The organism is Sandarakinorhabdus sp. DWP1-3-1 (assembly GCF_049896705.1).
Classification (GTDB): Bacteria; Pseudomonadota; Alphaproteobacteria; order Sphingomonadales; family Sphingomonadaceae; genus Sandarakinorhabdus.
Genome location: NZ_JAFCUV010000002.1, coordinates 54817 through 108054, shown reverse-complemented (window position 1 = coordinate 108054; position 53238 = coordinate 54817). Strand labels below are relative to the sequence as shown.

Genomic DNA, 53238 nt, shown 5'->3' with positions numbered 1-53238 from the left:
GTCTACCGGGGGCGTCCACCATGTCGCGGCGGCTGGCAGGGGCCTCGTTGCGGGCCTATACTGGCCGCATCGGACAGGGAGTCGGCGATGTCGCAGCAGATGATGGACATGATCGCACGCATGGGCGGTGCGGACAGCATCGCCGCCATGGCGGCAAAGGTCGGCATTTCGCCCGAACAGGCGCAGGGCGCGGTGGCGGCGCTGCTGCCGGCGGTGACCGGCGGCATGGCCAGACAGGCGCAGACCGACGGCTCGATCGTCGACCAGCTGGCCGGCATGGCGGCAGCCTATACGGGATCGGCGGCCGGTGACGGTGCGGTGGCGCAGGGCAACGACATCTTGGGCAGCATTTTCGGGTCGAAGGACGTGTCGCGCGCCGTCGCCAGCGATGCCGCCGGCAAGACGGGACTCGATATCGGCGCGTTGAAGGCGCTGCTGCCGATGGTGGCGACGATGGCGGCGAGTGCGCTCGGCAACGGGACCGGCACGGTCGCGGCGCCGGCGAGCGGTGGCCTCGGCGGCATGCTCGGCGGGCTTCTGGGCGGTGCCGGGGGCAGCGGCGGGGCGGCCGGGGCGTTGATGAACATGATCGACACCAACAAGGACGGCAATCCGCTCGACGAGATCATGGGTTATTTCAAGCGCTGAGCGCTGGCGGCGGGGCCGGATCGTGCCTAAATGGCGGGCCGGCGGCATGGTGCCGGCGCGGGAACAGCGGGAGCAGTGTTGAATGGTTCGCTCCAGGCGCACCGATGACTGGGGGTTTCCGCGCTGGCGGCCCTATGGCAGCGGCACCGCGGCCACCGAAGTGCGCACCTGCGACCGCCACGGCTGCACGAATCCCGGCGACCGGCCGGCGCCAAAGGCCCCCAATCGCCCCGAACGCTGGTATTTCTGTGAACGCCATGCCGCCGAATACAATGCCAATTGGGATTATTTCGCCGGATTGACCCCCGAGGAAGCCGCGGCGCGCGAAGCCAGCGAGCAGGCGGAGACGACTTACAAGAAGGCGCAGCACTGGGAATGGGGCGGCCCGGGCGACGGAACGCGCAGTCGCGCCGAGCTCGATGCGCTGGCGGTGCTCGGTTGCGACCCCGATTCCGACATGATCGTCGTGAAAGCGGCGTGGCGGGCGGCCGCCAAGGAGAGCCACCCCGACGTGGCCGGCGCCGACAAGGCCAAGGCCGACCGGTTTCGCGCCGTCCAGGCGGCGTGGCAGGTGCTCAGCGATGCCGATCTGGCGCGGACGGCAGCCGGCAAATAGCCGCTGCCGACACGATCTCAGGCCGCGTCGGCGGTGCGCTCGACCTCGGGCTCGACGATTTCGTGCGGAACCAGCGCCTTGAGCGCCGACCGATGATAGTCCCGCTGGGCCGCGAGGCGTGCGGCCTGCACCGGATCGTTGTGCGCCTGGGCCGCCGCGGCGGTCAAAGCGGTGTACGCGGCGCGATGAAACACCAGTTTTTTGTTGAGCGAGCGTTCAAGCCAGGACGGCGTCAACCGGTAGATCGGGTACAGGAACACGATCGTCGTCGTTATCGCGAAGAACGCCGTCAGTCCGTTGATCGAAGCCATGCTGATCCTCGTGAGCCGGCCGGGGGGTTTGGCCAGTATTGAAGCGATAGCGTCGCTTGCTCCTTATCGCCGGTGCAGGCAAGCTGCGCGACCGTCGCGCCGGGGTCGCGGGACGCCATGCCGCAGGCGAAACGGCGGATCAGGCAGGCTGGAAGGCGTTACGCTTTCCATTTGTCACCCTGGCCTTCGCCGGGGTGACAGTGTGCGCGCGACCGTCTAGCGCGCTGCTACTGTCCAGCGCAGGGCCTCCTGTGTCTCGGCGCGCCGGGTGCTGCGGTCGTAGAGGCAGAGCATGGTGGCGCGGGCATTCCGCATGTGCGCCGGGCGCCAGCGGCCGGTGACCAGAATCGCGGTCTTGCCGGTGGCGTCGCTGAACAGGATCGGTTCGCCGACGATGGCGGCGTTCTTCAGTTCCGATGCCTTCAGGCAGGCACGACCGGCCTGGGCCATGCCGCGGGCCATGGCGGCGTCGGTCGATGCCGATGCGGGCGCGGCGAGCATCGGGGTCGCGACGGCGGCAGCGACCAGGGTCAGGCGGGCAAGGCGGCGCATCACGGGTCTCCGGACATGAAAAGGGCGGCCCCTCTGTTGCAGGGCCGCCCTTTCCGCAGGCTTAACGTCGCTTACAGCGAGGTGATGTTGACCGCGGCCTGCTTGCCGCGACGATCTTCCTCGAGCTCGAACGAGACGCGCTGGCCTTCGTTGAGGTTCGACATGCCGGCGCGTTCGACGGCCGAGATGTGAACGAAGGCATCGGGGCCGCCGTCTTCACGCTGGATGAAGCCGAAGCCCTTTTGACCGTTGAAGAACTTCACCGTGCCTTCGACGCGCTGGCCGTTGGTGGCCGGCGCGGCGTCGCGGTCACGGCCGAAGCCGCCGCTGGCCGGACGCGGTGCCCGATCGCCGAAGCCGCCTTCGCGCGGTTCACGCGGCGGGGCCCGGTCGGTGACGGGGAGCGGCTCGCCTTCGATGACCAGGTCGGTCGCCGAGACGCGGCCATTGCGCTCCGTCAGGGTGAATTCCATCGGCTGGCCATCGGCAAGGCCGGTCAGGCCGGCCGCTTCCACGGCCGAGATGTGGACGAAAACGTCTTCGCCGCCGTCATCGCGGACGACGAAGCCGAAACCCTTTTGACCATTGAAGAACTTGACGACACCCTTGGCGGTGCCGAGCACCACGCCGGGGCCCATGTCGCGCGGGGGACGCGGGCCACCGAAGCCACCGCCACCGGGACGACCGCCGAAGCCGCCACCACCGCCGCCGCCGCCGCCGAAGCGGCTGCCGCCGCCGCCGCCGAAGCGATCACCGCCGCCGCCGCCGTATCCGCCGCCGCCGCCACCGCCGAAACGATCACCGCCGCCGCCGCCGTAGCCGCCGCCACCGCCTTCGAACTGGTCGAACCCGCGCTCGCGCTTGTCGAAACCACCACCACGCCCGGAACCACGTCCGCGTCGATCAAAGCTCATTTTATGTCCAAGTCTTCCATAGTCAGTACGAATGGGCCCGTCGGCGGCGATGCGGTGTAGTCCAAAGCGTCGAAACCGAAATTGCACCGTTAACGACGCTACAGGAAAAAGCCCGAGTCGGCGAGGGGGTTATTCACAGGCTGGCGGGCGCGACGCGGCCGGTGCGCCGCCGGTTCAGCTGCGCCGCGTCACGACACTGGCGATCCAGCCGGCCAGCAGCGCCGCGGCGACCGCGGCCAGGCCATAGGCGAGGCTGTGATCCTGCGCCATCACATAGATCCAGCGTTCGAATCCGGACTTGCCGATGCTGATCGGCGTCGTCGAGCTGGCGATGACGCGGCCCTTGCGGATGAGGTGGATCTCGGCAGTGTAGTCGCCGACCGGCACCGCCGCCGGGATGGCGATGCGCGCCCGGTACAGCACGTTGCGGGTGACGCTGACGCCGCCGGCAATCTCCGCGAACAGCCCGCTGCGCTGTTTCTGGGCGATGAGACCCTGTTCGAAGGCCAGGGTTTCGGCCTCGCTGGCGCCGCTGGCCGGGGCCAGTTGCAGGTTGCGGATGCCGATTTCATAGATGGCGGTGGTGCGATCGTCGGCGAGATCGTCGATCGGGCGGGTCGTTGCCACGGCGTAGAAGCCGGGCACGCTTTCGAACCGCACCGCATCGGTGTTGAGCCAGATGCCGACCACGCGTTCCTTGCGGCGCACGGTGACCGGCTCGGCCGGCCCGCGCACGACGATGGCGATGTCGGGCGGGGCGTCGGGGACGGCGCCGGCGGGATACTGGATGGCGCCGAAGACCAGCAGGTCGGCGCCCTTGAACGTCGTGTTGATGTCGATGCGACCCTGGCTGATATCGGTGATCAGCGTCGTCGGCGTCGCCGCGACCAGCGCCAGCCAGGCGAGCAGGAGGGCCGCCGGCTTCATTGCCCGTACAGCGTGTACAGCGCCGCCGGGCGCACGGTCAGGCCCCACAGCAGCCGCGCCGCCACCGCCAGCACGATCAATGCCAGCGCCAGCCGCAGTTTCTCGGGGCGAAGCTGCTGGGCGGCGCGGACGCCGACCTGGGCGCCCGCCACGCCGCCGGCGAGCAGCAGCAGCGCCAGCACGATATCGACCGATTTGGACGAGGTGGCATGGAGCAAAGTCGTCGCCGCGGTGACGAAGATGATCTGGAACAGCGAGGTGCCGACGACGGCGCTCGCCGACATGCCGAGCAGGTAGATCATCGCCGGCACCATGATGAAGCCGCCGCCGACGCCCATGATGACGGTGAGCACGCCGACCCCGACGCCGAGCAGCAGCGGCGCCAGCGGCGAGATGTAGAGGCCGGATTTGTAGAAGCGCGTCTTGCCGGGCAGCGCCGCAATCCAGGGCACATGGCGGCGCAGGCGGGTGGGGGGTCGCGGTGCGCCGGCGGCGACGGCGCGTGCCAGCCGCAGCGCGCCCAGCGATTCGCGCAGCATCAGCGCGCCGATGATGCCGAGAAACAGCACATAGATGATGTTGATGGTGACATCGATCTGGCCGATCTTCTGCAGGGCGCGAAAGACGATCTGGCCGATGCCGGCGCCGATGACGCCGCCCAGCACCATGACGCCGCCCATCTTCAGATCGACCTGGCCGCGGCGCCAATAGGCCAGCGCCCCAGACACGCTCGATCCGGTGATCTGGGTGGCCGACGAGGCGACGGCGACGGCGGGCGGAATGCCGTAGAAGATCAGCAGCGGCGTCGTCAGGAAGCCGCCGCCGACGCCGAACATGCCCGACAGGAAGCCCACCCCGCCACCGAGCAGGATGATCACCAGGGCATTGACCGACATTTCGGCGATGGGAAGATAGAGATCCATCGCCGCCAGCCATAGCCGGGCCGGGGGTTGCGCGTCACCCGGTCAATTGCCGGGCGATTGACTCAGGCGAAGGCGCGACCAAAAGCAGGGTGCGTTGAGCGAAGGGGTTACCGCATGACCGGCAAGCTGGCGGGCATCCGCGTCATCGACCTGTCGCAGTTCCTGCCCGGGCCGATGCTGACGGTGATGATGGCCGACCAGGGCGCGACAGTGGTGAAGGTGGAGCCGCCGGCGGGCGATCCGGCGCGTCACCAGGGCCCGTATGAGGCCGGGCACAGCATCTGGTTCCGCAACCTCAACCGCGGCAAGACGGCGGTGATGCTGGACCTGAAGACGCCGGCAGGCGTGGCGGCGCTGTGGGAGCTGATCGCCGGCGCCGATGTGCTGGTGGAGGGGTTTCGCCCCGGCGTCATGGCGCGGCTGGGGTTCGATTATGCCGGCGTCGCGGCGCGGCATCCGGGGATCGTCTATTGCTCGATCTCGGCGTTCGGACAGACGGACCCGATGGCCGATCACCCGGCGCACGACCTCGGCATCTGGGCCGAAACGGGGCTGCTGGCGCTCAACGACGGCCCCGACGGCACGCCGGTGGTGCCGGGTGTCGCCGCAGCGGACATGAGCGCCGGGCTGACCGGGCTGGCGGCGGTGCTGATGGCGCTGATCGGCCGGGCGCGGACCGGGCGGGGGGACTTTGTCGACATCGCGATGCGTGACACGCTGCTGCCCTGGACGGCGCATGTCGCGGGGCTGGCCGTGACCGGCGGTCCGGCGCCGCGATCGGCGGAGCAGCGCTCGCTGGGCGGGGCGGCGTTCTACAATGTCTATGCTTGTGCCGATGGCCGCCATGTCGTGCTGTGCGGGCGCGAGCCGAAGTTCGCCCGCACGCTGCTCGGCGATCTCGGTCGCCTCGACCTGCTGCCGCTGGCGGAAGCCGAGGCCGGGCCGGCGCAGGCGCCGCTGCGGGCGTTCCTGGCGGAAACCTTCGCGACGCGGACGCAGGCCGAATGGGTGGCCTGGTTCGCCGGCCGCGACGTTGCCTTCGCCCCGGTGCGCGATCTCGCCGATGGGCTGGCGCGGTCGGGGCTGGTCGTCACCGACGCCGCGGGCGCCCACCATATCGCCCCGGCGATCCGTTTTGCCGACGATGCCGCGTGGCAGCCCGGCACGACGCCCGATCAGGCCGCGGGCGGATAGGCCTGCGCCATATGGGCGAGCGAGGCGGCGACAATGGCCTCCAGCACGGCCAGGTCGATGTCGGCGAGCCGGCGGACATAAAAACAGGATGTGGCGGTCTTGTGCCGTCCCAGCCGCGCCAGGGCGGCGCCGTGGTCGCCGGACAGGTAGAACGCGAACTGGCCCTTGCGGGGTGAAAAGCCGACGCGGCACATCTCGCCCTCGCGGCCGCTGTCATAGCGGTAGCGATAGCGGCCGAAGCCGATGATTGATGGCCCCCACATGACCGGCGGTTCGCCCGACAGGCGCTGCATCAGGTCGCACAGCACGCGCGTGTCGGCGGCCTGCACGGGGTCGGGGATGGCGGCGATGAAATCCCCGACGTCGTTGCCGGTGGCCTGGGTCTTGTTGGCTGCTGTCGTCATCGCCGGGCTCCCGATGGCCGCATGATATCGCGGCGGGGCCGGCTGCGGCAATGATGATCCGCGAGAGCTTTGCCCTGCCGGGGTTTGGCTGTAGCCTGTCGGCGATGGAAACCGCCCCCAACTATCTGGTCGTCATCGACCAGAGTGACGAAAGCCGCGTCGCGCTGCGCTTTGCAGCGCTGCGGGCCGGCCATGTCGGGGCGCGGGTGACGCTGGTCCATGTCATCGCGCCGGCCGAATTCATGCAATGGGGCGCCGTGCAGGAAGCCATGGCGGCCGAGGCGCAGGAGGAGGCGACCGCGCTTCTGGAATCGCTTGCCGACGAGGCCGAGGCGCTGGCGGGCACGCGGCCGGCGACGCTGATCCTCGAAGGCGAGGCGGCGCCGGCGTTGCTCGACCATGTGCGCGGCGATCCGACGGTGCGCGCGCTGGTGCTCGGCGCCGCGTCGCGGGGGGCACCGGGGCCTTTGATCAGCTTCTTTACCGGCGAGCGTGCCGGGCAGCTGCCGTGCGTCGTGATGATCGTGCCGGGCGGGCTGGAGCGCGAACGGCTCGAATCCCTGACCTGATCGAACGCGTCCTGAGGGAAATCGGACGAAGTTCATCGTCTTTCGGCTTGATTCCCCGTCGTCGACCCGCCACATCGAGGCCATAGATCCCCGACCATCGAGGCCCAGATGTTCATCGAAACCGAGCGCACCCCCAATCCCGCCACGCTGATGTTCCGGCCCGGCCGCAGCGTCACCGACGGCACGACGAGCGATTTCGCCACGCCGGAAGCGGCCGAGGCGTCGCCGCTGGCCAGCGCGCTGTTCAGCCTGGGCGATGTGTCGGGCGTGTTCTTCGGCAGCGATTTCATCAGCGTGACCAAGGCGGAAGGGGCGGCCGACTGGACCGCGCTGAAGCCGCAGGTGCTCGGCGTGCTGGTCGATCATTTCAGCTCGGGCGCACCGCTGTTCACCACCACCGCGACCGGCCCGGTCATCAACGACGACCCGGAAGATGCCGAGATCGTCGCCCAGATCAACGAGCTGATCGACACGCGTATTCGCCCCCAAGTCGCGGGTGACGGCGGCGACATCGTCTATCGCGGCTTCAACCGCGGCACCGTGTTCCTCGAGATGCAGGGCGCCTGCGCCGGCTGCCCGTCATCGACGGCGACGCTGAAAATGGGTATCGAATCGCTGCTGAAATATTACGTGCCGGAAGTGACCGACGTCCGCGCCATCTGACCTGAACCAAGGGACCATCATGCCCGGCATGCCGCTCGACGACCAAGCGCTCGACCTGATTTTCCGGGAGGCGCGGACGCAATATGGCTGGACCGGGCAGCCGGTCACCGAAGGCGATCTGCGGGCGCTGTACGACCTGGTGAAGATGGGGCCGACGTCCGCCAACGCCTCGCCGGCGCGGTTCATCTTCGTGACCTCCGCCGACGCCCGGACGAAACTTGTCGAATGTGTCAGCGAGACCAATCGCGCGAAGGTGCTGGCGGCGCCGGTCGCCGCCATCATCGGGTTCGACACCAAATTCTACGATAAGCTGCCGCAGTTGTTTCCGCATGCCGACGCCCGCAGCTGGTTCACCGGCAGCGAGACGCTGGCGCGCGAGACGGCGTTCCGCAATTCGTCGCTGCAGGGTGCCTATCTGATCATCGCCGCGAGGGCGCTGGGCTGGGACACCGGGCCGATGTCGGGGTTCGACAAGGCGGCGGTCGATGCGCAATTCTGGGCCGGCACCGATGTCGAGACCAATTTCATCTGCTCGATCGGCAGGGGCAATGGTGAGGGCCTGTTCCCGCGACTGCCGCGCCTGGCCTTCGAGGAGGCCGCCACCATCCTGTGAAGATCCTCGCGCTGTCCACCGCCTCCCCGGCGCTGTCGCTGGCGCTGTTCGATGACGGTGTCCTGACGGCCCATCGCCACGACATCATCGGCCGCGGCCATGCCGAAGCATTGATGCCGGCCATCGCCACGCTGATGGGCGACGGCCGTGCCGATGCGATCATCGTCGATATCGGGCCGGGCAGCTTTACCGGCATCCGCATCGGCATCGCCGCGGCGCGGGCGCTCGGCCTCGCCTGGGGCGTGCCGGTGACCGGCTGCACCGGCGCGGCGCTGGTCGCGGTGCGGGCCTTTGCTGAGGCGCCGGGGCTGGCGGCGGTGACAGTGCTGCTCGACGCCGGACGGGGCCAGGTGTTGCGCCAGGCGATCGACGCGAATTTCGACGCCGGTGCCATCGCCACCGTGACCCCCGACGAAGCCGCGGCGGCAGCCGGCGCCACCGCCGGCGCCATGGCCCCGGCGACGGCGATCCACCATGGCCAGCCCGACATGGCGTTCGCGCTGTACCTGCCGGCGCATGCCCGCGATGTCGCACCGCAAGCGCTGTATGTCCGGCCTCCCGATGCCGTGTTGCCGCTGTGACGTTCCCGACCTAAACAGCCGCCATGGGATTGCCGCTATGAGCACCTTGGCCGGACCCGTCGTCGCCCACGCCGACGCACGCCACCTCGACGCGCTGATGAACGTCATGCGCGCCAGCTTCGATCCGCTGTACGGTGAAGCCTGGTCGGCGCTGCAGCTGGGCGGATCGCTTGGCCAGACCGGCAGTTTCGCGCGTCAGGCGCTGGATCGCGACAGTTTCACCGCCGGGTTTACCCTGTCGCGCGCCGCGGGACCCGAAGTCGAATTGCTGCTGATCGCGGTGCGGCCCGAATATCGCGGGCGCGGATTCGGGCGGATGCTTTTGGAAGCGGCTTGTAACGATGCCCTTCGTCGCGGCGCATCGGATGTTTTTCTTGAAGTCCGCGAAAACAACCTGCCGGCACGAGAGCTATATCGTCGGATAGGCTTCATCGATGTCGGGCGACGTGCCGACTATTACGCCGGGTCTTCGGGTGACCGCTATGCAGCGATTACAATGCGACGGCGACTGGATGATTTGACCTGATCAATTGCGCCACTTGCATTTGTGTCAAACTGTCGTCATGGCCACCATTGCGGAGGAGGTTTCCGCAACGGGTCAAGGATAAAAAAATATGACGGAGAGTTCACAGGTCCATAACGAGTTGCTGGCGCTGACAGCCGATATCGTGTCGTCGCATTTCGCCAACAATAGCGTTGCCCCGGGCGATGTCCCCGGCGTCATCGAAAGCGTCTATTCGACACTGGCGAAGCTCGGTTCGCCGGCAGAAGCACCCGTAATCCGCCAGGAACCGGCGGTTTCGGTGCGGGCTTCGATCAAGCCGGACTATATTATCTGCCTGGAAGACGGCAAGAAGCTGAAGATGCTGAAGCGTCACTTGATGACGCGCTATGGCATGACGCCGGACCAGTATCGCGCCAAATGGGGTCTGCCTGCGGATTATCCGATGGTTGCCCCCAACTATGCCGAGCAGCGCCGCAGCCTTGCCAAGTCGATCGGGCTCGGCACCAAGCGCATCGCCAAGGTCGGCGGCAAGCCCCGCGGCCGGCCGCGCAAGGTCGTCGCCTAGACCTTGTCGGGTCTTGCCGGGTCGTGGGATGGCCCGGCTTGCCCGCATTCCTCCGCCCGCCTATCTGAAGGCGGGCGGCAGGAAAGGTAGGCCATGGGCGCTTCCATCGATGTCGAGGCCTTGTGCCTCAAAAAGGGACTGCGCATCACCGAGCAGCGGCGGGTCATCGCCCGGGTGTTGAGTGCGGTCGACGACCATCCCGATGTGGAGGCGCTGCACCGCCGCGTCGCCGCGGTCGACCCGCGGATTTCGATCGCCACCGTCTATCGCACCGTCAAGCTGTTCGAGGAATCGGGCATCATCGAGCGCCACGAATTCCAGGGCGGCCGCTCGCGCTATGAAACCGTGCAGGACGAGCACCACGATCACCTGATCGACGTCGAAAGCGGCAATGTCATCGAATTCCACGATGCCGAACTCGAGGAATTGCAGGCCCGCATCGCGGCGCGGCTGGGCTTTCGCCTCGTCGACCATCGCATGGAATTGTACGGCGTGAAGGTGAAGCCCGGCGAATGAGCCGGCACCGGTGGTGACCGACGCCCCCGCCGACCGGGCCCGCGCACCGCGCTTCCAGCGCCTGGGCCCCACCAAGGGGATCGCCGGCGCGCTGACCACCGCCACGCTGCTGGTGCCCGCCGAACTGATGCTGCGCCGCCTGGCGGGCCGTGACAAGGCGCGGTTGCGCATGGCGTTTCACCGCGGCCTGTCACGCTCGCTGGGCATTCGCATCACCAACCACGGCCGGGCGTCGCGTGAACGCGGCGTGCTGTTCGTGTCGAACCATGTGTCCTGGGCCGATGTGCCGGTGCTCGGCGCCCGCATCAGGGCGGCGTTCGTGGCCAAGGCGGATGTCGCCGGCTGGGGTGTCGTCGGCTGGCTGGCGACGCTGGCGCGCACCGTCTATGTCGAGCGCACCCGGAGGACGACGACGGGCGAGCAGCGCGACGCGATTGCGGAGCGGCTGGCGGCCGGCGACAACATCATCCTGTTTCCCGAAGGCACCAACAGCGACGGGGTCGGCGTGCTGCCGTTCAAATCGGCGCTGTTCGCCGTTACCGATGGCGCCCCCGATCGCATCGTCCAGCCGGTGACGATCGCCTATACCCGCGTCAACAACATGCCGGTGACGCGCGAACGCCTGCCCGATCTCGCCTGGATCGGCGATACCGAGCTGATACCGCACGCGATGGCGTTCATGGCGCTGGGCCGGGTGCGGGCGGAAATCATCTTCCACCCGCCGGTACGGGCGGGGGACTTCGCCAACAGGAAGGCGCTGTCGCGGCATTGCGAGACGGTGATCGCGCAAGGGTATCGGAAGCTGATGCGGGGATAGCCCCCTTCCTCTCCCGCCTGCGGGAGAGGCGAGACGCGCACCAGCGCGCCGGGTGAGGGTGTCCCCGCGCGCCGACACAGAAGAGACACTCTCACACGCTCGGCGAAGTCGGATATGTCGCAAGCGGGAGAGAAAAGTCCGCAATGGGTGGCTAGCTACCTGTCTGCTTTTCATCCCAAGCGCCCGGATGTCGCCTCTGGAACTCGGCCCAGAACAAGTCGCGCGCTTGGCGTAGAAGCGCGATGCCCGTAGGGTCGCACTCCGAAGCCTCTGCGTCGTCGATCAACCCGAACAGGCCTGTAAGCACAAAGCCGTAACAGTCAGCATCGTTATAGGGCGGGGAGTTCTCTTCGGCTGTCGGCATCAACGTAGCATAATCCTGGGTCGGATGTCCGCAAGTGGGCGGAAGCAGATGTACCGCCTGCACCGCTGCAACTTAAAACAGCCGCCCGCCGATCGGCACGTCGCGGTCCGGCGCGAACAGCACCACGGCGCCGTCGGCATCGGGAAAGCCGAGCGTCAGCACCTCGGACATGAACTTGCCGATCTGGCGGGGCGGGAAGTTGACGACGGCCGCCACCAGGCGCCCGGGCAGTGTCTCCGCCGCATAATGTTCGGTGATCTGCGCCGATGACCGCTTGATGCCGATACCCGGGCCGAAATCGATGGTCAGCTTCAGCGCCGGCTTGCGCGCTTCCGGAAAGGCTTCGGCGGCGATGATGCGGCCGACGCGGATGTCGACGGCGAGGAACTGGTCGAAGCTGATGGTCGGCGCGGCGGGCATGTCGGCGGCGTGGAGCAGGTGCATGGCGGCATCCTAACGCGCCTGAGCAGCGCCACCAATGGGGATGACCCCGACGGCGGCACAGGCTATGACGGTCCATCATCGCCGGAGTCGCCGCAGCCAGTGTCACGCTACCACGTCAAATCCTTCGGCTGCCAGATGAATGTCTATGATTCGGAACGCATGGGCGACCTGCTCGCCGCGGAGGGCCATGTCGCCGTCGACAGTCCGGACGGCGCCGATATCGTCGTGCTCAACACCTGCCATATCCGCGAGAAAGCCGCCGAGAAGCTGTATTCCGACATCGGCCGGCTGAAAAAGCCGCGCGCCGACGGCAGCCGCCCGGTCATCGTCGCCGCCGGCTGCGTCGCCCAGGCCGAAGGCGCCGAGATCGGCCGCCGCGCGCCCGCCGTCGATGTCATCGTCGGGCCGCTCGCCTATCACAACCTGCCTGAGCTGCTGAAACAGGCCGCCGCCATTCCGGAAGATGCCCGCGGCGCGCGCTGGGGCCGGGCCATCGATACCGACATGCCTGCGATCCCGAAGTTCGCGCATCTGCCCGCCCGTCGCCACCAGGGCGCCAGCGCCTTCCTGACCGTGCAGGAAGGCTGTGACAAATTCTGTACTTTCTGCGTGGTGCCCTACACCCGCGGCGGTGAGACTTCGCGCCCGCAGGCCGACCTGGTCGCGGAGGCCGAGGCGCTGGTCGCCGCCGGCGCGGTCGAGATCACGCTGATCGGGCAGAATGTGAACGCCTATGACGGCGGCGCCGCGGGTACCGACAGCCTGCCGCTGCTGATCGCGCGCCTCGCCGAGATCCCCGGCCTGCAGCGCATCCGCTACACGACCTCGCACCCGCGCGACATGACACGGGCGTTGATCGAGGCGCATCGCGATATCCCCAAGCTGATGCCCTATCTCCATCTGCCGGTGCAGTCGGGCAGCAGCCAGGTCCTGAAGGCGATGAATCGCGCCCATACCCGCGAATCCTATCTGGCGACGCTGGCGGAACTGCGCAGCGTCCGCCCCGATATCGCGCTGTCGGGCGATTTCATCGTCGGTTTCCCGGGCGAGACCGAGGCCGATTTCGCCGACACGCTGCGCATCGTCGCGGAGGTCGGCTATGCCCAGGCCTACAGCTTCAAATATTCGATCCGCCCCGGCACGCCGGCGGCGCTCATGCCGGACCAGGTGCCCGAACCGGTGAAGGAGGAGCGCCTTGCCCGGTTGCAGGCGGCGATCACGGCAGGCGCCCATGACTTCAACAAGGCCAGCGTCGGCCGCCGCACCGAGATCCTGCTCGAACGCCCCGGCCGCAAGCCCGGGCAATTGATCGGCAAGACCCCCTGGCTGCAATCGGCGGTCGTCGAGATCCCCGGCGCGAAAATCGGCGACCTGATCGCGGTCGAGATCACCGCCGGGCAGCCCAACAGCGTTGAAGCCGTTCCCCTTTTCACGCCAGCAGAAAGAACAGCCGCCTGATGTCGAAAAAGCCGCAACGCTCCTCCGTCGCCGCCAGCGACCGCGTCCGGCTCGAGATCGAATTCGAAAAGGCCTATCTGCTGGGGCCGCTGTTCGGCGAATTCGACCAGAATCTGATCGCGCTGGAGGGCCAGCTCGGCGTCTATATCTCGGCGCGCGGCAACAAGGTGCAGGTGGAGGGCGAGGCCGATGCCGCCGCCCGCGCCCGTGACGTGCTGACCGGGCTCTACAACCGCCTCGCCCATGGCGAGAAGATCGACGCCGCCGATGTCGTCGGCGCCGTCGCCATTGCTGCCGATCCGTCGCTGGTCGGCCTGGTCAGCGCCGATTCGGGGCTCGCCAACACCGCCGTCATCCGCACCCGCCGCAAGACCATCGCGGCGCGCAGCCCGACGCAAGTGCGCTATATCGAGGCGCTGGCGCGTGACAGCATCATCTTCGCATTGGGCCCCGCCGGCACCGGCAAGACCTATCTCGCCGTGGCACAGGCAGTCAGCCAGCTCATCGCCGGCTCGGTCGATCGGCTGGTGCTGTCACGCCCGGCGGTGGAGGCCGGCGAGCGGCTCGGCTTCCTGCCCGGCGACATGAAGGACAAGGTCGATCCGTATCTGCGGCCGCTCTACGACGCGCTTTACGACATGCTGCCCGCCGAACAGGTCGAGCGCCGGCTGGCGTCGGGCGAGATCGAGATCGCGCCGCTGGCCTTCATGCGTGGCCGCACTTTGGCCAATGCCTTCATCATCCTCGACGAGGCGCAGAATACCACGCCGTTGCAGATGAAGATGTTCCTGACCCGCTTCGGCGAACGCAGCCGCATGGTCGTCTGCGGCGATCCCAACCAGGTCGACCTGCCCAACCCGGGGTCGTCGGGGCTGGCCGATGCGGTCAAGCGCCTCGACGGCATCGAGGGCATCTCGACGCTGCGATTCAGCAGCCGTGAAGTCGTCCGCCACCCGATCGTCGGCCGGATCGTCGATGCCTATGAAGGCCCGCCCCAGGATGCATGACCTTCCCGGCCGGCCATGCTGACCACCGAAACCGAAGTCGCCTCGCCGCAATGGCCGGCGGCGGACTGGGAAGCGCTGGCCGCCGCCGCCGTCGCCGCGGCGCTGGCGCAGACGCCGCATGGCGACTTCGCCACCCGCGCGCTCAACATCGAAACCAGCGTCAGGCTGACCGATGATGCCGAGGTGCACACGCTCAACAACCATTATCGGCAGAAGGACAAACCGACGAACGTGCTGAGCTTTCCGATGGTGCAGGCCGATCTGCTCGACGGGCTGGCCAACAGCGATGATGGCGAGGTGCTGCTCGGCGACATCGTGCTGGCGGCCGAAACCTGTGCGCGCGAAGCGGTTGAGAAGGGCTGGGCAATGCCCGACTATGCCCAACATCTGATTGTCCACGGCACGCTGCACCTGCTAGGTTACGACCATGAAACCGGCGAGATGCAGGCGAATGCCATGGAAGCGCTTGAATCGGCGGCCTGCGCCGCGCTCGGCCTCGCCGACCCCTATGCCGGCTGAGGCCTGACGGCGATGCCCGAACCCGACAGTAGCAGCGACGATTTCGCGACGCGATTGTGGCGCGGCCTGCGCCTGCTGATCACCGGCAGCGATCACGAGCCGAGCCTGCGCGAAAGCCTGGAAGAGGCGATAGACGAGCATGACGACGACGGCGCGGCGCGCGACGACCTGTCGCCGGTCGAGCGCGCCATGTTGAAGAACATGCTGCACTTCGGCGAGCGCGAGGCCGGCGACATCGGCGTGCCGCGCAGCGACATGGTGGTGTTCGACATTGCCGACGGCTTTCCGGCGCTGGTGGCGCTGTTCAAGGAGGCCGGGCACAGCCGCGTGCCGGTGTTCCGCGGCGACCGCGACCACATCATCGGCATGGCACATATCAAGGATATCTACGCCCATATCGCCGAGACCTTCGACGATGCGGTATCGTCGAAGCGCTTCGAGAATTTGCCCGTCGAGCCGCTGCTGCGGCCGGTGCTGTTCGTGCCGGCGTCGATGCGCATCGTCGACCTGCTCGCCCGCATGCGCGCCGGGCGCACGCACATGGCGATGATCGTCGACGAATATGGCGGCACCGACGGGCTGGTGACCATCGAGGACCTGGTCGAGGAGATCGTCGGCGATATCGAGGACGAGCACGACGAGGACGAGGCGGCGCTGCTGCAGGCGATCAACGACCGGCTGTGGGAGGCCGATGCCCGGCTGCCGCTCGAGGAGCTGGAGGAGGAGCTGCAGACCAGCTTTGCCGACGACGAGATCGGCGACGAGGTCGATACGCTGGGCGGCATGGTATTCATGCTCGCCGGGCGGGTGCCGGCGCTGGGCGAGATCGTCGATCACCCGAGCGGCTGGCGCTTCGAAGTCATCGACGGCGACCCGCGCATGGTGAAGCGGCTGCGTTTGCATGCCCCGGCGGAGCGGGCGGCGGCCTGACCATCACGCCCGATCTCGCCGCGCTGCTGGCGCGCGAGGGGCTGCCGGGCAGCTATGCCGACACGATCACCGGCGTCTGGACGCCGCTCGCCGCCGACATCGCGGCGTTGCGCCGGCGGCTGGGGCGGCCGGTGCTGATCGGCATCAACGGCGTCCAGGGCAGCGGCAAGTCGACCGCCTGCCTGTTCCTTGAACGGTTGCTGGCGGGGCACGGCCTGTCGGCGGTGACGCTGTCGCTCGATGATCTTTACCTGTCGAAGGCTGCGCGCGCCCGGCTCGCGGCGACGGTGCATCCGCTGTTCGCCACCCGCGGCGTTCCCGGTACCCATGACGTGGCGATGGGGCAGCGGACTATCGCGGCGCTGCTGATGGGCCACGGTCCGGTCACGGTGCCGCGTTTCGACAAGGGCCGCGACGCCCCGGTGGCGACGCTGCCGAGCGTCATGGCGCCCGTCGACGTGCTGCTGTTCGAAGGCTGGTGCATCGGTGCAACACCCCAGCCGGAATCGACGTTAAGGTCGCCGGTCAACGCGCTGGAATCGATGGAAGACCCGGATTCGACCTGGCGGCGGGCGGTCAACGCCGCGCTTGGTGGCGATTATGCCCGGCTGTTCGGGCCGATCGACCTGCTGGTGGCGCTGCTGGCACCCGATTTCGGGGTGGTCTCGGGCTGGCGCCGCCAGCAGGAAATGCCGCTGCGGGCACAGGGGCTCGGCATGGACGATACAGCGCTCGACCGCTTCATCCAGCATTTCGAGCGGCTGTCGCGGCACCTGCTGGCGACCATGCCGGGACAAGCCGACATCATCGTGCCCATCGCCGAAAACCACACAGCCGGCGCGGTCCAATGGCGGGACCGGCCGGCTGCGGATCGGTGCTGACGGCCGGGGCGGACCCCAGGCCGAAAATGCTATTTCAGATGGCGCGCCAGATGCTTGTTCATTTCGAACATCGAGCATTCGTCGACGCCGAAGACCTTCTTCAGCTTCTCGTCGGCCACGATCTGCCGCTTGTCGGTCGGCTTCTGCAGGTCATGCTTCTTGATGTATTCCCAGACCTTGCTGACCACCTGGCCGCGCGGCAGCATGTCCTTGCCGACGATCGCTGCCAGTTCCGGCGACGGTGTCAACGGCTTCTGCAATGCATCCATCTTCTTGCCCGCGGGCTTTGCTGCTTCTGCCATGGATCTCCCCTCTTACGACGCGCATGAGGCCGACCAGTGCGGCAGCCCCTTCTTGGCTACCCAGATGCTTAGCCGAACTTAGCTGTCGCGCAACTGCTTCGACACGTCTTCGACCGAAGATTCGGCCATTTCGAGACTTTCCATGTCTTGCTGCACGCCGCGAAGGATGCGCGCGGCGAATTCGCGGTGCATCAGCCCGCGTTCGTGGCCGGCGTCGCGGTCGGGGGCATAGGCCTCGATATCGGCGCGGCTGATCGTCCCCCTGGCGTCGAGCAGGCGTTCGACGGTGTCGAGCCGTTCCTTGACCACCGCCACCTCGCCGGCCAGCGCCATGACGATCGACAGCAGGCGATCGGTGGCCGGGTCCTCGAAATATCTGGGCCGGGCGCCCTTGGCCCTGGCACCGGCGCGGGCGATCCAGTCGATGTCGGTCATGCGTCGGGTTTCCAGGCGCCATAGGCGTGCCAGACGGCGGCGCGTCCAAAATCCTCGGCGTCGCCTTCGACCGATGGCGGAAAGATCGTCTCGTCGACGACGGCGCGGACTTTCGCTTCGAACTGGCTGTCGCGCGGCAGGCCGGCGGCGGCGAGCACGTCGTGCATGTCATAGGCGTGCATCGCCGACCAGAACGGCTCGTTGTTGTTGAAGGCGTCCCAGTCGCGCATGAACTGTTCGAACAGCGGCATGTCGGGCGTGTATTGCGGCTGTTCGAGGTGGAGCATCAGGCCGCCGGGCGCCAGCACCCGCGCCGCCTCGGCGATGATGCGCGGCAGCGCCTGCCCCGAGGTTTCGTGCAGGAACATCGTCGTCTGCACCCAGTCGAAATACCCGTCCGGCCAGCGCGACAGATCCTCGCCATTGGCCTGGACGAAGCGGATGTTGTCGACGCCGAGCGACCGCGCCCGGGCGTGGCCGTAGCGCAGCACCGGCGCCACCGTGTCGATGGCGATGACCTCCGCATCCGGAAACGCTTCTGCCATCGGGACGGCGCTGTGGCCGACGGTGACGCCGATATCGAGGATGCGCCGCGGCTGCCAGCCGGGGCGGTTTTCCTTCGCCCATTTGGCGATGGCCTGGCCGCCGCCGTCCGACAGCGCGCCCATGCCGCCGCCGGTGGTGACGAAGATGCCGCAGTCGTAATTGGCGCCGGCAGAGACATCGCCCGGCCGTTCCTCGCCGAAATAGCTGCCGGGCATGCAATGGGTGTCGACGGCGCGCTGGTAGCGCGGGATGGTGATGGCAGGGTCGAGTTCCAGCCCGTCGCCATTGCCGCTGGCGATGCGCGCGCGTTCGTCGAGGTCGTCGAGCTGGCGCAGCACGAGCGAGCGGCCGTTCTGCTGGCGCATTTCCATGTTGTTGCGCTTCAGCGCCGACCAGAAGCGGTGATAGGGGTCGGCGTTCATCGCGCGCCGCACCTCGAAGCGATCGGCCGGCTCGCGGCCCTGCTCGGCGACGAATTTCGGCTGGGCCCGCCGCTCCCAGGCCAGCTTGTTGCCGGGGCCGAGCGTGCCGGCGACATGCTTGTTGAGATTGGCGAGGAAGTTGAACCGCGCGCGCTCGTCGTGCGTCGCCCGGGGGAACACGCCATGGGTGCCGACCATCGAATAGGGCGGCGGGATATCGTCGTGGATCGCCATGTTCGGTCCTCAGATCAGCCCGGCTGCGTCGAGGCGCGAGATTACCGCGTCCTGCACGCGCTTGAAATGGTCGCGGTCGGGAATGTCGCCTGTCCCCAACGCATCGGCTGGCTGGACGCTGCCCGCATAGGCCGCGGCGAACAGCTCCAGCCGCTGGCGCGACAGGTAATTGGTCATGCCCGGCTTGCGCCGCGCCCGGCGCAGCGCCACGATATCGATGTCTCCGAATGCGGTGAACGTCTCCCCACTGTTCGATTCGGCGAGCACATTGCCCTTCCAGTCGACCAGCGCCGAATTGCCGTCGGCCGAGGCCAGCGGCATCGCCGTGCCGCTGATGCCCGCCGTGTTGGCGCTGACCACATAAGCCAGGTTCTCCAGCGCCCGCGCCCGCCGGGCCAGCTGCTTGTGGGTGAGCGCCGGGGAGCCGATTTCGGATGAGGAATGGACGAAAACCTCCGCCCCGCGCAGCGCCAGGGCGCGGGCGATTTCCGGGTACAGTATCTCCTCCGACGCGATTGCCGCCAGCCGGCCGATGTCGGTGTCGGCGACCGGGAACACGCCATCGAGGCCGTAGATGTCGAGATATTTGCGCCAGACATCGTGCGGCGTCGGCGCGTACATCGAATTCAGCCGGCGATAGCGCAGCACGACATCCCCCGACGGCGCCACGATGACGCTCGCCTGGAAGTACAGCCCGGGGAAATGCGGGTCGGTCTCATAGGCGTTGGTGGCGATATACAGCCCGAGCCGCTGCGCCACGGTGCCGAGTGCGGCATATTCGGGGCCATCGGCGGCGATGGCGGCCCGGGCGGCGAAATCGGGGATGGTGATGCGGCCAGGGTAGGAGGTGAACAGATATTCGGGCAGGACCGCCAGCCGCAGCGGGCTGCCGCCATATTGCTCGATAAAGACCTTGGCCTGCAGGATCTGCGCCGCGACCGTGTCGATCTGCGCCAGCATCGCCGCGCTGGTGGCGGCGCGATCGGGCAGGTCCGCCACCGACCGCGCGGTCAGCTGCATGGCGACGGCGGCGTAGAGGTCGGTCATCGCGCCGGGCCCCCGAACACCGGATAGCGGCCGAGCGTCAGCGGCAGCAGGCCGCCGAGCGCAAACAGGCCGATCGCCACCGCCAGCATCGCATCGTAATTGCCGGTGACATCGCGGACGCGGGCATAGATCGCCGGCGAAATCGCCGAGCCGAGCCCGAACGGCATGTAGAGCAGGCCATAGATGCGGCCGTAGTTGGCCATGCCGAAATAGCGCCCGGCGAGATAGGCGATGAGGTCGCTTTCCGCCCCCGCGGCAAAGCCGAGCAGCAGTGCGCCCGCCATCAGCACGCCCAGCGTGCCGGTGCTGCCCATCAGCAACCAGCACGCCAGCGCGGGCCCGAGCAGGATCGGCACCAGCACCGCCGGCGCCCAGAAGCGATCGAACAACAGCCCCGTGATGACCCGGCCGGCGAGGATACCGACCGCCATCACGCTCATCACCGTCGCGCCCTCCGCCGCGGTAAAGCCGTGTAGCCCGGCGATCTGGATCATGTTGATGAAGACGCCGCCATAGGCCAGCGCGACGACGGCGATCGATGCCCAGATCACCCAAAAGCGATAGCCGCGGATGGCTTCGCCCGCGGTCATCCCGGTCAGATTGCCGGCGGCGTCGCTGATGCCCGCGGGCCGTTCGGCCACCGTCGGCTCGCGGAACAGCCACAGCGCCAGCGGCGTCGCCAGCAGCAGCGGCAGCAGCGCCAGCGTCGGGAAGGCGCCGCGCCAGCCGCTGCCGATGAACTGGCCGGCGATGGCACGTTGCGCGATCTGCGGCACGAGGATGCCGGCCAGCGAGGTGCCGAGCAGCATGATGCCGAGCGCCAGGCCGCGGTTTTTCACGAACCACATGTTGACGGCGCGGCTCCAGGTGACCGGCGTCGAGCCGATGCCGACGATGCCGACCAGCGCCCATAGCGCGTACCAGGCCGGTTTCGATGGCGGCATCAGCGCGAACAGCGAAAAGGTCGCGGCAAAGGCCAGCAGCGAACCGATGGCGACCGGTCGGACCCCCCATTTGTCGGCGGCGGCGCCATAGACCGGCGCCAGCAGCGACGCGATGATGCCGAAGACGGTGATGCCGAGGCTGATGTCGAGGAACGACCAGCCGAGCTCGGCATGCATCGGGCCGATGACGGCGGGCAGCACGTTGAACGGGATGGGGGAGGCGCCGCAGCCGACGCCGATCATGGCGGCGAAGAGGATGGGGCCGCCCTTGCGGAATTCGGACATGCTAGCGCCGCGGTCGGATCAAGGGGTGGACGCAGGTCATGGTCGTTTCAGCTCTCCAGCAAGGGCATGGGCAAAGCCCATGCCTGCGTCGGACGGGTTCGGCCGGGGATCCCGGCCGCCCCGCCGGCCGGGCTGGCGCGCGTCCGTGTCGAAGCCAGATTTTGCTCAGCAAATCGTGACTTCCTCACCGCCGCGCTGCGCCTAGAACACCCGCTTCGCTCTTACCTGCCACGTCCTTGGCGGCGACAGATAGTTGAAGTTCACCAGGCTCGACTGCACGAATGCCTTGTCGAAGCAGTTCTCGCATTCGAGGCTGAGCGTCCAGTTGTTGTCGTCGGTGCGCATCGTCAGCGCCGCGCCGACCTGCCAATAGGCCTTGGTCAGCGATCCGGCGATGACCTCACCGCTGAACGGGTTCGACGGATAGACGGCGCCGCTGGGGGCGGTGATGCTGCCGGTGTAGATGGTGCCGCCGGCGGTGCCGGTTTCGAGGCTCGACCGGTACAGGGCATTGACCGACGGCGTCAGGATGATGCCCGCCGACGGGATCGGGAAGTCGTAGGAACCGCCGAACGACACGCTGACGTCGGGCGTGCGCACCGGCTTGGCGATGTTGCCGTTGGCATCGATGATGCCGGCGGCGCAATCGGGGGCGTTGTTGGGGCCGGTCGGGCCGAGCGGGATGCGGCCCTGCGCCAGTTGCGCCAGGCAGTCGATCTGCTGCTGGCGAACCGCCTTCACGCCGTACCGGTTCGGCAGCAGCGTGTCGCTGACCTTGTACTTGTCGTTCTGGTAGCCGACGTTGGCATAGACCGTCAGGCCGCGCACCGGCACCGCCGTGATCTCCAGTTCCACGCCCCGGTTGCGATAGTCGGCGAAGTTCTGGGTGATGAAGGTGGCGGCGCCGCTGACCGGGTCGATGAACGCCGATGGTGTCTGCAGGGCCTTGGTTTCCAGCCAGAATCCGGTGACGTTGACGCGCAGCCGCCGGTCGAACAGCTCGGTCTTGGCGCCCAGTTCATAGCTCCAGACTTTCTCGGGATCGAACGGCAGCAGCGTGTTGGGCGCCGAACCGCGTGCGTTCCAGCCGCCCGACTTGAAGCCGTTGGTCGCGCTGGCAAAGAACAGCATGTCCTTGTTCGGCTGGAAGTTGACGGCAAAGCGCGGCGTCCACTGCTTGGTCCGCTGTTCGAGCGGGATCGCCAGCCGTCCCGACGGGAGGTTGACGGCGAGGTTGCGGCTGTCGAGGCAGTTGGGAGTGAGGTTGGCGATGCACGCCGCGCGATTGTCGCTGATGCCGAGGTTCTTCTTCTCGTCGGTATAGCGCACGCCGGCGGTCAGCTTGATCTGTTCGGTGACATTGGCGTCGACCTGCAGATAGCCGGCATAGGCGTTGGTGGTGTTGCGCAAGGTCCGGTCGGCGAGCACCGCCGGGAAGCCGACATTGCCGGGAATGCCGAGGATCGGCCCCAGGTTGAGGATGTCGGCGAAATCGGTGCGGTTCTCTTCATGGAAGTAGAAGAAGCCGCCGACATAATCGATGACGCCGCCGAACAGCTTGCCGTTGACCTTCACTTCCTGAGTGAACTGCCGGTGCGAGCCGTCGTTGAGGATGTCGAAACCGCCCGACGGATAGCCGCGGACCGGGGTTTCGGGCACCGCCACGTTGGGCAGGCCGCGGCCGTCGGCGAAATCGAGCAGGTACTGTTGCTTCAGGTCGATGAGGCCGGTGATGATGTTGAGCGTCAGGTTGTCGCCGGCCCATTCGAGGTTCGACGTGTACATCGTCGTGTCGACCTCGTTGCCGAGGCCATAGCCGGCCTTGCGGCCCGACACGCCCAGGCCGACGAACGGGCTGATGGTGCCCGGCGCATAGCGGGTGACGAGGCCGGTGGTGGCGAAACGTCCGCCGCAGTTCGACGGGTTCCGCGGGTCGCAATCATAGTTAATGATGTTTTCGCCGTCGTTGCGCATGTAGGCGGCGGCGACATTCCAGGTCAGCCGCTCGCTGAATTTGAGCTGCACGGCGCCGCGGATGCCGGCGAGGTCGCTGTCGTTCAGCCGTTCACCCGTCGTGGTGTTCTGCACATAGCCGTCGTCGTCCTGGAAATAGCCCGACAGCTTGATCTGGATGGCCTGTGACAGCGGCAGGTCGATGGAGCCGCGGATCAGTTTCTTGTCATAGGCGCCATAGGCCGCCTCCAGAAAGCCGCCGACCTCGTCCGACGGGCGCTTCAGCAGCACGTTGACGGCGCCGCCGGTGGTGTTGCGGCCGAACAGCGTGCCCTGCGGCCCGCGCAGCACCTCGATGCGGTCGATGTCGAAAAAGGCGAAATTATTGCCGTTCTGCCGCGACATGTAGATGTCGTCGACATAGGTGCCGACCGGCGGATCGAAGGTGGCGATGGTCTCGGTATTGCCGAGGCCGCGGATGTAATAGGCGTTGGCGGACCCGAGCCCGGTGTTGTTCGATCCGAACAGGTTGGGGACATACTGGATCAGCTGCAGCGGCGTCGCGATGCCGCGTGCCGACAACAGGTCGGCCGAAAAGGCGCTGACCGCGATCGGGACATTCTGCACCGATTCACTGCGCCGCTGCGCGGTGACGACGATTTCGGACAGCGTGCTGTCGTCCGGCGCCTGGGCCGTGGTGGCGGGCGCCGGTGCGGCGTCCTGGGCCTGGGCGACCGTGCCGATCATCGCACACGCCAGCAAGGCGGCCCGGCGGCCCGCCCGCAGGCTTCCGGGCATCACGGTTGCAGTACGCGTCATACCATGGTCCTCCCACAAGGCCGGCCGACCCGTCCCCAGGCCCCCTGCGGCAATGTTGCCGTCTTTTGGCTGCATTGCAACAATGTTGTCCGGACAAATCTTTGACAGCAGTTTCATGTCCGGCAATAGTCCATCGTCGCTTGGGCGGGAAGGGCGCGCGATGGAACAGCACAGTCCGGAGGCACCGGCGCGGCCGGCCTATCTGCTGGTGACGGCGCGGGTCACCGATGGCGCGAAAATGGCCGCCTATGCGCGGGCGCTCGCCGATACCGGGCTCTATGCGCGGCATGGCGGCCATTACCTGTTCATCGGCAAGGCGGCGCGGCCGCTGGAGGACTGGCCCGAGGGCACCAGCATCGTCTGCGCGCATTTTCCGTCGCGCGCGGCGGCCGAAGCCTTCTGGTTCGACGCGCAGTACCAGGACGAGGTCAAGCCGCTGCGCGCCGGCGCCGGCGAATTCCATGTCGCCATCTTCGAAGGCCAGTGAATGATCTATCCGACGCTGGTCTATGTCCATCTGCTGCTGTTCGTGCTGTGGCTGGGGGGTGATCTCGGCGTCTTCGTGCTTGGCCAGCATTTCCGCCGCCGCGACTATTCGCTGCCCGAGCGGCTGACGCTGCTGAAACTGCTCGTCGCCATCGACATGGGGCCGCGATCGGCCTGGGCGCTGATGGTGCCGCTGTCGCTGACGCTGCTGTACGCCGGCGGCTGGTGGCCCGGGCTGCCGATGGGGGCGGTCATCGCCGGCTGGGTGGTGGGGCTCGGCTGGCTGTGGCTCGTCTGGGATGCCCATGCCCATGACATGACACCCCGCGCCGCGCGAGATCGCCGGATCGAAGGCGGGCTGCGCTGGGGGCTGGCGGCATTCTACCTGGGGCTGGGCGGCATTTCGCTGGCGACCGGCACGCCGCTGGCGCCGCAATGGCTGGCGCTGAAGGCGCTGCTGTTCGGGCTGATCTTCGGCGCGGCGATCATGATCGACCACGCCTTCAAGCCGGTCGGACCGCAGCTGATGGCGCTGATCGAACAGGGATCGTCGGATGCGACCGAAGTGCCGCTGCGGGCGACGATGGACGGCACCCGGCGCTGGGTGTTCACCGTCTATGCGCTGCTGTTCGCCACCAGCTGGCTGGGGGCGGTGAAGCCGTTATAGCGGCCAACTGCTTTCACCAGCACCCGTATGCTGGCGAACGCCAGCATCCACCGGCGTGCAAAGTGCCGATCGATGTGCAGGGCGTCGATGGCCGGTTCATGGCGCCGCGGTGGATGCTGGCGTGCGCCAGCATGACGTGACGCCTCAGGGGACCCCCTAGCGGGGCCCGTCACGTCCGGTGTTGGTGTTGTTCGGCCCGCCGAAGCCGCCCGAGCCGACCGAGCCCAGGTTGCCGAACAGTTCCTGCAACAGGCCTTCGCTGCGGCCCAGCGTCGGCGTCTTGTCCTTTTCGGGGCTGATGCTGGCGATCTGGTCCATGCCGCGGCGCTCGACCTTGGTGACGGTGCCGCCCTTGTCGAAGCTGACGATCAGGATCGATTGCGATTCGACCTTGGGCTTCACAAAGGCGAACTGGCCGGTGTTGCGGGTGACGTAATACCATTCGCCCGAATCGAATTGCGCCGAAAAGGTCGGGCGGCCGAGTGTCTTTGCCACCGAGTCGCGATTGTCGACGCCGGGCTGGATCGAGCTGAGCAGCGTTTCGTCGACCAGATAGCCCTGGTTCTGCTTGATGCGCGAGCAGCCGCCGGCGCCGATCGCCAGCGCCGCCACCAGCACGAGAACAAATGGTTTACGCATAGCGGTCTCCAAAACGCCGCGGCAGGTTGCGCGGCGCCAACCAAAGCTCAATATGCCAAGTCACGGCCGCGTGCCAGCGGCGATGAAGGCAACCGCGATGACCCTCTTTTCCGGCCTGCGCCGCACCATCGCCGCAATGGGCCTCGTGCCTCGCGCCGGGCCGATGGACGCCCTGTACGATGCCGTGGTGGCAGAGGCGCGGCGCCCCGACTGGTATCTCGCCGGCCAGGTGCCCGACACGCTCGACGGCCGCTTCGACATGGTGGCGCTGATCCTGTCGCTGGCGCTGATCCGGCTGGAGGACGACGGCGCCGCCCAGGCCTGTGCCGACCTCACCGAACGCTTCATCAGCGACATGGACGGCACGCTGCGGCAGGACGGCATCGGCGACCAGGTTGTCGGCAAGCATATCGGGCGCATGGTCGCGGCGCTCGGCGGGCGGCTTGGCGCCTATCGCGAGGCGCGTGATGACGATGCGGCGATGGCCGAGGCGTTGCGCCGCAACCTGTGGCGCGGCGCCGACGTCCCCGAGGATGCGGTCGACTGGACCGTCGGCGAAACGCGCCGCGTCGCCCGCCGGCTGGATGCGACGCCGCTACCGGCGGTGCTGTCTGGCCATATGGCGCCGCCGTCCGGCGCGGCCAGGACCGCCGCATGACGCCGCCCGAATTCTCGCGGCCGTTTCGCGCCCATGATGTCGGCGGCCCGACGCGGCAGCAGGCGATCGAGGCCGACGCGGGGGAACGCGAGGCCCTTGCCGCCCGCTTCGACCTGCTGGCGCTCGACCGGCTGACGGCGGCACTGGAGCTGCGGCGCGAGGCGGCGGGCATCCGCGTCACCGGCCAGGTCCATGCCAGCGGCGACCAGCCCTGCGCCGCCACCTACCAGCCGGTGCCGTTCCTGATCACCGAGGCGGTCAACCTGCTGCTGGTCGACCATGCCCCCGAGGGCGACGAGATCGAGCTCGCCGATGCCGATCTCGATGCCGAGCCGCTCAGCGGCGACATCATCGACCTGGGCGAGATCGCGGCCCAGGCTTTCGCGCTGGCGCTCGATCCTTATCCGCGCTCGACCGCACCGGCGCCGGGGGTGATTTCGGAAGCCGAGGCGCGCGTGGCTTCGAACCCGTTTTCGGTCCTGAAGGAATAGTCTCGGCGCCACCGGCGGCAGCGAGCCAGCCGTCGGCGGCATCGAGCGCAGCCCCTGCGGCCGCCAGCGCCGTCCGGACCGACGCATGATCGACCGGTTGTGCGATCGACACCTTGCCGCCGGCGGTGAGCAGTTCCTGCGCGACCGCGGCAGCGCCGGGCGCCGACAGATTGCCGGCGAGCACGATCGCCAGCCGCTTGGCGACCTCGTTCGAGCGGAACTGCATCGCCGTCACTTGCTGGAACAGCGCGAAATCATCGAAACTGCGCTGGGTCAGCCGGGCCAGGCTGTCGCGCAGGCTGGCCAGGGCTTCGGCGATGGCTTGCGACATGGTCGATCCCCTCTTCAGGCAAAGGCCGCGACGGTTTGCGCCAGCAGGGTCAGCGACTGACGCAGGCGCTCGCGGGTCAGCTCGGCGAGCCGGGCGCGGTTCTCCGGCGTCAGCGCCTTGTTCTGCAGCGCGTTGACATAGCTGTCGTGCGCGGTTTCGAAATCGGTCACCGCCTGGGCCAGTGTCACCGGCAGCGCGCGGGCGGCGGCGAGGCGGCTTTCGGTCTCCAGCCGCTGGCGCAGCAGCGCGCGGCGGGCGTCGTCGCCGAGCAACTCGCGGCGCACGCCGCGGCGCTCGGGTTGCAGCCGCAGCATGCGGTCGCGCTGCCAGCGCAGCGTCTGGACGCTCTGCAGATTGGCGAGTTCCGACACCAGCGCCAGGTTTGCCCAGTTGCCGAGGTCGCGGCGCAGCGTCGTCGTCACGGCGCGCAAGCCGGGCGTGTTGGCCTCGATCGCCTGCAGCTGCCGCGCCTGCTCGGCTTCGCGCGACAGCGTGTCGACCAACGCGATCAGGCCGTCGAGGGCCTTTTGCTGGTCGTCCGACAATCTGGCGATCGGATTGACCCCGACGGCGCCGGCGACCGATGTGAGCTGGGCCCTGGCGGCGGCGAGGTTGAAGCGTTCGTCGGTGGTCGCGCCCGAAGCCACCGCATCGACCGCGGCAACATAGGCCGACAGCGCACCGATCAGCTTGACGGTGGGCGCAAAGGCGCCGGCGTCGATGCGGGTGAATGTCGTGTGGCTGCTGCTCGCCGGGTCGCACAGCGAGGCCGCGGGCGTGCCGGTGGCGATGCGGATCTCGGGCCAGTCGCACAGCGGATCGGCGAGCGCGAGCTCGATGCTGGCATCGCGGCTGGTGGCGGCGATGTCGGCGATCAGCGCCTTCGACGCGGCGATGAGCGGCTGGCCTTCCTGGACAACCGCGCCGGCGCGCTCGATGCGAAGCTGGTTGGTGGCGCAGCCCGACAACAGTGTCGCGGCCAGCAGGATCGATACGCACCGCAACCGCATGGGAATGCCTCCCCCCGTTACTGTGCGCACCCTATCACAAACCTGCGTCCCGCCCCAAGCGCGGCGTTCACACCATCAGAACGGCACGTCGTCGTTCAGATCGTCGTCGAATGCCGCCGGGCGCTTGTTGCCGCCGCCATAGCCGCCGCTGCTTGCCGGAGCGCCGTAATCGTCGCCACCGCCGCCGCCGCCATAGCCGCCACCACGATCGCCGCCGCCGGCCGAAGCGCCGCCGCCGTCACGGCCGCCGATCAGCGTCATTTCACCCTTGAACGGGCCCACGACGATCTCGGTGGTGTAGCGATCGGCGCCGCTCTGGTCCTGCCATTTGCGGGTGGTGATGCTGCCTTCGATGTACACTTCGCTGCCCTTGCGAAGATACTGCTGTGCCACCTTGCCGATATTCTCGTTGCGAATGACGATGTTGTGCCATTCGGTCTTTTCCTTGCGCTCGCCGGACTGCTTGTCGCGCCAGTTTTCCGATGTCGCCATGGTGAACTGGGTCACCGAACCGCCGTTGGCAAAGCTCTTCGTCTCCGGATCCTTGCCCAGTCGTCCGACCAGGATCACCTTGTTCACGCCTGCCATCTGTCGAATTCTCCTCTTTCGTCCATCCTAGAGGGGCAGCGCTGTCGCCGCAACGCCGCGGCTTGCCCCGGACCATGATTCGGGCCATTTTTGCGCCGCAGCAGGCGGGGTCGGGATGAGCGGCAATATCGATGCACTGGGAGGCCTCGTCGACGCCGGCCTGGTGGGGAAGGCGATCGACCGCCCGACCGGCGAAGGCGGCATCAATGCCGCCGAGGTCGCGGGTGCGCACCATGAATGCGCCAATTGCGGCCAGCATCTGACCGGCAATTACTGCGCCAATTGCGGGCAACAGGCGCATGTCCATCGCAGCCTTGCCCATGTCGGCGAGGAATTCGTCCACGGCATCACGCATTTCGACGGCAAGACGTGGAAGACGCTGCCGATGCTGCTGTTCCGCCCGGGCCGGCTGACCCGCGAATATATCGAGGGCAAGCGCGCTCGCTACATCGCGCCGGTGCCGTTGTTCCTGCTCGTCGTCTTCCTGATGTTCTTCGTGTTCAGCTTTGTCCATGTGAAGCCGGGCGGCGGCGCCACCGACAGCAATGGCAAGCAGCTGACCCAGGCCGAAGCCATCGTCGAACTGCCCAAGATCAATACCGAACTCGCCAACCTCGATCGCGACCTCGCCGCCGCCAAGGCGAAAGGCGCGGGCACCGGCGAAATCGCTGTGCTGAACGGCGTGCGGACCGGCGTCGTGGCCACGCGGGACCGGCTGAAGGCGCGCGCCGAGGGCGAAATCGCCTCCCCGATGGATTTCCCCGGCGAGATGACGCGGCAGATCGAGGAAAGCTACAAATCGGGCGATATCAACGTCAATCTCGGCAACGAAACCATCAACGAACGCGCCCGGGCGGCGCTGCGCAACCCGCAGCTGGCGCTCTACAAGGTGCAGAACAAGATCTACAAGTTCAGCTTCCTGCTGGTGCCGCTGTCGCTGCCCTGGCTGTGGCTGATGTTCGCGTTCCGCCGCAACGTGCGGATGTACGACCATGCCGTGTTCGCGCTCTATTCGATCAGCTTCATGTCGCTGCTGTTCATCGTGGGCAGCATCGCGCTGGCGCTGGATTTCGTCGCTGGCGTTTTCTGGGGATTCCTGATCTTCGTCGCGCCGGCGCTGCACTGGTACGTCCAGCTGAAAGGCACCTACAGCCTCAGCCGCTGGGGCGCCGCCTGGCGCACGGTGGCGATCTCGGTCGCGGCCGTGATGACGCTGTCGATCTATCTGTCGATCACGCTGGCGATCGGCCTGATCGACTGACCGTCGCTCTACATCCCCGCCGCTACGCGTCCGGGCATGACAATCACGCGTTCCCGACCTAGAAGATCGGCACGGGCGGGGCCGATCTCCCAACATGTTCCGTAGAAGGACGAACACGCCTGTCCCATGGCGACGCCGCTGGTTCTATATACGCTCGTGCTGTTGCCGTTCGTCACGGCGCTGGTCATTGCCTTCAGTTCCGGCCGTGGTCGCGCGCTGCATTCGGGACTTGCCGCGACTGCCAGCGGCGCCGGGCTGCTCCTGATTCTGGCGCTGGCGCCGCGGGTGCTGGCGGGTGACATACCCCGTGTCGCCGCGGCCTGGGTGCCGGCGATCGGACTCGATTTCACCGTCATGCTCGATCCGCTGGGCCTGCTGTTCGCCGGGCTGATCCTCGGCATCGGGCTGTTGGTCATGGTGTTCGCGCATTTCTACCTCGGCGCACACGAAGCGTCCGGGCGCTTCTTTGCCAGCCTGATGCTGTTCCAGGGGGCGATGCTCGGCATCGTGGTGTCGGGCAATGTGCTGCTGCTGCTGGTGTTCTGGGAACTGACCAGCCTGTCGTCGTTCCTGCTGATCGGTTTCTGGCGCGACCAGGCGGAGGCGCGGCAGGGCGCGCGCATGGCGCTGGCGGTGACCGGTGGCGGCGGGCTGGTGCTGATCGCCGGCATCGTGCTGCTCGGGCTGGTGGCCGGGTCTTTCGACCTGCCGACCATCCTCGAGCGTGGCGACATCGTGCGGGCGTCGCCGCTGTATCCGGTGCTGTTGCTGCTGATCCTTGTCGGTTGCTTCACCAAATCGGCGCAGTTCCCGTTCCATTTCTGGCTGCCGCACGCGATGGCGGCGCCGACGCCGGTCAGCGCCTATCTCCATTCCGCGACGATGGTGAAGGCCGGCGTGTTCCTGCTGGCGCGGCTGTGGCCGGTGCTGGCGGGGACCGACCTCTACACCGTCGTCGTCACCGGCGTCGGGCTGGTCACCATGACCTTCGGCGCCTGGGTGGCGCTGTTCCGGCACGACCTGAAGAGCATCCTCGCCTATTCGACAATCAGCCAGCTCGGCCTGCTGGTCATGCTGCTCGGTTTTTCGCTGGAGCTCGCCGCCGTGGCCGCGGTGTTCCACATCCTCAACCATGCGGTGTTCAAGGCGGCGCTGTTCCTGTCGGCGGGCATCGTCGACCATGAAACCGGCACGCGCGACATCCGCCGGTTGGGTGGCCTGGCCCGCGTCATGCCGATCACCGCGATCGTGGCGACGCTCGCCGCCGCCGCCATGGCCGGGCTGCCGCCGCTGGGCGGGTTCATCTCCAAGGAGATGATGCTCGGCGAAACGCTGGCCGTGGGCCTGTTCGGCCTGCCCTGGCTGGTGCCGATGGTGGCGACGATCGCGGCGGCGCTGTCGGCCGGCTATTCGCTGCGCCTTGCGACGGGCTTGTTCTTCGGCGCGCCGCGCGATGCCGGGCCCCACGCGCGGGCGCATGATCCGGGCATCGGCATGTGGCTGTCGCCGGCCCTCCTCGTCGTGCTCGCCGTCCTGCTCGGGCTGGCGCCGATGCTCGCCGCGCCGCTGGTCGCGTCGGTGTCCGGGGCGGTGATCGGCGCGCCGGCACCGGCGCTGGACCTGTCGCTCTGGCACGGCTTCACCCTGCCGCTGGCGATGAGCATCGTCGCGATTGCCGTTGGCGCGCTGCTGCTCGGGCGCCACCCGAGGCTGCTCGGCTGGTACGAGCGGGCCCGGCACCTCGATGCCAAGCGGCTGTTCGACCGTGGCCTGGCGGCAACCGACGCCGGCGTGCGTCGGCTGGTGGTGGCGGTCCACACACCCTCGCTGCAGCGCATGGTGTTCGCGGTCTTTGCGGTGGTCGTGCTGCTCGCGGTGGATGGCGCGGTTGTCGGCGGCGGCAGCTTCACGGGTTCGCGCGCCGGCATCCCGGCCTCGCCGGTCGCTGTCCTCGCCTGGGTGCTGCTGCTCGCGGCGACCGGGGCCGTGTTGGGCGCCCAGCGCCGGCGGTTGCGCGCGCTCGTGTTCATCGGCGTCATCGGGACGGTGATCGCGCTCGCCTTCGTCTATCTGTCGGCACCCGATCTTGCCCTGACCCAGATCGCCGTCGAGGTCGTCACCATCATCCTGCTGCTGCTGGCGCTCAACCTGCTGCCGAAGACGCCGCCGTTGCTGTCGAGCCCATTGCGGCGCTGGCGGGATGCCGGCCTCGCCGCGCTCGGCGGCCTTGGCGCCGGCAGCGCGGCCTGGGCGATGCTGACCCGCAATCCGAACGATCCGATCTCCGGCTACCATATCGCCAACAGCTATTCGGGCGGCGGCGGCACCAACATCGTCAACGTCACGCTGGTCGATTTCCGCGCCTTCGACACGCTGGGGGAGATCATCGTGCTCGGCATTGCCGGCCTTGCGATCTATGCATTGCTCGATACCGCGACGCGGGGGTCGGCCGGGGCGCGGCTGCGGACGTGGCAGGCCGACATGCCGCATTCGCCCGAGCGGCATCCGGTGATGTTCGTGATGGCCAGCCGGATCCTGCTGCCGCTGGTGCTGTCGGTGGGGGTGTTCATCTTCCTGCGTGGTCACAATGAGCCGGGGGGTGGCTTCGTCGCGGCCCTCGTCGTCGCGATCGCCATCCTGCTCCAGTATCTCGCCTCGGGGTTCGATTGGAGCGACGCCCGCCGCCGCATCGGCGAGCATGTCCTGATCGCCTTCGGCGTGCTGATCGCGATGGCGACGGGTCTGGGCTCGCTGCTGTTCGGCGCCAATTTCCTGGCGAGCGCCTTTGGCTATTTCACCCTGCCGATCGTCGGCAAGTTCGAGCTGGCGACGGCGATGCTGTTCGACCTGGGCGTGTTCGCGGTCGTTTTCGGTGCGGTGATGCTGGCGCTGGCCCAGTTGAGCCACATCGCCCAGCGCGCCGCCCGCGCCGCGGCCGAAACGCAGCGGCCGCCGTCATGACGCTGGAGTTTCTCATGGCCTCGGCCATCGGCGTGCTGGTCGCCGGCGGCATCTATCTGTCGCTGCGCGCCCGCACTTTCCAGGTCGTGCTCGGGCTCACGCTGTTTTCCTATGCGGTCAACCTGTTCCTGTTCGCATCGGGCCGGCTGACCGCCGGCCGGCCGCCGATCTGGTCGCGCGGCATCACCGACTATGCCGATCCGCTGCCCCAGGCGCTGGTGCTGACCGCGATCGTCATCACCTTCGGCATGACGGCCTTTGTCGTGGTGCTGTCGCTGCGCAGCTTCCTCGAAACCGGCAGCGACCAGGTCGATGGCGACAACACCGACGGCGACAGCGACGTGGCGCCGTGACCATGGACCAGCTGATGATCGCGCCGGTCGCTATCCCGGCGCTGGCGGCACCGCTTGCCCTGCTGGTCATGCGGCGCCGGCGCTGGCTGGGGGTCGGCATCTCGGTCGCCGCCAGCCTGCTGCTGCTGGCGACCGCGCTGCTGTTGCTGGACATGAGCCGCGATGGCGGTGTCCACACCTACGCGCTCGGTGACTGGCCGGCGCCGTTCGGCATTGTGCTGGTGCTCGACCGGTTGTCGGCGCTGATGCTGGTGCTGACCGCCGTGCTGTCGCCGATCGCGCTGTTCCATGCCGTGGCGACCAAGGCGGACCGGGCGGGCTGGCATTTTCACCCGCTGTTCCAGTTCCAGTTGCTCGGCCTCAACGGCGCGTTCCTGACCGGCGACCTGTTCAACCTGTTCGTGTTCTTCGAGGTGCTGCTGATCGCCTCCTATGGCCTGATGCTGCATGGCCAGGGGCGGGCGCGGCTGAAGGCCGGCGTCCAGTATGTCGTGGTCAACATCATCGGATCATCACTGTTCCTGATTGCGCTCGGGCTGTTGTACGCGCTGACCGGCACGCTCAACATGGCCGACATGGGGCAGCGGGTGGCGGCGCTGGGGCCCGACGACCAGGGGCTGCTGCGGATCGCGGCGCTGCTGCTGGTCAGCGTCTTTGCGCTGAAGGCGGCGCTGGTGCCGCTCCACCTCTGGCTGCCGCGCACCTATGCCGTGGCCACACCGTCGGTGGCGGCGCTGTTCGCGTTGATGACCAAGGTCGGGGTCTATGCGATGATTCGCGTCGTGCCGCAGGTTTTCGGCGATGATGCAGGCGCCGCGGCCTGGGTGCCGGCGCCGTACCTGCTGCCCGCCGCCATCGTCACGGCGATCGTCGGCTTTGCCGGCGTGTTCGTGGCGCGAAGCCTGTCCGAGCAGGCGGCCTATGCGGTGATCGGCTCGACAGGGACACTGGTGATCGCCGTGGCGGCCTGGCAGGTCGATAGCCTGGGCGCCGCGCTTTATTACCTCGTCCATTCGACGCTGACCGGCGCGGCGCTGTTCCTCGTCGCTGATGTCGTGGCGCGGCGGCGCGGCAGCTTCGGTGACCGGGCCAGCCCCGGGCCGGCGTTTTCGCAGCGCCAGCTCGTCGGGCTGATGTTCATGGGCGCCGCCATCGCGGCGACCGGCCTGCCACCGCTGTCGGGCTTCATCGGCAAGCTGCTGGTGCTGCAGGCGGTTGCCGGCGCCGCGGACTGGGGTTGGCAATGGGCCGTCATCCTGGCGACGACGCTGGCCGGTGTGATCGGCTTTGCCCGCACCGGCAGCGCGATCTTCTGGAAAGAGGGCGCAGCCGGCGCCGCGGCGGCGGCACGACAGGGCCGCGCCGATCTGGTGGCGCCGGCGCTGGCGCTGGCGGTGCTGGCGGCGCTGGCCGCCGCGGCCGGGCCGGTGACCGCCTTTACCGGGGCCGCCGCCGCGCAGCTGCTCGATCCGGCGACCACGGCGCGCGTCGTGCTGGGCGGCCGATGATGCGCCGGCTGATCCCGCATCCCGGGCTGTCGGCGCTGCTGGTGGCGGTGTGGCTGCTGCTGGCGAACAGCATCAGTGCCGGCGCGCTGGTCGTCGGTATCGTCGTCGGCATCGCCCTGCCGGTGTTCACCGCGCCGTTCTGGCCGGACCGGCCGCGGGTCAATTTCGGCCTCGGCCTCGCGTATCTGTTGATGGTGCTGTGGGACATCGTCATCGCCAATTTCGAGGTGGCGGCGATCATCCTGTTCCGACGCAGCCGCGACCTGCGGCCGACCTGGCTGGTCATCCCGATTGCGCTGCAGACGCCCGAGGCCATCACCGTCCTGGCCGCCACCATCAGCCTGACACCGGGCACGGTCTCGGCCGATGTGTCGGCCTGCGGTCGTTACCTGCTGGTCCATGCTCTCGATGCGGTCGATCCCGATGCCGAGATCGCGCGCATCAAGTCACGCTATGAATCGCGTCTGCAACAGGTGTTCGCATGATCGGTTATGCGGTGGTGTTCGGCTTTGCCTGCCTGTCGCTGGCGCTGGCGCTGAACCTGTGGCGGCTGTTGCGCGGGCCCACGGTCGGCGATCGGATCGTTGCGCTCGACACGATGGTCATCAATGCCATCGCGCTGATCGTGCTGATCGGCATTGCGCGGGCAAACGCAATCTATTTCGAGGCGGCGCTGCTGCTGGCGATGGTCGGCTTTGTCGGCACCGTCGCCTATTGCAAGTTCGTGCTGCGCGGGGACATCGTCGAATGATCGCGGAGTTCATCATCAGCCTGATGATCGTCACGGGCGCCAGCTTTGCGCTGATCGGCAGCTGGGGGCTGGTACGGCTGCCGACGCTGATGGAGCGGCTGCACGGGCCGACCAAGGCGACAACGCTGGGGCTGGGCGGCATGCTGGTCGGGTCGGTGCTGTTCTTCCGCCTCGACCAGGGCATCTGGTCGGCGCACGAGCTGCTGATCACGCTGTTCCTGTTCATCACCGCGCCGATCGCCGCCAACATGATCGCCAAGGTCCATCTGCACCGCCTGCGCACCGGCGATCCGCCCGACAGCCCCGGCCCGGCGGGCCCGCCGCCGCCCGCACCCGGCGGCGCCGACTGGGCGACCTACGAGGCGCCGCATCCGCGCACGCCGGCGGCGACGTCGGAAACATGATGCCGCCGTGCCGCCGGTCGGGCGGCACGGCGGATGACGTCAGGCGGCGTCGACGAGGACGATCTCGCTGTCCTCGATCGCGGTGACGCGCAGCGTGTCGAGGTCGCTGATCGCCGCGCCGTCGCGGGCGTTGACGCGGGTGCCGTCGATCTCGACCGCGCCCGTTGCCGGCACCAGATAGCCGCGGCGGGCCTTGCCGAGCGGATAGTCGGCGCTTTCGCCGGCCTTCAGCGTCGCGGCGACGACCCGCGCATCGGTGCGGATCGGCAGGGCATCGCCGTCGCCGTCGAAGCCGCTGGCGAGGACGACGAAGCTGCCGCTGCGCTCGTCCTTGGGAAACGGACGCGCGCCCCAGGCCGGCTTTTCACCGCGCCGGGTCGGCTCGATCCAGATCTGGAAGATGCGCGTGGTGATGTCCTCGGCATTGTGCTCGGCATGGGTGATGCCGGTGCCGGCGCTCATCACCTGCACGTCGCCCGCCTCGGTGCGGCCCTGATTGCCCAGGCTGTCCTGGTGGCTGATGGCGCCTTCGCGGACATAGGTGATGATCTCCATGTCGCGATGCGGATGCGGCGGGAAGCCGGCACCTGCTGCGATGGCATCGTCGTTCCAGACGCGCAAATTGCCCCAGCTCATCCGTTTGGGATCATGGTAGCTGGCGAAGGAAAAATGGTGATGGGCGTCGAGCCAGCCATGGTTGGCGGCGCCAAGACTGTCGAAGGGACGCAGTTCGATCATCGGTCACACTCCTGTGCTGCGGGCGGGTGATGTGGTCCGCGCCGTGTTGACGCCGATGTAGGATGCTAGGCAGGCCCGGATAAGTGGGATAAAATCCGGTTGATCGTTCGAGGGAGTTGAGATGGCGCAACCGGGTATGCCGACGCTGGACCAGCTGCGGGTGTTTCTCGCCGTCGTCGATGCCGGCAGCTTTGCCGGCGCCGGGCGGCGGCTCAACCGTGCCGTGTCGGTGATCAGCTATGGCATCGCCAATCTGGAGGCGCAGCTCGGCGTGCTGTTGTTCGATCGCGAGGGCAAGCGCAGCCCTGTGCTGACCGACGCCGGCCGCGCCGTGCTGGCCGAGGCGCGCGGCGTCGCGCAAGGGGTCGACGGGCTGCGCGCCAAGGTCAAGGGCCTGCTGGAGGGGCTGGAGGCGGAGGTCAACCTGGCGGTCGACGTCATGCTGCCGACGCGCCGGTTGGGCGCGGTGCTGCGGGCCTTTGCCGAACGCTATCCCACCGTCACGCTGCGCCTGCATGTCGAGGCGCTGGGCGCGGTGACGGCGCTGGTCGAAAGCCAGCGTGCCGTCGTCGGCATCTCGGGGCCGCTGGCGACGGGGGTCACCGGCCTCGAAACTGTCGCCGCCGGTGCCGTGGCGATGGTCCCCGTTGCAGCGCCCGACCACCCGCTGGCCCGGATGGCGACGATCACGCCCGGCGCCGGGCGCGACTATGTGCAACTGGTGCTGACCGATCGCTCGCCGCTCACCGACGGCCGCGATTTCTCGGTGCTCGGCCGGCGGACGTGGCGGCTCGCCGACCTGGGCGCCAAGCACGCGTTGCTGCGGGAGAGTATCGGCTGGGGCAACATGCCGATGCCGTTGATCGAGGGTGACCTGATGGCCGGCACGCTGGTGCGGCTGGCGATTCCCGAGCAGCCGGGCGGCATCTACCGCTTCTCGGGCATCTGGCGTCGTGACACCCCGCCGGGTCCGGCGGCATCGTGGCTGCTCGACCAGTTCATCATCGAGGGCGGGGTGGACGACCATCTGCACGGGCTTGCGGATCTGTAGGGCGACTTTGGCCAGATGGAGACAAACGCCGAGCAAGATACCTGTCACCCCGGCGAAGGCCGGGGCCCAAAATGCGCAAGTTTGGGCACCTGAGGTGGGATGAAGGGGAGAGCGCGCCGGCGCGTTCAAGATCGTGGGCTTTGGGCCCCGGCCTTCGCCGGGGTGACAGTTTTTTTAGGCAGTGCGGCTGACTGCAGCCTTGTGCATGACCCTGCGGACAGCGCGCGATCATCCTGCAGTCAGGCGACGGCCACCCGGCGCGCGAAATCGACGATCAGTGCGGCATGGCCGGCCGGGTCTTCCTCATGGGAAAGATGGCCGGCACCGGGCAGCAGCTTCACCTCCGCCTGTGGCAGGCGGGCGGCGACCCTGTGGGCGGTCTTGGCCGGTATGGTCTTGTCGTGGTCGCCATGGACCAGCAGGATGGGCAGGTCGAGGCCGGACAGGGCGCGTTCCAGCGGCTCCAGGTCCCAGTTCGCCATCAGCGCCAGCGCGCCGCCGATATGGCCGGAGGTGCGCAGCAGCCGCTCGTATAGCTGCAGGCCGCGGGGGTCGATCCGCGAGCCGGTGGCGCGGTGCAGGAACGACGGCACCTCGCCGGGCACCCGCGCGCGCATCGCGAACAGCTCGGGCATCAGCGGGTTCACGAAGATCATGCGGGCCAGCGCCGGGAACAGCTTGCCGGCCATGCCGGGGAAGGGCAGCAGCGCGCCGCCAAGGCTGACGATCGCCTGCGGCCGCGCCAGCCGCTTTTCGGCCATGGTGAGTGCGATCGCGGCGCCGGCACTGTGGCCGACAGTCAGCGCCGGTTCGAGCTGGAGGACGTCGAGCAGCGCCGCCAGCGCGGTGGCGACACTTGTCGGCGTCGGCCGCGCCATGGCGCTGGTAAAGCCGTGGCCGGGCAGGTCGGGCGCGACGACGGTGAACTGCGTTGCCAGCAACGGCATCAGGTCACGCCAGCTGTGCGTCGCCGCCGCCGTGCCATGGATCAGCAGCAGCACCGGACCCTGCCCCATGACCTGGACATGCCAGCGGACGCCGCCGGCGGGGACGAAGCGGCTGGCCTCGGCATTGGGCCAGTCCTTGCCCTCGATGCTCCATTTGGGCGCGCTCATGCGGCGGCCGCATTGACGGCGGCGACGACGGCGCGGGCGTCAAGCCGGGGCAGCGCGACGAAGCGCGCGCCCATGGCAGCCGCCAGCGCCGCACCTTCGGGCCGGGCACGGGCGCTGCAATCGATGAAGACGCTGGCGATGCCGGTGCCGCCGAAGGCGCGGGCGCTGGCCAGCGCGGCGTCCTGCGGTGACACACCCGCTGGGCCAACATTGGCGCGGCCGTCGGTCAGCACCACGAGCAGCGGCGTGCGGCCGCGCTGGCGTTCCGCCTCCGCCACCCGCCGGGCAAGGTCGATGCCGGCGGCCATTGGCGTGCCGCCGCCGCCGGCGAGCGCCGCCAGCTCGCGCTTGGCGCGGGCCAGGGAGCGGGTGGGGGGAAGACACAGCTCGGCCCCGTCGCCGCGGAAGGCGACGAGCGCCACTTCGGCGCGCTTCACATAGGCGGCGGCGAGCAGCAGCTCGATGGCACCCTTGGCCTCCGCCAACCGGGCAAAGGCCGCCGAGCCGGAGGCATCGACGGCAAAGATCGTCGTCGATTCGGCGCGGGCGACGAAGCGCCGGATGCGCAGGTCGTCGTGGCGGATCGACAGCCGGCCGTCGTCGCGCTGCGGGCGGAGTTTCTGCCAGGGCGCCGCCGTCTTGATGGTCTCGATCAGCGCCAGCCGGGCGCCGCGGCCCGGTGCGCCGGCCCGGACACCGGCGGGCCGGCCGCTGGTCAGCGATCGCAGCTTGGCACCGCTGCTGCCACCGCCGGGCGATTTCATCTGGATACCGTTGGCGAGCGCATCGAGCAGGCCGGGGGGGAGCGCCGTCTGCGCCGCATCGAGAACGATGTCGGTGGCGTCGGGGGGGATCTGGTCGGGGCTGCCATTGTCGCTGTCGTCGGATGTGTCGTCGCCCGGCGGCGGCGGCTCCGGCGGTGCATCGGGCGCTTCCTCGGGCGGCGGCGGGGTTTCGCCGGGCGGCAGCCGGGTGGCCCGGGGCCCGAGGACCAGCGCCGCGGCGATCTCGATATCCCCGGCGGCAATGGCGCGACGGCCATCCAGCGCCGCATGGGCATAAGCGACGCGCTGCGCCTGGATCGGCGCGCGGATGGAATCGATGCCGAGCACGACGCCGGCGGACGCCAGCGCGGTGCCGGGATCGGCGACGACATCCCCGGCGGCAATATCGTCGACTTGTGACGGAAAGCCGGTTTCGCCGGCGAGCAGTGCCGCCATCGGCAGGCGTACTTCGGTCAAGTCGAGATGGATGGCGAGGCGGTCGGCGAGCGCCGGGGAGACATGGTCCTCGCTGCCCGCCTCGCTTTCGTCGAACAGCACGACAAGCGGGCCATCGTCGTCGAGCGCGCTGGCCAGCCGCGCCGCCAGCGCCGGTGACAATCGCTCGGCCATCGGCACCAGCAGCACGCCGCTGCCGACGTCGGCGAGCAAACCGGGCCGATGCACCGGGCGGCCGGCGGCGAGCGTGGCGGTCAGGTCGAGCCCGCCATCGAGCGCCTCGGCATCGGCGCTCGCCGGCAGGCGGCGGACGGTCGCGACGCCGGCCAGCGCGGCGGCCCAGGCGTCGCGGACCGGGCCGGGGCGGGCGTCGAGCAGGATGCCGCCGAGGCCTGCGGGTCGTTCCGAGATGATCTCGATCGCGGTCAGGGCGAGCGCCCAGCGGGTGGCGCTGGCGGCGAGGTCGGTGGCAGATTCACTCACCCCCGACCCCTCCCTTGCAAGGGAGGGGAGTGGCGTCATGCCGGGATCAGTTCCGCCACGGCGCGGGCGATGCGTGCCGTCGAGCCGGTGTCGTCGAGCACGTTGCGGCGCAGCCGGTGGCGCAGCGCCAGCGCCGCGACGGCACCGACATGCGCCGGGGCGACGGCCTTCTTGCCGGCCAGCGCCGCGGTGGCGCGGGCGGCGCGCAGCAGGGTCAATTCCCCGCGCAGGCCATCGGCGCCGACGGCCTGGCACAGCCGGCTGCCGAGTTCGAGCATCGCATCGCCGACCTGCACATCGGGCAGCCGCTTGCGCGCCTTGGCGATGCCGGCGACGGTCGCGCTCTCTTCGGCGGCAAAGGTCGCGGCAAAACCGTCCGGGTCGCGATCGAAGCGGTCGCAGCGCTTCACGATCTCGATGCGGTCGGCAAGGTCGGTCGGCGTGCGCACATCGACCGACAGGCCGAAGCGATCGAGCAGCTGCGGCCGCAATTCGCCTTCCTCCGGGTTGCCCGAGCCGACCAGGATGAAGCGCGCGGCGTGGCGGATGCTCAGCCCCTCGCGCTCGACAAGGTTCTGGCCCGATACGGCAACATCGAGCAGCAGGTCGACGAGGTGATCCTCGAGCAGGTTGATCTCGTCGATGTACAGAAAGCCGCGGTTGGCCTTGGCCAGCAGCCCGGGTTCGAAGCGCTTTTCACCGGTGGCCAGCGCGCGTTCGAGATCGAGGCTGCCGACGACGCGGTCTTCGGTGGCGCCGAGCGGCAGGTCGACGAACGGCACCGGCACCTGCGCGGTCTTCCTGCCCGCCGTCCTGCGGCAATCATCGGGGCACGGCGTCGTATCGGCCGGCGCGCAGCCATAGCGGCAGCCGGCGACGATCGTCATCGGCGGCAGCAGCGCCGCCAATGCGCGCACCGCGGTCGACTTGCCGGTGCCGCGATCGCCGAACACCATGACGCCACCCAGCCGCGGCTCCACCGCTGCCATCAGCAGCGCCTGCTTCATTTCGGATTGGCCGACGATGGCGGAAAACGGGAACGGGGCTTTCATGACTGTCCACTTAGCATGACAGTTCCGCCCCGCAAGCCGAGCGGATCAATCGACCCAGAGGTCTTCCTTCTCCGCCGCGCGGCGGTCGAGCTCGGCCCGGGTGATCTTCTCGCTCGATGACTTCAGCTGGCCGCACGCCGCCATGATGTCGCGGCCGCGCGGCCGGCGCACCGGTGCCGAGATGCCGGCCTGGAAGATGATGTCGCTGAACCGCGACACGCGTTCCGGCGTGGAGGTTTCGTAGATGCTGCCCGGCCAGGGGTTGAACGGGATCAGGTTGACCTTGGCCGGCAGGCGATATTTGCGGATCAGCCGGACGAGCTCATGGGCATCCTCGTCGCGGTCGTTCTTGTCCTTCAGCATCACATATTCGAAGGTGATGCGCCGGGCATTGTTGGCACCCGGATAGGCGGCGCACGCCTCGAGCAGCTCCTCGATGCCGTATTTCTTGTTGATCGGCACGATCTCGTCGCGAATTTCCTTGGTGACGGCGTGCAGCGACACGGCGAGGTTGACGCCGATCTCGGTGCCCGCGCGCGCCATCATCGGCACGACGCCCGAGGTGCTGAGCGTGATCCGCCGCTTCGACAGGCCGAGCCCGTCGCCGTCCATGACGATCTGCAGCGCGTCGCGGACGTTTTCGAAATTATACAGTGGCTCGCCCATGCCCATCATGACGATGTTGGTGAGCATGCGGCCGTCGGAGGTATAGTTGCTGCCGGCCTGGTTCTGACCCGGAATCCAGGCGACATCATCGTCGTCGAAGTCGTCGTCGTCATCCGCGACGGTCGGGCGCGGCGCGACCGGCGCCGAGGCATTGGGCCATTCGCCGAGCGCGTCGCGGGCCAGCATGACCTGGCCGACGATTTCCGCCGGGGTCAGGTTGCGGACCAGCTTCATCGTGCCGGTGAAGCAGAAGCGGCAGTTCAAGGTGCAGCCGACCTGCGACGACACGCACAGCGTGCCGCGATAGGCGTCGGGGATGAACACGCACTCGGCTTCCTCGCCGTCGTCGAAGCGCAGCAGCCATTTGCGGGTGCCGTCGGTCGACACCTGGGCGGTCACCACCTCAGGCCGGCCGACGACGAAATGCTGCGTCAGCAGCGCGCGCGTGTCCTTGGAGATGTTGGCAAAGGCGTCGATCTCGGTGGCGCCGCGGTGGTAGATCCAGTGCCAGACCTGCTGTCCCCGCATCTTCGCCTGTTTCTCGGGGATGCCGGCCTCGATCAGCGCCTCGCGCAGTTGCGACTTCGACAGGCCGAGCAGCGCGCGCTTGCCGTCGGCGCGCGCCGGCATCGGCTTACGCGGCACGGGTTTGGGGTCGACAAAGCCGGGAATCTGCATCGGCGGCATATAGGCGCGCTGTGGGGCGGAAGAAAGGCGGTTGCCGGTTGCCGACTGCGACCCCACTATCGAATCATGCTGCGTCAGTATGAACTCGTCGAACGCGTCAAGGCCTATGATCCCGATGCGGACGAGGACCTGCTGAACCGCGCCTATGTGTTCTCGATGAAGGCGCATGGTTCGCAGTTGCGCGCCTCGGGCGACCCCTATTTCAGCCATCCGATCGAAGTCGCCGGCATCCTGACCGACCTGAAGCTCGACGACGAGACCATCGCGACCGGCATCCTGCACGATACCATCGAGGATACCGTCGCCACCCAGGACGAAATCGACCGGTTGTTCGGCAAGTCCGTCGGCCGCCTGGTCGACGGCGTCACCAAGCTGTCCAAGATCGAGGCGCAGACCGACAGCGAGCGCCAGGCCGAGAATTTGCGCAAATTCCTGCTCGCCATGTCGAACGACATCCGCGTGCTGCTGGTGAAGCTTGCCGACCGGCTGCACAACATGCGGACGCTGCATTTCATCAAGTCGGAGGACAAGCGCCGCCGCATCGCTCGCGAGACGATGGACATCTATGCGCCGCTGGCCGAGCGCATCGGCATGTACGGCTTCATGGATGAATTGCAGGAGCTCGCCTTTCGCCAGCTCGAACCCGATGGCCATGCGACGATTTCGGCCCGGCTCGCCAAGCTGCGCGAGGGCGGCGGCGATACCGTCGCGCGCATCGCCTCGGGCATCAAGCTGGTGCTGGCGCAAAAGGGCATCGAGGCCGAGGTGACGGGCCGGGAAAAGCGCCCCTATTCGATCTGGCGCAAGATGCAGGGCCGGGCGATGACGTTCGAGGCGCTGTCCGATGTCATGGCGTTCCGCATCATCGTCGACGACGAGGCCGAATGCTATCGCGTGCTCGGCGTCGTCCATGGCCGCTGGCCGATGGTGCCCGGCCGCTTCAAGGATTTCATTTCGACGCCCAAGCGCAACGGTTACAAATCCATCCACACCACGGTGCTGCACAGCGCGAACGCGCGCGAGAATGCGCGTGAAAATGCCCGTATCGAGGTGCAGATCCGCACCCGGCGCATGCACGAGGAATCGGAATACGGCCTGGCCGCGCACTGGGCCTACAAACAGGGCGGCGACGGTGCCCAGGCGCGCGAGGCCTATCCGTGGCTCGAGGACCTGCTCGAGGTGCTGCACGACGCGGCGACGCCCGAGGAGCTGCTCGAAAACGCCCGGCTGGCGATGTTCCAGGACCAGGTGTTCGTGTTCACGCCCAAGGGTGCGCTGCACCAGCTGCCGCGCGATTCGACGCCGGTCGATTTCGCCTATGCCGTGCACTCCGACCTTGGCGACAGCTGCGTCGGCGCCAAGGTCAATGGCCGCGTCGTGCCGCTGCGCACCCGGCTGGTCAACGGCGACCAGGTCGAGATCCTGCGATCGAAGGTCAAGGCGCCCGATCCGGCCTGGGAGGGGTTTGTCGCCAGCGCCAAGGCGCGGGCCGCGGTGCGCCGCCATGTCCGCCACAAGAATCTGCAGGAAAGCCTGGCAATGGGCGGCAAGCTGCTCGAATCGCTGGCCTTGCGACTGAAGATTGCGCCGGGGGACGAGATCCTCGGGCCCGCGCTCAGCCGGCTGAAGCTTGCCGATCGGCCGGCGCTGGAGCTGGCGATGGCGCGCAACCAGCTGACCGACGCCCAGGTGTCCGAAGCGCTGGTGCCGGGATCGACCGCCGGGCAGAAGCCGCGGCGCAAGCGCGGCAAGCCCGGGCCGGCGGCGGTCAGCATCCACGGCCTCACCGCCGGTGTCGCTTTCGAGCTTGGCGCCTGCCACCCGATCCCAGGTGATCGCATCGTCGGCATCCGGCGGCCGGGGGAACCCATTGTCGTCCACACCATCGATTGCGCCAGCCTGGCCGATGAAGCCGGCGAGTGGCTGGAGGTGTCATGGGGCGCCGAAACCGACGGCGCCATCGCCAGGCTTGCGGTCGTGGTTCACAACCAGCCGGGGTCGCTGGCCAGCCTGACCGCGGCGCTGGCGGCGCACAATGCCAATATCGTCAACCTGGCGCTGAAGCATCGCGACCGCGAATTCCACACCGACGTCATCGATATCGAGGTCGAGGACCTGAAGCACCTGACGACGATTATTGCGGCGCTGCGCCAGGTGAAGGCGGTCGTGTCGGTGGAGCGCATGCGCGGCTGAACAGCGTCATCCCGGCCTGCGCCGGGATGACGCTGAGCGTCAGCGCGCGATCGCGATGGCGATTTCGCTGACCCAGCCCTTCGAGCCCATTTCGTCCTCGACTTCCCAGAATCCGGCCTGCTTGTTGCCGGTCGGGTACAGCATGGCGCCGGCGTCGAGCGGCTTCAGCACCTTGGACTTCGGCGACGGGCCGGTGAACATGCGGCCGGCGTTCTTCATGGTGACGGCGCGTTCGGCCTGCGGACCGGCGATGGCGTCGCTCAGGCCGCCGAGGTCGCCCACCAGCTTGGTATAGGCGTCGAGATAGGCGAGCGCGATGACCTGGCCCATTTCGGTATTGTCATAGCCGCTGGCGCCGCCGGCGCCGAGGAAGCCGCCCGAGAACAGCCCGCCGCCGGCGGCAAAGCCGAGATCGGACTTTTTCGACTGGCCTTCGGAGACATATTCTTCCGACGACTTGTTGTTGACGACGTTGAGGACGACGTTGGCCGAACGCTTTTTGACGTTGAGGCCGCCGAGCAGCGCACCGAAGCCGCCGGGGATGAAGCCGCCGATCAGGCCGCCGACGTTAAGGCCGCCCTTGTTGTTGTTGCTCGACACGATGTCGGGAATCATCGTGAAATCGGCCTCGACCATCTGGCCCTTGCCGATGGTGCCGCCGCGGCGGGTTTCGCCGGCCGCCGACAGGTTGCGCTCGGTCTGCATCGCCGCCATGCCGCGGTTGCTGCGATTGACGAGGCGGAAGCATTTTGACTTCTGCACATAAACGCGGATCAGCGCCTCGGGCGAGCTGAGACCGAGGTCAGTCCACCAGCGATTGTTGTTTTCCGGCGACGACAGCGCGATGGTGCCGAGCGGGCGCGGGCAGATCGGCAGTTCGGCGACCTTGGCGGCGCGGGTCTTTTCGATTTCCTGGCCCGATTTGGACTTTATCTGTGCGGCGGCCGGCGCGACGCTGCCCAGCATCGCCATCATCGCTGCGCCCATGCCGACGCGAATCAACATACCCATGACACCAAGTCCCCCAATGCTGTTGGCGTTGCTTTACCGAAATGTAAGGCGTCTTTCCAGTGTGTCTGCAACATTCCGTCACTTTGACGACACCGGTGGCGATGCTAAGCCGCTCGGCCATGACCGATGACCAGATCCTTGCCGAGTTCCGCGCTGCCGAAGCCTTGCTCGAGGGGCATTTCATCCTGTCGTCGGGGCTGCGCAGCCCGCGCTATCTGCAATGCGCCCGGGTGCTGATGGACCCGGCGCGGGCCGCGCGGCTGGCCGAGGCGCTGGCGGCGAAGATACCGGCCGACGTGCGGGGGCAGGTCGAGGTCGTCGTCGCACCGGCGATGGGGGGCCTCATCTGCGGCCATGAACTGGCGCGGGCCTTGGGCACGCTGTCGATGTTCGTTGAGCGGCCGACCGGGACGTTCGAACTGCGCCGCGGCTTCCGTCTCGAACCCGGCCAGAAGGTGCTGCTGATGGAGGATGTCGTGACGACCGGCCTGTCGTCCCGCGAGGCCATCGCCGCGGTCAACGCCGCCGGCGGCGTTGTCATCCATGCCGCGTCGCTGGTCGACCGATCCAACGGCAAGGCCGACCTCGGCGTGCCGTTCACGCCGCTGATCCGCCTCGACGTGCCGAGCTATCCCGCCGACGCGCTGCCGCCCGAACTGGCGGCTATCCCGGCAATAAAGCCGGGGAGCCGGGCAGCATGACCGGCCACCTGCGCCTCGGCGTCAACATCGATCACGTCGCCACCATCCGCAACGCCCGTGGTGGCCTGCATCCCGATCCGGTGCGGGCGGCACTGTTGGCGGCGGAGGCCGGGGCCGACGGCATCACCGCCCATCTGCGCGAGGATCGGCGGCATATCACCGACGCCGATCTCGATGCGCTGGTCGGCAGCATCAGCCTGCCGCTCAACCTCGAGATGGCGGCGACCGACGAGATGCTGGGCATTGCGCTCGCCCATCGGCCGCATGCCGCCTGCATCGTGCCGGAACGCCGGGCCGAACGCACCACGGAAGGCGGCCTCGACGCTGCCGGGCAGCACAATACGCTGGCGCCGATCATCGCGCGGTTGAGCGATGCCGGTATCCGCGTCAGCCTGTTCATCGCCCCCGAGGCACGGCAGCTCGATGCCGCGGCGAAACTCGGCGCGCCGGTCGTGGAGCTGCACACCGGGCCGTACAGCCATGCGCTGACCGACGCCGAGGTCGCCGTCGAACTGGCACGCCTGCATGCCGCCGCCGCGCATGGCGCCGGCCTGGGGCTGGAGATGCACGCCGGCCACGGGCTGACCTTCGACAATGTCGGGCCGGTCGCCGCGATGCCGCAGCTCGCCGAGCTCAATATCGGGCATTTCCTGATCGGCGAGGCGGTGTTCACCGGGCTCGGCCCCGCCATTGCCCGGATGCGCGCGGCGATGGACGCGGCGCGAGTCGCGGCATGAACATCCCGGCCGGCGTCTTCGTGCTCGGCCTCGGTTCCGACCTGTGCAACATCGACCGCATCGCCAACAGCATCACACGGTTCGGCGATCGCTTCCTCAATCGCGTCTTCACCGATGTCGAGCGAGCCAAGGCCGATCGCCGCCAACTCACCCGCACCGGCACCTATGCCAAGCGTTTTGCCGCCAAGGAGGCATGTTCCAAGGCGCTCGGCACCGGCTTTCGCAAGGGCGTGTTCATGCGCGACATGGGCGTGGTCAATTTGGCCAGCGGTGCGCCGACCCTGGCACTGACCGGTGGCGCCGCGGCAAGGCTGGCGGAAATCACCCCGCCGGGGTACAGGGCTGACGTGCACCTGACGATGACCGACGACCATCCCTGGGCCCAGGCCATCGTCCTTATTACCGCGAGTCCGCTATGACCGAGGCGACATTGGCCACCAAGAAGCCGACCAACTGGGCCAGCGAAGCCTGGCAGCTGTTCCTGCTGGTGCTCGCCGTGCTCGGTGTCCACTCGCTGATCGCCAAGCCGTTCTACATCCCGTCGGGATCGATGCTGCCGTCGCTGCTGATCGGCGACCGGTTGATCGTGTCGAAATATCCCTATGGCTATTCCTATCTGTCGCCATCGTTGAACGTGCTGCCCGAAATGCCGGGCCGCATTCTTGGCAGCCTGCCGAAGCGCGGCGACATCGCCGTCATCAAGAGCCCGCGCGACAAGAGCGATTACATCAAGCGGGTCATCGGCCTGCCTGGCGACACCGTGCAGATGCGCGAGGGCCAGCTGGTCCTGAACGGCCAGCCGGTGTCGAAGGTGGCGGTGGCGCCGACCGAGATTCCGGTCAGCCCGAACAGTGATTGCCTTGGCCAGATCGATGCCCAGTATCGCACCACCAACGCCGCCGGCGTGGCGGTCTGCCGCTTCCCGACGTTCCGCGAAACGCTGCCGTCCGGGCGCAGCTATCTGACGATGGATCTTGGCCAGACCCCGCAGGACAATACCGAGCCGATGATCGTGCCCGAGGGGCATATCTTCCTGATGGGCGACAATCGCGACAATTCGGAGGACAGCCGCTTCGATCCGCTGCTCGGCGGGCTCGGCATGCTGCCGATCGAAAATCTCGTCGGCCGGGCCGAGTTCATCACCTTCTCGCTCGACGGGTCGACATCGTTCAACCCGGTAAGCTGGTTCACCGCGATACGGACGAATCGCTATCTGATCGGGCTGGACAATAAGGTCAGCAACTGAGGCGACGGCGCAGGAACGGCACGCCGGGGTGACAGTAGAGTAGGGGGATGGCCCTGCCGGGCCGGCATCACGACTTGGGTTTGACCGCGAGCAGTTCGATGTCGAATTCAAGGACAGCGCCCGGCGGGATCACGCCGCCGGCGCCGCGGGCACCATAGGCGAGCTGCGGCGGCACGACGAAATGATATTTGGAGCCGGTCGGCATCAGCTGGACGCCTTCGGTCCAGCCGGGAATGACCTGGTCGAGCGGAAACGCTGCCGGCTGGCCGCGCTGGTACGACGAATCGAACACGGTGTGGGCAGCATCGACGAGCCGGCCCTCGTAATGGACCAGGACGGTGTCGCTGGCGGCCGGCTTGGGCCCGCTGCCGGCGCGGATGACATTATACTGGAGGCCGCTCGCGGTGGTGACGACGCCGGCCTTCTCGCCGTTGGCGGACAGGAATTTCATGTCGTCCTGCCGCACGGCGGCAACTTGCCCTTGGGTGCCCATATAGACGCTGATGGCGACGACCGCCGCGATCACGGCGCCGCCGACAAGCCATCGGGTGGCACCCCCGCCGGCGGGGGTGGTCGGGTTGCCGGTCGCCATGCCGCGGCCTTTCAGATGCTGCTTATTTCACGCCATCGCGTTCGGCGCGCTTGCGCTCGAGCTTACGGGCGCGGCGGACAGCGGCAGCCTTTTCACGGGCACGCTTCTCGCTCGGCTTTTCATAGTGACGGCGCAGCTTCATCTCGCGGTAGACGCCCTCGCGCTGCAGCTTCTTCTTGAGCGCGCGCAGCGCCTGATCGACATTGTTGTCGCGAACCACGATTTGCATGCAGCCGTTCTCTCCATTCACGTTGCCGGGGCTGGCACAGCGCCGACACTTGTCAAAATAGCAGTGAGTCCGGCAGGACAGTCCTGTCGGAGCGAGCGGGGCGCATAGCAGAGGCGGCTGCCGTTAACAAGCGCAACACCCGAGGCCGCCCGAAATGCATGCCGGGTCGCGACATGTCGGCACTTGTAATGCCAGTTTCGGCCGTTACAGTTCGTTACCGTAACGAGGGGGACCTCCTGACTTTGCGCGTTGCGGCGCTCGCCGCCGGCCTTTGCGTGTGCGCTTTGCCGGCTGCCGCGGCGCCCACCTTCGGCACGGCGACAAATACCAGCCTCAGGCGCTGCAACGTCACGCTGTCCAGCAATTGCCCCGGCGCCGTCACCTTGAAGGCCGTGCGCCAGGGTGGCCCCGGTCGGAACAGGATTTCGTCGACGCTCATTGCCGATGCCGGCACCGCGCAGGAAGGCTCCTATGCCACCGGCGCCGCCGAATTGCGCGGGCTCGGCCTGCCGGTGATCAGGGCCAGCGCCTATGCCGCCGGAACCGATTCGCGGCTCGTGGGCAGTGCCCAGGCGTGGCAGACCATTACCTGGGGTGGCACTGCTGCGACCGATTTCGGCCTTGCCGGCAACCTGCACTTTGCCGATTCGTCGGTCAGCCCGGTCAACGGATTGGCGGCGGGCGGTGCCAGCTATACCGCCTACATCTATATCTGGGATGCAGCGCAGTTCCCGATCGATCCCGACGACCCGCCGTTCTTCGACCTGGTCGGCTTCGACACCGACCCGTGCAGGCTTTCCGGCATGCTCGGCGCTGCGACCAGCGCCGGCACCACCCCCGGCGGTGAATTCGAAATCGGCATTGCCACCAGCGCCTGCGGTGACGGCCAACTGCAGCTGAACCCCGGCCAGAGCATCGTCGTGCAGACCAATTTCAACCTGTTCGCCAATCGCGGCGGCTTCATCGACGCAACCCAGACCTTCACTACTGCGCTCGATCCGGCGCTGGGGCAGGCGACACTGAACGGGCTGAGCCAGGGACTGGCCTTTGCGGGCAGCGCGGTGCCCGAATCCGCCAGCTGGGCCATGCTGATCGCCGGCTTCGGCCTGACCGGCGCTGCCACGCGGCGGCGGCGCCATCAGATCGCCTGAGCTCTCCGGCCATCGCGGCCTGCGACCTATGGGTGCTGGAGCCTGCGGTCATTGCCCGCTAAGGTAGGAGCATGACCGCCGCACCTCCCATCCCGCCGGCCGCCGACATTCCGCTTGCCGAGCTGCGTCCGCGCCTGATCGCGGCGATGCTGCCCAACGTGCCCTTTGATGGCTGGACCGACATTAGCCGCGATCTGGCTGCCGATGTCGAAGGTATCGACCGCGACATTGCTGCCATGGCCCTGCCCGACGCGGCGACGATGATCGATGCCTATACCGAACAGGCCGACGCCCAGATGACAGTGGCAATGGCCGATGCCCACAACCTGAAGGTGCGCGACCGCATCCGCCTGGCGCTGCGCAGCCGGCTGGAGGCCGCCGATCGCGAGGCCGTGCGCCGTGCCCTGGCGGTGCTGATGCAGCCGCAGCATGTCGGCCTGTCGGCCCGCACCCTGTGGCGAACCGCCGACGCCATGTGGCGGGCGGCCGGCGACACCGCCACCGATTTCAACCATTATTCGAAGCGCGCTATCCTGGGCGCGGTCTATTCCGCCAGCCTGCTCTACTGGCTGGAGGATGACAGCGACGAGCAGGCGGCGACCTGGGCCTTCATCGACCGCCGCATCGACGACGTGATGAGGTTCGAAAAGACCAAGGCGCGGGTGCAGGGCGCGATGACCAACCTGCCCAACCCGGCGCGGATTCTCGGCCGGCTGCGCTATCCTGCTGTCTAGGGAGTCTTCCCTACTGGCAATCCCCGGCGCCACATGATAACCGTTCGCAACAACAGTCGCGATTGGCCCCGATTTGATGCCTGAACCCCGTTTGATCGAGCGTCTGGCGCCCGGCGAGGTGGCGACCATTGTCGCCATCGACCGCGCCGGGCTCGATCCGGAAACGGCGCAGCGCCTGCACGAGCTCGGTTTCGACGAGGGCGTCGATGTCGAGCTGCTGCACCGCGCGCCGTTCGGTGGTGACCCGCTGGCGGTGCGGGTCGGCAACATGACCGTGGCGCTGCGAAAATCGATGGCGCAGTTGATCGAGATCGAGGCCTTGGCTCCAGCTGTCCCCGCACCCGCCGCCATCGCAGCCGAATAACGTGAACCTTCCGCTCGCAACACCGGTGGTGGGGCTCGTCGGCAACCCCAATGCCGGCAAGACCAGCCTGTTCAACGCCTTGACCGGGTCACGGCAGAAGGTCGCCAATTATCCGGGCGTCACCGTCGAGCGCAAGGCCGGACGCTTGCCGCTGCCCGACGGCCGCATCGCGGAATTGATCGACCTGCCCGGCACCTACAGCCTGACGCCGCGCAGTCCGGACGAGGCCGTCACGCGCGACGCCGTGCTGGGGCACCTGGCGGGCGAAAAGCGGCTCGATGCGATCATCGCCGTCGTCGATGCCACCAACTTGCGCAATCATCTGCGCTTCGTGCTGGAGCTGCGCCGCCTCGGGGTGCCGATGCTGGTGGCGCTCAACATGGTCGACCTGGCGGCGCGCGACGGCATGACCATCGATGTCGAGCGCCTGTCGGCCATCCTCGGGCTGCCGGTCGTCGCCACCGTGGCGGTGCGCCGCCGCGGGCTCGATGACCTTGCCACCGAAGTCGCCGCCACGCTGCGTGGCGAAGCCACCGTGGTCGTCGCGGTCGCCGATGCCGATGTCAGGCTGCTGCAGCGCGAGGCGCGGGTCATCGCCGACACGGTGACGCTGGCGGAGGGCACGCGGCGGCGCTGGTCGCAGCGGCTCGACGGGGTTGCGCTGCACCCGGTGATGGGGCCGGTCCTGCTCGCCGCGCTGCTGTTCTGCATGTTCCAGGCGGTCTTTGCCTGGGCCGCCATGCCCACCGACTGGCTCGCCGACCAGGTGACCGTGGCGCAGACCGCGCTGACCGCCGGCATGGCGGACGGCCCGTTGCGGTCGATGTTGGTCGATGGCGTGCTCGGCGGCGTCGGCGCGGTCATCGTGTTCCTGCCGCAGATCCTCATCCTGTTCTTCTTCATTCTCTGCCTCGAACAATCGGGCTACATGGTCCGCGCCGCGTTCCTGATGGACCGGCTGATGGCACGCGTCGGCCTGAACGGCCGGGCCTTCATCCCGCTGATCTCTTCCTTTGCCTGCGCTGTCCCGGGCATCATGGCGACGCGGACGATCGATTCGCCACGGGACCGGCTGACGACGATCCTCATCGCCCCGCTGATGACCTGTTCGGCACGGCTGCCGGTCTATGCCGTCATCATCGGCGCGTTCATCCCCGACCGGCCGGTGCTCGGGGTGCTCGGCCTGCAAGGCCTGGTGCTGTTCTGCCTCTACATCGCCGGCGTTGTCGGCGCGCTGGTCGCCGCCTGGGCG

General features: G+C 68.0%; 62 protein-coding genes (1 of these 62 only partly in view). 38 read left to right on the top strand and 24 right to left on the bottom strand.

The features are described 5' to 3' along the window. The first annotated feature begins 87 nt into the window (after nucleotides 1-87). A complete protein-coding gene (locus ACP7AI_RS09880) occupies nucleotides 88-648 on the top strand; it encodes a DUF937 domain-containing protein (RefSeq protein WP_426166838.1) in 561 nt (186 codons plus the stop codon). Between the two features lie 82 nt (nucleotides 649-730). After that, nucleotides 731-1264 carry a J domain-containing protein gene (locus ACP7AI_RS09875; RefSeq protein WP_426166836.1) on the top strand — a complete coding sequence of 178 codons (534 nt, stop codon included), beginning with the start codon at nucleotides 731-733 and terminating at the stop codon, nucleotides 1262-1264. A gap of 17 nt (nucleotides 1265-1281) precedes the next feature. On the opposite strand, the gene ACP7AI_RS09870 is transcribed toward ACP7AI_RS09875, so the two are convergent. From ACP7AI_RS09870 to ACP7AI_RS09850, 5 genes are all read right to left on the bottom strand, one after another. Further along, complete coding sequence (locus ACP7AI_RS09870; RefSeq protein WP_426166834.1) at nucleotides 1282-1575, bottom strand: hypothetical protein; 294 nt, start codon at nucleotides 1573-1575, stop codon at nucleotides 1282-1284. 216 nt (nucleotides 1576-1791) lie between these two features. Further along, on the bottom strand, nucleotides 1792-2127 hold the full coding sequence (locus ACP7AI_RS09865) for a hypothetical protein (RefSeq protein ID WP_426166832.1): 336 nt from the start codon (nucleotides 2125-2127) through the stop codon (nucleotides 1792-1794). 71 nt (nucleotides 2128-2198) lie between these two features. After that, on the bottom strand, nucleotides 2199-3041 hold the full coding sequence (locus ACP7AI_RS09860) for a cold-shock protein (RefSeq protein WP_426166830.1): 843 nt from the start codon (nucleotides 3039-3041) through the stop codon (nucleotides 2199-2201). A 174-nt stretch (nucleotides 3042-3215) separates the two neighbouring features. Then, on the bottom strand, nucleotides 3216-3968 hold the full coding sequence (locus ACP7AI_RS09855) for a TIGR02186 family protein (RefSeq protein ID WP_426166828.1): 753 nt from the start codon (nucleotides 3966-3968) through the stop codon (nucleotides 3216-3218). Continuing rightward, entirely contained in the window at nucleotides 3965-4891 is a 927-nt protein-coding gene (locus ACP7AI_RS09850; protein ID WP_426166826.1) for a sulfite exporter TauE/SafE family protein, read from the bottom strand. The genes ACP7AI_RS09855 and ACP7AI_RS09850 overlap by 4 nt, the downstream gene beginning before the upstream one ends. A gap of 114 nt (nucleotides 4892-5005) precedes the next feature. On the opposite strand from ACP7AI_RS09850, the gene ACP7AI_RS09845 reads away from it, so the two are divergent. Further along, nucleotides 5006-6085: a CaiB/BaiF CoA transferase family protein gene (locus ACP7AI_RS09845; RefSeq protein ID WP_426166824.1), complete on the top strand. Its 1080-nt coding sequence runs from the start codon at nucleotides 5006-5008 to the stop codon at nucleotides 6083-6085. Here ACP7AI_RS09845 and ACP7AI_RS09840 read toward each other — a convergent pair. Further along, nucleotides 6067-6489 (bottom strand): DUF1801 domain-containing protein, encoded by a 423-nt coding sequence (locus tag ACP7AI_RS09840; RefSeq protein ID WP_426166822.1) that lies wholly within the window; start codon nucleotides 6487-6489, stop codon nucleotides 6067-6069. The genes ACP7AI_RS09845 and ACP7AI_RS09840 overlap by 19 nt on opposite strands. Before the next feature lie 50 nt (nucleotides 6490-6539). On the opposite strand from ACP7AI_RS09840, the gene ACP7AI_RS09835 reads away from it, so the two are divergent. From ACP7AI_RS09835 to ACP7AI_RS09800, 8 genes are all read left to right on the top strand, one after another. Next, nucleotides 6540-7058 carry a universal stress protein gene (locus tag ACP7AI_RS09835; RefSeq protein WP_426166820.1) on the top strand — a complete coding sequence of 173 codons (519 nt, stop codon included), beginning with the start codon at nucleotides 6540-6542 and terminating at the stop codon, nucleotides 7056-7058. Between the two features lie 108 nt (nucleotides 7059-7166). Then, nucleotides 7167-7721, top strand: coding sequence for a NifU family protein (locus ACP7AI_RS09830; protein WP_426166818.1), 555 nt, complete (start codon nucleotides 7167-7169; stop codon nucleotides 7719-7721). A gap of 19 nt (nucleotides 7722-7740) precedes the next feature. Next, nucleotides 7741-8334 carry a malonic semialdehyde reductase gene (locus tag ACP7AI_RS09825; RefSeq protein WP_426166816.1) on the top strand — a complete coding sequence of 198 codons (594 nt, stop codon included), beginning with the start codon at nucleotides 7741-7743 and terminating at the stop codon, nucleotides 8332-8334. Continuing rightward, a complete protein-coding gene (gene tsaB, locus ACP7AI_RS09820) occupies nucleotides 8331-8915 on the top strand; it encodes a tRNA (adenosine(37)-N6)-threonylcarbamoyltransferase complex dimerization subunit type 1 TsaB (protein WP_426166814.1) in 585 nt (194 codons plus the stop codon). The genes ACP7AI_RS09825 and tsaB overlap by 4 nt, the downstream gene beginning before the upstream one ends. Beyond that, complete coding sequence (locus ACP7AI_RS09815) at nucleotides 8851-9441, top strand: GNAT family N-acetyltransferase (protein ID WP_426166812.1); 591 nt, start codon at nucleotides 8851-8853, stop codon at nucleotides 9439-9441. The genes tsaB and ACP7AI_RS09815 overlap by 65 nt, the downstream gene beginning before the upstream one ends. A gap of 88 nt (nucleotides 9442-9529) precedes the next feature. Continuing rightward, nucleotides 9530-9985, top strand: coding sequence for a MucR family transcriptional regulator (locus tag ACP7AI_RS09810; RefSeq protein ID WP_426166810.1), 456 nt, complete (start codon nucleotides 9530-9532; stop codon nucleotides 9983-9985). Between the two features lie 93 nt (nucleotides 9986-10078). Beyond that, nucleotides 10079-10501 carry a Fur family transcriptional regulator gene (locus ACP7AI_RS09805; protein WP_426166808.1) on the top strand — a complete coding sequence of 141 codons (423 nt, stop codon included), beginning with the start codon at nucleotides 10079-10081 and terminating at the stop codon, nucleotides 10499-10501. A gap of 13 nt (nucleotides 10502-10514) precedes the next feature. Next, complete coding sequence (locus tag ACP7AI_RS09800; RefSeq protein WP_426166806.1) at nucleotides 10515-11318, top strand: lysophospholipid acyltransferase family protein; 804 nt, start codon at nucleotides 10515-10517, stop codon at nucleotides 11316-11318. Between the two features lie 436 nt (nucleotides 11319-11754). On the opposite strand, the gene ACP7AI_RS09795 is transcribed toward ACP7AI_RS09800, so the two are convergent. Next, on the bottom strand, nucleotides 11755-12126 hold the full coding sequence (locus ACP7AI_RS09795) for a tRNA-binding protein (protein ID WP_426166804.1): 372 nt from the start codon (nucleotides 12124-12126) through the stop codon (nucleotides 11755-11757). Between the two features lie 99 nt (nucleotides 12127-12225). Here ACP7AI_RS09795 and miaB point away from each other — a divergent pair, with 99 nt between their 5' ends. The 5 genes from miaB to ACP7AI_RS09770 all read left to right on the top strand — a co-directional run bounded on the left by miaB (nucleotide 12226) and on the right by ACP7AI_RS09770 (nucleotide 16921). Continuing rightward, complete coding sequence (gene miaB, locus ACP7AI_RS09790) at nucleotides 12226-13584, top strand: tRNA (N6-isopentenyl adenosine(37)-C2)-methylthiotransferase MiaB (protein ID WP_426166802.1); 1359 nt, start codon at nucleotides 12226-12228, stop codon at nucleotides 13582-13584. After that, complete coding sequence (locus tag ACP7AI_RS09785; protein WP_426166800.1) at nucleotides 13584-14591, top strand: PhoH family protein; 1008 nt, start codon at nucleotides 13584-13586, stop codon at nucleotides 14589-14591. The genes miaB and ACP7AI_RS09785 overlap by 1 nt, the downstream gene beginning before the upstream one ends. Before the next feature lie 15 nt (nucleotides 14592-14606). Continuing rightward, nucleotides 14607-15110: an rRNA maturation RNase YbeY gene (ybeY, locus tag ACP7AI_RS09780; RefSeq protein ID WP_426166798.1), complete on the top strand. Its 504-nt coding sequence runs from the start codon at nucleotides 14607-14609 to the stop codon at nucleotides 15108-15110. A gap of 12 nt (nucleotides 15111-15122) precedes the next feature. Continuing rightward, a complete protein-coding gene (locus ACP7AI_RS09775; RefSeq protein WP_426166796.1) occupies nucleotides 15123-16040 on the top strand; it encodes a hemolysin family protein in 918 nt (305 codons plus the stop codon). 131 nt (nucleotides 16041-16171) lie between these two features. After that, nucleotides 16172-16921: a kinase gene (locus ACP7AI_RS09770; protein WP_426166794.1), complete on the top strand. Its 750-nt coding sequence runs from the start codon at nucleotides 16172-16174 to the stop codon at nucleotides 16919-16921. 29 nt (nucleotides 16922-16950) lie between these two features. Here ACP7AI_RS09770 and ACP7AI_RS09765 read toward each other — a convergent pair whose 3' ends face one another. The 6 genes from ACP7AI_RS09765 to ACP7AI_RS09740 all read right to left on the bottom strand — a co-directional run bounded on the left by ACP7AI_RS09765 (nucleotide 16951) and on the right by ACP7AI_RS09740 (nucleotide 23908). Continuing rightward, nucleotides 16951-17223, bottom strand: a complete 273-nt coding sequence (locus ACP7AI_RS09765) for an SWIB/MDM2 domain-containing protein (protein WP_426166792.1) — start codon at nucleotides 17221-17223, stop codon at nucleotides 16951-16953. 78 nt (nucleotides 17224-17301) lie between these two features. Next, nucleotides 17302-17658, bottom strand: coding sequence for a hypothetical protein (locus ACP7AI_RS09760; RefSeq protein WP_426166790.1), 357 nt, complete (start codon nucleotides 17656-17658; stop codon nucleotides 17302-17304). After that, on the bottom strand, nucleotides 17655-18860 hold the full coding sequence (locus ACP7AI_RS09755; protein WP_426166788.1) for a class I SAM-dependent methyltransferase: 1206 nt from the start codon (nucleotides 18858-18860) through the stop codon (nucleotides 17655-17657). The genes ACP7AI_RS09760 and ACP7AI_RS09755 overlap by 4 nt, the downstream gene beginning before the upstream one ends. Nucleotides 18861-18869: 9 nt before the next feature. Next, entirely contained in the window at nucleotides 18870-19907 is a 1038-nt protein-coding gene (locus ACP7AI_RS09750) for a nitrilase-related carbon-nitrogen hydrolase (protein ID WP_426166786.1), read from the bottom strand. Next, nucleotides 19904-21136 (bottom strand): MFS transporter, encoded by a 1233-nt coding sequence (locus ACP7AI_RS09745; protein WP_426166784.1) that lies wholly within the window; start codon nucleotides 21134-21136, stop codon nucleotides 19904-19906. Before ACP7AI_RS09745 ends, ACP7AI_RS09750 begins: the two co-directional genes overlap by 4 nt. Before the next feature lie 201 nt (nucleotides 21137-21337). Continuing rightward, complete coding sequence (locus ACP7AI_RS09740; RefSeq protein ID WP_426166782.1) at nucleotides 21338-23908, bottom strand: TonB-dependent receptor; 2571 nt, start codon at nucleotides 23906-23908, stop codon at nucleotides 21338-21340. Nucleotides 23909-24068: 160 nt separating this feature from the next. On the opposite strand from ACP7AI_RS09740, the gene ACP7AI_RS09735 reads away from it, so the two are divergent. Both ACP7AI_RS09735 and ACP7AI_RS09730 read left to right on the top strand, forming a co-directional pair. Beyond that, nucleotides 24069-24395, top strand: coding sequence for a DUF1330 domain-containing protein (locus tag ACP7AI_RS09735; RefSeq protein ID WP_426166780.1), 327 nt, complete (start codon nucleotides 24069-24071; stop codon nucleotides 24393-24395). Further along, complete coding sequence (locus ACP7AI_RS09730; RefSeq protein ID WP_426166778.1) at nucleotides 24396-25061, top strand: hypothetical protein; 666 nt, start codon at nucleotides 24396-24398, stop codon at nucleotides 25059-25061. Between the two features lie 156 nt (nucleotides 25062-25217). On the opposite strand, the gene ACP7AI_RS09725 is transcribed toward ACP7AI_RS09730, so the two are convergent. Continuing rightward, entirely contained in the window at nucleotides 25218-25700 is a 483-nt protein-coding gene (locus ACP7AI_RS09725; RefSeq protein WP_426166776.1) for an outer membrane protein assembly factor BamE, read from the bottom strand. A 136-nt stretch (nucleotides 25701-25836) separates the two neighbouring features. Here ACP7AI_RS09725 and ACP7AI_RS09720 point away from each other — a divergent pair, with 136 nt between their 5' ends. From ACP7AI_RS09720 to ACP7AI_RS09710, 3 genes are all read left to right on the top strand, one after another. Beyond that, a complete protein-coding gene (locus ACP7AI_RS09720) occupies nucleotides 25837-26358 on the top strand; it encodes a ubiquinol-cytochrome C chaperone family protein (protein WP_426168289.1) in 522 nt (173 codons plus the stop codon). Then, nucleotides 26355-26849: a YceD family protein gene (locus ACP7AI_RS09715; RefSeq protein ID WP_426166774.1), complete on the top strand. Its 495-nt coding sequence runs from the start codon at nucleotides 26355-26357 to the stop codon at nucleotides 26847-26849. The genes ACP7AI_RS09720 and ACP7AI_RS09715 overlap by 4 nt, the downstream gene beginning before the upstream one ends. Nucleotides 26850-26934: 85 nt before the next feature. Then, nucleotides 26935-27240, top strand: coding sequence for a hypothetical protein (locus ACP7AI_RS09710; protein ID WP_426166772.1), 306 nt, complete (start codon nucleotides 26935-26937; stop codon nucleotides 27238-27240). Here the strand turns inward: ACP7AI_RS09710 and ACP7AI_RS09705 are convergent. Both ACP7AI_RS09705 and ssb read right to left on the bottom strand, forming a co-directional pair. Next, the gene (locus tag ACP7AI_RS09705; RefSeq protein WP_426166770.1) at nucleotides 27195-28190 is read right to left on the bottom strand and encodes a hypothetical protein; all 996 of its coding nucleotides are present in this window, start codon (nucleotides 28188-28190) and stop codon (nucleotides 27195-27197) included. The genes ACP7AI_RS09710 and ACP7AI_RS09705 overlap by 46 nt on opposite strands. Nucleotides 28191-28265: 75 nt before the next feature. Further along, nucleotides 28266-28778: a single-stranded DNA-binding protein gene (gene ssb, locus ACP7AI_RS09700; protein ID WP_426166768.1), complete on the bottom strand. Its 513-nt coding sequence runs from the start codon at nucleotides 28776-28778 to the stop codon at nucleotides 28266-28268. A gap of 115 nt (nucleotides 28779-28893) precedes the next feature. Between ssb and ACP7AI_RS09695 the strand changes: the two genes are divergently transcribed. The 7 genes from ACP7AI_RS09695 (at nucleotide 28894) to ACP7AI_RS09665 (ending at nucleotide 36016) form a co-directional block, all read left to right on the top strand. Beyond that, the gene (locus ACP7AI_RS09695; protein ID WP_426166766.1) at nucleotides 28894-30039 is read left to right on the top strand and encodes a DUF3667 domain-containing protein; all 1146 of its coding nucleotides are present in this window, start codon (nucleotides 28894-28896) and stop codon (nucleotides 30037-30039) included. Between the two features lie 126 nt (nucleotides 30040-30165). Next, nucleotides 30166-33000 (top strand): monovalent cation/H+ antiporter subunit A, encoded by a 2835-nt coding sequence (locus tag ACP7AI_RS09690; RefSeq protein ID WP_426166764.1) that lies wholly within the window; start codon nucleotides 30166-30168, stop codon nucleotides 32998-33000. Further along, nucleotides 32997-33353 carry a Na+/H+ antiporter subunit C gene (locus tag ACP7AI_RS09685; protein ID WP_426166762.1) on the top strand — a complete coding sequence of 119 codons (357 nt, stop codon included), beginning with the start codon at nucleotides 32997-32999 and terminating at the stop codon, nucleotides 33351-33353. Before ACP7AI_RS09690 ends, ACP7AI_RS09685 begins: the two co-directional genes overlap by 4 nt. A gap of 2 nt (nucleotides 33354-33355) precedes the next feature. After that, entirely contained in the window at nucleotides 33356-34861 is a 1506-nt protein-coding gene (locus ACP7AI_RS09680; RefSeq protein ID WP_426168286.1) for a monovalent cation/H+ antiporter subunit D, read from the top strand. Further along, entirely contained in the window at nucleotides 34858-35346 is a 489-nt protein-coding gene (locus ACP7AI_RS09675) for a Na+/H+ antiporter subunit E (RefSeq protein WP_426166760.1), read from the top strand. Before ACP7AI_RS09680 ends, ACP7AI_RS09675 begins: the two co-directional genes overlap by 4 nt. Then, a complete protein-coding gene (locus tag ACP7AI_RS09670) occupies nucleotides 35343-35612 on the top strand; it encodes a K+/H+ antiporter subunit F (protein ID WP_426166758.1) in 270 nt (89 codons plus the stop codon). Before ACP7AI_RS09675 ends, ACP7AI_RS09670 begins: the two co-directional genes overlap by 4 nt. Next, nucleotides 35609-36016, top strand: a complete 408-nt coding sequence (locus ACP7AI_RS09665) for a Na+/H+ antiporter subunit G (RefSeq protein WP_426166756.1) — start codon at nucleotides 35609-35611, stop codon at nucleotides 36014-36016. The genes ACP7AI_RS09670 and ACP7AI_RS09665 overlap by 4 nt, the downstream gene beginning before the upstream one ends. A 39-nt stretch (nucleotides 36017-36055) precedes the next feature. Here the strand turns inward: ACP7AI_RS09665 and ACP7AI_RS09660 are convergent, their stop codons facing one another. Continuing rightward, nucleotides 36056-36754, bottom strand: a complete 699-nt coding sequence (locus ACP7AI_RS09660; RefSeq protein WP_426166754.1) for a pirin family protein — start codon at nucleotides 36752-36754, stop codon at nucleotides 36056-36058. Nucleotides 36755-36875: 121 nt separating this feature from the next. On the opposite strand from ACP7AI_RS09660, the gene ACP7AI_RS09655 reads away from it, so the two are divergent. Beyond that, nucleotides 36876-37805, top strand: coding sequence for a LysR family transcriptional regulator (locus ACP7AI_RS09655; protein WP_426166752.1), 930 nt, complete (start codon nucleotides 36876-36878; stop codon nucleotides 37803-37805). Nucleotides 37806-38044: 239 nt separating this feature from the next. On the opposite strand, the gene bchO is transcribed toward ACP7AI_RS09655, so the two are convergent. From bchO to rlmN, 4 genes are read right to left on the bottom strand one after another with little or no spacing between them, the layout of a single operon-like run. Next, complete coding sequence (gene bchO / locus ACP7AI_RS09650; protein WP_426166750.1) at nucleotides 38045-38920, bottom strand: alpha/beta fold hydrolase BchO; 876 nt, start codon at nucleotides 38918-38920, stop codon at nucleotides 38045-38047. Then, on the bottom strand, nucleotides 38917-40623 hold the full coding sequence (locus ACP7AI_RS09645; protein ID WP_426166748.1) for a VWA domain-containing protein: 1707 nt from the start codon (nucleotides 40621-40623) through the stop codon (nucleotides 38917-38919). Before ACP7AI_RS09645 ends, bchO begins: the two co-directional genes overlap by 4 nt. A 35-nt stretch (nucleotides 40624-40658) precedes the next feature. Continuing rightward, nucleotides 40659-41675 carry a magnesium chelatase ATPase subunit I gene (bchI, locus tag ACP7AI_RS09640; protein ID WP_426166746.1) on the bottom strand — a complete coding sequence of 339 codons (1017 nt, stop codon included), beginning with the start codon at nucleotides 41673-41675 and terminating at the stop codon, nucleotides 40659-40661. Nucleotides 41676-41720: 45 nt separating this feature from the next. Beyond that, nucleotides 41721-43028 carry a 23S rRNA (adenine(2503)-C(2))-methyltransferase RlmN gene (gene rlmN / locus ACP7AI_RS09635; RefSeq protein ID WP_426166744.1) on the bottom strand — a complete coding sequence of 436 codons (1308 nt, stop codon included), beginning with the start codon at nucleotides 43026-43028 and terminating at the stop codon, nucleotides 41721-41723. Between the two features lie 66 nt (nucleotides 43029-43094). Here rlmN and ACP7AI_RS09630 point away from each other — a divergent pair, with 66 nt between their 5' ends. Next, entirely contained in the window at nucleotides 43095-45221 is a 2127-nt protein-coding gene (locus tag ACP7AI_RS09630) for a RelA/SpoT family protein (protein WP_426166742.1), read from the top strand. A 39-nt stretch (nucleotides 45222-45260) separates the two neighbouring features. Here ACP7AI_RS09630 and ACP7AI_RS09625 read toward each other — a convergent pair whose 3' ends face one another. Further along, nucleotides 45261-46232 (bottom strand): CsgG/HfaB family protein, encoded by a 972-nt coding sequence (locus ACP7AI_RS09625; protein ID WP_426166740.1) that lies wholly within the window; start codon nucleotides 46230-46232, stop codon nucleotides 45261-45263. Nucleotides 46233-46351: 119 nt separating this feature from the next. Between ACP7AI_RS09625 and pyrE the strand changes: the two genes are divergently transcribed. Genes pyrE through lepB form a run of 4 tightly spaced genes read left to right on the top strand, consistent with a single transcriptional unit; the run spans nucleotide 46352 to nucleotide 48916 of the window. Continuing rightward, nucleotides 46352-46933, top strand: coding sequence for an orotate phosphoribosyltransferase (gene pyrE / locus ACP7AI_RS09620; RefSeq protein ID WP_426166738.1), 582 nt, complete (start codon nucleotides 46352-46354; stop codon nucleotides 46931-46933). Next, the gene (locus tag ACP7AI_RS09615; protein ID WP_426166736.1) at nucleotides 46930-47670 is read left to right on the top strand and encodes a pyridoxine 5'-phosphate synthase; all 741 of its coding nucleotides are present in this window, start codon (nucleotides 46930-46932) and stop codon (nucleotides 47668-47670) included. The genes pyrE and ACP7AI_RS09615 overlap by 4 nt, the downstream gene beginning before the upstream one ends. Next, complete coding sequence (gene acpS / locus ACP7AI_RS09610; RefSeq protein WP_426166734.1) at nucleotides 47667-48089, top strand: holo-ACP synthase; 423 nt, start codon at nucleotides 47667-47669, stop codon at nucleotides 48087-48089. The genes ACP7AI_RS09615 and acpS overlap by 4 nt, the downstream gene beginning before the upstream one ends. Further along, the gene (lepB, locus tag ACP7AI_RS09605; RefSeq protein ID WP_426166732.1) at nucleotides 48086-48916 is read left to right on the top strand and encodes a signal peptidase I; all 831 of its coding nucleotides are present in this window, start codon (nucleotides 48086-48088) and stop codon (nucleotides 48914-48916) included. Before acpS ends, lepB begins: the two co-directional genes overlap by 4 nt. A gap of 67 nt (nucleotides 48917-48983) precedes the next feature. Here lepB and ACP7AI_RS09600 read toward each other — a convergent pair whose 3' ends face one another. Next, nucleotides 48984-49508 (bottom strand): FKBP-type peptidyl-prolyl cis-trans isomerase, encoded by a 525-nt coding sequence (locus ACP7AI_RS09600; RefSeq protein WP_426166730.1) that lies wholly within the window; start codon nucleotides 49506-49508, stop codon nucleotides 48984-48986. Nucleotides 49509-49530: 22 nt separating this feature from the next. Continuing rightward, nucleotides 49531-49737 carry a 30S ribosomal protein S21 gene (gene rpsU, locus ACP7AI_RS09595; protein ID WP_188763094.1) on the bottom strand — a complete coding sequence of 69 codons (207 nt, stop codon included), beginning with the start codon at nucleotides 49735-49737 and terminating at the stop codon, nucleotides 49531-49533. Nucleotides 49738-50012: 275 nt separating this feature from the next. On the opposite strand from rpsU, the gene ACP7AI_RS09590 reads away from it, so the two are divergent. The 4 genes from ACP7AI_RS09590 to feoB all read left to right on the top strand — a co-directional run. Continuing rightward, nucleotides 50013-50888: a PEPxxWA-CTERM sorting domain-containing protein gene (locus tag ACP7AI_RS09590; RefSeq protein WP_426166728.1), complete on the top strand. Its 876-nt coding sequence runs from the start codon at nucleotides 50013-50015 to the stop codon at nucleotides 50886-50888. Nucleotides 50889-50959: 71 nt separating this feature from the next. Continuing rightward, entirely contained in the window at nucleotides 50960-51622 is a 663-nt protein-coding gene (locus tag ACP7AI_RS09585) for a COQ9 family protein (protein ID WP_426166726.1), read from the top strand. A 76-nt stretch (nucleotides 51623-51698) separates the two neighbouring features. Further along, on the top strand, nucleotides 51699-51986 hold the full coding sequence (locus ACP7AI_RS09580) for a FeoA family protein (RefSeq protein WP_426166724.1): 288 nt from the start codon (nucleotides 51699-51701) through the stop codon (nucleotides 51984-51986). Between the two features lies 1 nt (nucleotide 51987). Then, on the top strand, nucleotides 51988-53238 hold the 5' portion of the coding sequence (gene feoB, locus ACP7AI_RS09575; RefSeq protein ID WP_426166722.1) for a ferrous iron transporter B. The gene runs 606 nt beyond the window's last position; 1251 of the gene's 1857 nt are visible here — the first part of the coding sequence; it begins with the start codon at nucleotides 51988-51990; its stop codon lies beyond the right edge, outside the window.

Coding starts and splice junctions, on each gene's coding strand:
- ACP7AI_RS09660 (WP_426166754.1), bottom strand. CDS start 36,754: ATGATCGAACTGCGTCCCTTCGACAGTCTTGGCGCCGCCAACCATGGC.
- lepB (WP_426166732.1), top strand. CDS start 48,086: ATGACCGAGGCGACATTGGCCACCAAGAAGCCGACCAACTGGGCCAGC.
- ACP7AI_RS09625 (WP_426166740.1), bottom strand. CDS start 46,232: ATGGGTATGTTGATTCGCGTCGGCATGGGCGCAGCGATGATGGCGATG.
- ACP7AI_RS09585 (WP_426166726.1), top strand. CDS start 50,960: ATGACCGCCGCACCTCCCATCCCGCCGGCCGCCGACATTCCGCTTGCC.
- ACP7AI_RS09685 (WP_426166762.1), top strand. CDS start 32,997: ATGACGCTGGAGTTTCTCATGGCCTCGGCCATCGGCGTGCTGGTCGCC.
- ybeY (WP_426166798.1), top strand. CDS start 14,607: ATGCTGACCACCGAAACCGAAGTCGCCTCGCCGCAATGGCCGGCGGCG.
- ACP7AI_RS09720 (WP_426168289.1), top strand. CDS start 25,837: ATGGGCCTCGTGCCTCGCGCCGGGCCGATGGACGCCCTGTACGATGCC.
- acpS (WP_426166734.1), top strand. CDS start 47,667: ATGAACATCCCGGCCGGCGTCTTCGTGCTCGGCCTCGGTTCCGACCTG.
- ACP7AI_RS09860 (WP_426166830.1), bottom strand. CDS start 3,041: ATGAGCTTTGATCGACGCGGACGTGGTTCCGGGCGTGGTGGTGGTTTC.
- ACP7AI_RS09740 (WP_426166782.1), bottom strand. CDS start 23,908: ATGACGCGTACTGCAACCGTGATGCCCGGAAGCCTGCGGGCGGGCCGC.
- ACP7AI_RS09795 (WP_426166804.1), bottom strand. CDS start 12,126: ATGCACCTGCTCCACGCCGCCGACATGCCCGCCGCGCCGACCATCAGC.
- ACP7AI_RS09735 (WP_426166780.1), top strand. CDS start 24,069: ATGGAACAGCACAGTCCGGAGGCACCGGCGCGGCCGGCCTATCTGCTG.
- ACP7AI_RS09785 (WP_426166800.1), top strand. CDS start 13,584: ATGTCGAAAAAGCCGCAACGCTCCTCCGTCGCCGCCAGCGACCGCGTC.
- ACP7AI_RS09870 (WP_426166834.1), bottom strand. CDS start 1,575: ATGGCTTCGATCAACGGACTGACGGCGTTCTTCGCGATAACGACGACG.
- ACP7AI_RS09745 (WP_426166784.1), bottom strand. CDS start 21,136: ATGTCCGAATTCCGCAAGGGCGGCCCCATCCTCTTCGCCGCCATGATC.
- ACP7AI_RS09715 (WP_426166774.1), top strand. CDS start 26,355: ATGACGCCGCCCGAATTCTCGCGGCCGTTTCGCGCCCATGATGTCGGC.
- bchI (WP_426166746.1), bottom strand. CDS start 41,675: ATGAAAGCCCCGTTCCCGTTTTCCGCCATCGTCGGCCAATCCGAAATG.
- ACP7AI_RS09670 (WP_426166758.1), top strand. CDS start 35,343: ATGATCGGTTATGCGGTGGTGTTCGGCTTTGCCTGCCTGTCGCTGGCG.
- ACP7AI_RS09750 (WP_426166786.1), bottom strand. CDS start 19,907: ATGACCGACCTCTACGCCGCCGTCGCCATGCAGCTGACCGCGCGGTCG.
- rlmN (WP_426166744.1), bottom strand. CDS start 43,028: ATGCCGCCGATGCAGATTCCCGGCTTTGTCGACCCCAAACCCGTGCCG.
- ACP7AI_RS09760 (WP_426166790.1), bottom strand. CDS start 17,658: ATGACCGACATCGACTGGATCGCCCGCGCCGGTGCCAGGGCCAAGGGC.
- ACP7AI_RS09825 (WP_426166816.1), top strand. CDS start 7,741: ATGCCCGGCATGCCGCTCGACGACCAAGCGCTCGACCTGATTTTCCGG.
- ACP7AI_RS09600 (WP_426166730.1), bottom strand. CDS start 49,508: ATGGCGACCGGCAACCCGACCACCCCCGCCGGCGGGGGTGCCACCCGA.
- ACP7AI_RS09580 (WP_426166724.1), top strand. CDS start 51,699: ATGCCTGAACCCCGTTTGATCGAGCGTCTGGCGCCCGGCGAGGTGGCG.
- ACP7AI_RS09655 (WP_426166752.1), top strand. CDS start 36,876: ATGGCGCAACCGGGTATGCCGACGCTGGACCAGCTGCGGGTGTTTCTC.
- ssb (WP_426166768.1), bottom strand. CDS start 28,778: ATGGCAGGCGTGAACAAGGTGATCCTGGTCGGACGACTGGGCAAGGAT.
- ACP7AI_RS09680 (WP_426168286.1), top strand. CDS start 33,356: ATGGACCAGCTGATGATCGCGCCGGTCGCTATCCCGGCGCTGGCGGCA.
- ACP7AI_RS09835 (WP_426166820.1), top strand. CDS start 6,540: ATGATGATCCGCGAGAGCTTTGCCCTGCCGGGGTTTGGCTGTAGCCTG.
- ACP7AI_RS09730 (WP_426166778.1), top strand. CDS start 24,396: ATGATCTATCCGACGCTGGTCTATGTCCATCTGCTGCTGTTCGTGCTG.
- ACP7AI_RS09880 (WP_426166838.1), top strand. CDS start 88: ATGTCGCAGCAGATGATGGACATGATCGCACGCATGGGCGGTGCGGAC.
- ACP7AI_RS09855 (WP_426166828.1), bottom strand. CDS start 3,968: ATGAAGCCGGCGGCCCTCCTGCTCGCCTGGCTGGCGCTGGTCGCGGCG.
- ACP7AI_RS09705 (WP_426166770.1), bottom strand. CDS start 28,190: ATGCGGTTGCGGTGCGTATCGATCCTGCTGGCCGCGACACTGTTGTCG.
- rpsU (WP_188763094.1), bottom strand. CDS start 49,737: ATGCAAATCGTGGTTCGCGACAACAATGTCGATCAGGCGCTGCGCGCG.
- pyrE (WP_426166738.1), top strand. CDS start 46,352: ATGACCGATGACCAGATCCTTGCCGAGTTCCGCGCTGCCGAAGCCTTG.
- ACP7AI_RS09845 (WP_426166824.1), top strand. CDS start 5,006: ATGACCGGCAAGCTGGCGGGCATCCGCGTCATCGACCTGTCGCAGTTC.
- ACP7AI_RS09805 (WP_426166808.1), top strand. CDS start 10,079: ATGGGCGCTTCCATCGATGTCGAGGCCTTGTGCCTCAAAAAGGGACTG.
- ACP7AI_RS09765 (WP_426166792.1), bottom strand. CDS start 17,223: ATGGCAGAAGCAGCAAAGCCCGCGGGCAAGAAGATGGATGCATTGCAG.
- ACP7AI_RS09710 (WP_426166772.1), top strand. CDS start 26,935: ATGATCGACCGGTTGTGCGATCGACACCTTGCCGCCGGCGGTGAGCAG.
- ACP7AI_RS09810 (WP_426166810.1), top strand. CDS start 9,530: ATGACGGAGAGTTCACAGGTCCATAACGAGTTGCTGGCGCTGACAGCC.
- ACP7AI_RS09690 (WP_426166764.1), top strand. CDS start 30,166: ATGGCGACGCCGCTGGTTCTATATACGCTCGTGCTGTTGCCGTTCGTC.
- ACP7AI_RS09815 (WP_426166812.1), top strand. CDS start 8,851: ATGCCCGCGATGTCGCACCGCAAGCGCTGTATGTCCGGCCTCCCGATG.
- ACP7AI_RS09850 (WP_426166826.1), bottom strand. CDS start 4,891: ATGGATCTCTATCTTCCCATCGCCGAAATGTCGGTCAATGCCCTGGTG.
- ACP7AI_RS09615 (WP_426166736.1), top strand. CDS start 46,930: ATGACCGGCCACCTGCGCCTCGGCGTCAACATCGATCACGTCGCCACC.
- ACP7AI_RS09875 (WP_426166836.1), top strand. CDS start 731: ATGGTTCGCTCCAGGCGCACCGATGACTGGGGGTTTCCGCGCTGGCGG.
- ACP7AI_RS09665 (WP_426166756.1), top strand. CDS start 35,609: ATGATCGCGGAGTTCATCATCAGCCTGATGATCGTCACGGGCGCCAGC.
- ACP7AI_RS09725 (WP_426166776.1), bottom strand. CDS start 25,700: ATGCGTAAACCATTTGTTCTCGTGCTGGTGGCGGCGCTGGCGATCGGC.
- ACP7AI_RS09775 (WP_426166796.1), top strand. CDS start 15,123: ATGCCCGAACCCGACAGTAGCAGCGACGATTTCGCGACGCGATTGTGG.
- ACP7AI_RS09755 (WP_426166788.1), bottom strand. CDS start 18,860: ATGGCGATCCACGACGATATCCCGCCGCCCTATTCGATGGTCGGCACC.
- ACP7AI_RS09675 (WP_426166760.1), top strand. CDS start 34,858: ATGATGCGCCGGCTGATCCCGCATCCCGGGCTGTCGGCGCTGCTGGTG.
- ACP7AI_RS09865 (WP_426166832.1), bottom strand. CDS start 2,127: ATGCGCCGCCTTGCCCGCCTGACCCTGGTCGCTGCCGCCGTCGCGACC.
- ACP7AI_RS09830 (WP_426166818.1), top strand. CDS start 7,167: ATGTTCATCGAAACCGAGCGCACCCCCAATCCCGCCACGCTGATGTTC.
- ACP7AI_RS09840 (WP_426166822.1), bottom strand. CDS start 6,489: ATGACGACAGCAGCCAACAAGACCCAGGCCACCGGCAACGACGTCGGG.
- ACP7AI_RS09695 (WP_426166766.1), top strand. CDS start 28,894: ATGAGCGGCAATATCGATGCACTGGGAGGCCTCGTCGACGCCGGCCTG.
- bchO (WP_426166750.1), bottom strand. CDS start 38,920: ATGAGCGCGCCCAAATGGAGCATCGAGGGCAAGGACTGGCCCAATGCC.
- ACP7AI_RS09630 (WP_426166742.1), top strand. CDS start 43,095: ATGCTGCGTCAGTATGAACTCGTCGAACGCGTCAAGGCCTATGATCCC.